51 protein-coding genes, 1 tRNA gene and 5 pseudogenes (2 of these 57 only partly in view) are annotated in these 56,264 nt (G+C 61.0%); 24 read left to right on the top strand and 33 right to left on the bottom strand.

Going from position 1 to position 56,264, the window contains the following annotated elements; translation table 11 throughout:
- Nucleotides 1–242: the final stretch of a M23 family metallopeptidase gene (locus WGT02_RS19875; protein WP_024317047.1), read on the top strand. The gene continues 1,699 nt to the left of window position 1, outside the view; 242 of the gene's 1,941 nt are visible here — the last part of the coding sequence; the start codon falls outside the window, past its left edge; it ends in the stop codon at nucleotides 240–242.
- Between the two features lie 55 nt (nucleotides 243–297).
- Here WGT02_RS19875 and clpB read toward each other — a convergent pair whose 3' ends face one another.
- The 8 genes and pseudogenes from clpB to WGT02_RS19915 form a co-directional block, all read right to left on the bottom strand.
- Nucleotides 298–2,901 (bottom strand): ATP-dependent chaperone ClpB, encoded by a 2,604-nt coding sequence (gene clpB, locus WGT02_RS19880; RefSeq protein WP_024317046.1) that lies wholly within the window; start codon nucleotides 2,899–2,901, stop codon nucleotides 298–300.
- Between the two features lie 207 nt (nucleotides 2,902–3,108).
- Nucleotides 3,109–3,372, bottom strand: a complete 264-nt coding sequence (locus WGT02_RS19885) for a hypothetical protein (protein ID WP_225039752.1) — start codon at nucleotides 3,370–3,372, stop codon at nucleotides 3,109–3,111.
- 35 nt (nucleotides 3,373–3,407) lie between these two features.
- A pseudogene (locus tag WGT02_RS19890) lies at nucleotides 3,408–3,616 on the bottom strand (arylsulfatase); the annotation flags it as partial.
- Nucleotides 3,617–3,907: 291 nt separating this feature from the next.
- Nucleotides 3,908–4,696, bottom strand: a complete 789-nt coding sequence (locus WGT02_RS19895) for a DUF4167 domain-containing protein (protein WP_024317044.1) — start codon at nucleotides 4,694–4,696, stop codon at nucleotides 3,908–3,910.
- Nucleotides 4,697–5,062: 366 nt separating this feature from the next.
- Complete coding sequence (gene prmC / locus WGT02_RS19900) at nucleotides 5,063–5,944, bottom strand: peptide chain release factor N(5)-glutamine methyltransferase (RefSeq protein WP_024317043.1); 882 nt, start codon at nucleotides 5,942–5,944, stop codon at nucleotides 5,063–5,065.
- Nucleotides 5,941–7,020 carry a peptide chain release factor 1 gene (prfA, locus tag WGT02_RS19905; protein WP_208249610.1) on the bottom strand — a complete coding sequence of 360 codons (1,080 nt, stop codon included), beginning with the start codon at nucleotides 7,018–7,020 and terminating at the stop codon, nucleotides 5,941–5,943. The genes prmC and prfA overlap by 4 nt, the downstream gene beginning before the upstream one ends.
- 28 nt (nucleotides 7,021–7,048) lie before the next feature.
- Nucleotides 7,049–9,316, bottom strand: a complete 2,268-nt coding sequence (gene ptsP, locus WGT02_RS19910; protein WP_024317041.1) for a phosphoenolpyruvate--protein phosphotransferase — start codon at nucleotides 9,314–9,316, stop codon at nucleotides 7,049–7,051.
- Between the two features lie 90 nt (nucleotides 9,317–9,406).
- Entirely contained in the window at nucleotides 9,407–10,681 is a 1,275-nt protein-coding gene (locus WGT02_RS19915; protein ID WP_024317040.1) for an aspartate kinase, read from the bottom strand.
- A 442-nt stretch (nucleotides 10,682–11,123) separates the two neighbouring features.
- Here WGT02_RS19915 and WGT02_RS19920 point away from each other — a divergent pair, with 442 nt between their 5' ends.
- Together WGT02_RS19920 and WGT02_RS19925 are read left to right on the top strand one after the other, a co-directional pair.
- Nucleotides 11,124–12,227 carry an NADH:flavin oxidoreductase/NADH oxidase gene (locus WGT02_RS19920; RefSeq protein WP_024317039.1) on the top strand — a complete coding sequence of 368 codons (1,104 nt, stop codon included), beginning with the start codon at nucleotides 11,124–11,126 and terminating at the stop codon, nucleotides 12,225–12,227.
- 214 nt (nucleotides 12,228–12,441) lie between these two features.
- Nucleotides 12,442–14,649, top strand: coding sequence for a CHASE2 domain-containing protein (locus WGT02_RS19925; RefSeq protein WP_024317038.1), 2,208 nt, complete (start codon nucleotides 12,442–12,444; stop codon nucleotides 14,647–14,649).
- Here WGT02_RS19925 and WGT02_RS19930 read toward each other — a convergent pair.
- On the bottom strand, nucleotides 14,646–15,626 hold the full coding sequence (locus WGT02_RS19930) for a FecR domain-containing protein (RefSeq protein WP_208249608.1): 981 nt from the start codon (nucleotides 15,624–15,626) through the stop codon (nucleotides 14,646–14,648). The genes WGT02_RS19925 and WGT02_RS19930 overlap by 4 nt on opposite strands.
- A gap of 190 nt (nucleotides 15,627–15,816) precedes the next feature.
- Here WGT02_RS19930 and ubiG point away from each other — a divergent pair, with 190 nt between their 5' ends.
- A complete protein-coding gene (gene ubiG, locus WGT02_RS19935) occupies nucleotides 15,817–16,563 on the top strand; it encodes a bifunctional 2-polyprenyl-6-hydroxyphenol methylase/3-demethylubiquinol 3-O-methyltransferase UbiG (protein WP_024317036.1) in 747 nt (248 codons plus the stop codon).
- Between the two features lie 16 nt (nucleotides 16,564–16,579).
- On the opposite strand, the gene WGT02_RS19940 is transcribed toward ubiG, so the two are convergent.
- The 6 genes from WGT02_RS19940 to WGT02_RS19965 all read right to left on the bottom strand — a co-directional run bounded on the left by WGT02_RS19940 (nucleotide 16,580) and on the right by WGT02_RS19965 (nucleotide 20,513).
- The gene (locus WGT02_RS19940) at nucleotides 16,580–17,458 is read right to left on the bottom strand and encodes an SDR family NAD(P)-dependent oxidoreductase (RefSeq protein WP_024317035.1); all 879 of its coding nucleotides are present in this window, start codon (nucleotides 17,456–17,458) and stop codon (nucleotides 16,580–16,582) included.
- Nucleotides 17,455–18,240: a hypothetical protein gene (locus tag WGT02_RS19945; protein WP_024317034.1), complete on the bottom strand. Its 786-nt coding sequence runs from the start codon at nucleotides 18,238–18,240 to the stop codon at nucleotides 17,455–17,457. Before WGT02_RS19945 ends, WGT02_RS19940 begins: the two co-directional genes overlap by 4 nt.
- Nucleotides 18,241–18,250: 10 nt before the next feature.
- A complete protein-coding gene (locus tag WGT02_RS19950) occupies nucleotides 18,251–18,838 on the bottom strand; it encodes a protein-S-isoprenylcysteine O-methyltransferase (protein WP_208249606.1) in 588 nt (195 codons plus the stop codon).
- 65 nt (nucleotides 18,839–18,903) lie between these two features.
- The gene (locus WGT02_RS19955) at nucleotides 18,904–19,482 is read right to left on the bottom strand and encodes a hypothetical protein (RefSeq protein WP_024317032.1); all 579 of its coding nucleotides are present in this window, start codon (nucleotides 19,480–19,482) and stop codon (nucleotides 18,904–18,906) included.
- A gap of 151 nt (nucleotides 19,483–19,633) precedes the next feature.
- Complete coding sequence (locus WGT02_RS19960) at nucleotides 19,634–19,762, bottom strand: ABC transporter (RefSeq protein WP_081934870.1); 129 nt, start codon at nucleotides 19,760–19,762, stop codon at nucleotides 19,634–19,636.
- A 169-nt stretch (nucleotides 19,763–19,931) separates the two neighbouring features.
- A complete protein-coding gene (locus WGT02_RS19965; RefSeq protein ID WP_024317031.1) occupies nucleotides 19,932–20,513 on the bottom strand; it encodes a L,D-transpeptidase in 582 nt (193 codons plus the stop codon).
- 344 nt (nucleotides 20,514–20,857) lie between these two features.
- Between WGT02_RS19965 and WGT02_RS19970 the strand changes: the two genes are divergently transcribed.
- Entirely contained in the window at nucleotides 20,858–21,613 is a 756-nt protein-coding gene (locus WGT02_RS19970; protein WP_024317030.1) for an SDR family NAD(P)-dependent oxidoreductase, read from the top strand.
- Between the two features lies 1 nt (nucleotide 21,614).
- On the opposite strand, the gene WGT02_RS19975 is transcribed toward WGT02_RS19970, so the two are convergent.
- The 4 genes and pseudogenes from WGT02_RS19975 to WGT02_RS19990 form a co-directional block, all read right to left on the bottom strand.
- Nucleotides 21,615–22,043, bottom strand: a complete 429-nt coding sequence (locus WGT02_RS19975; protein WP_024317029.1) for a DUF1178 family protein — start codon at nucleotides 22,041–22,043, stop codon at nucleotides 21,615–21,617.
- Nucleotides 22,040–22,897 (bottom strand): carbon-nitrogen hydrolase family protein, encoded by an 858-nt coding sequence (locus WGT02_RS19980; RefSeq protein ID WP_024317028.1) that lies wholly within the window; start codon nucleotides 22,895–22,897, stop codon nucleotides 22,040–22,042. Before WGT02_RS19980 ends, WGT02_RS19975 begins: the two co-directional genes overlap by 4 nt.
- Before the next feature lie 9 nt (nucleotides 22,898–22,906).
- On the bottom strand, nucleotides 22,907–23,164 hold the full coding sequence (gene grxC / locus WGT02_RS19985; protein ID WP_072380883.1) for a glutaredoxin 3: 258 nt from the start codon (nucleotides 23,162–23,164) through the stop codon (nucleotides 22,907–22,909).
- Nucleotides 23,165–23,197: 33 nt separating this feature from the next.
- Nucleotides 23,198–23,479: pseudogene (locus WGT02_RS19990) on the bottom strand (ComF family protein); the annotation flags it as partial.
- 90 nt (nucleotides 23,480–23,569) lie between these two features.
- Between WGT02_RS19990 and WGT02_RS19995 the strand changes: the two are divergent.
- Complete coding sequence (locus WGT02_RS19995; protein ID WP_024317026.1) at nucleotides 23,570–24,454, top strand: methyltransferase domain-containing protein; 885 nt, start codon at nucleotides 23,570–23,572, stop codon at nucleotides 24,452–24,454.
- Between the two features lie 13 nt (nucleotides 24,455–24,467).
- On the opposite strand, the gene WGT02_RS20000 is transcribed toward WGT02_RS19995, so the two are convergent.
- The 6 genes from WGT02_RS20000 to WGT02_RS20025 form a co-directional block, all read right to left on the bottom strand.
- Nucleotides 24,468–24,638 (bottom strand): Flp family type IVb pilin, encoded by a 171-nt coding sequence (locus WGT02_RS20000; protein WP_024317025.1) that lies wholly within the window; start codon nucleotides 24,636–24,638, stop codon nucleotides 24,468–24,470.
- A 64-nt stretch (nucleotides 24,639–24,702) separates the two neighbouring features.
- Nucleotides 24,703–25,020, bottom strand: coding sequence for a hypothetical protein (locus WGT02_RS20005; protein WP_024317024.1), 318 nt, complete (start codon nucleotides 25,018–25,020; stop codon nucleotides 24,703–24,705).
- Between the two features lie 123 nt (nucleotides 25,021–25,143).
- A complete protein-coding gene (mutT, locus tag WGT02_RS20010) occupies nucleotides 25,144–25,557 on the bottom strand; it encodes an 8-oxo-dGTP diphosphatase MutT (protein WP_024317023.1) in 414 nt (137 codons plus the stop codon).
- Nucleotides 25,554–26,375 (bottom strand): N-acetyltransferase, encoded by an 822-nt coding sequence (locus WGT02_RS20015; protein ID WP_029710262.1) that lies wholly within the window; start codon nucleotides 26,373–26,375, stop codon nucleotides 25,554–25,556. Before WGT02_RS20015 ends, mutT begins: the two co-directional genes overlap by 4 nt.
- On the bottom strand, nucleotides 26,344–27,585 hold the full coding sequence (gene argJ, locus WGT02_RS20020; RefSeq protein ID WP_024317021.1) for a bifunctional glutamate N-acetyltransferase/amino-acid acetyltransferase ArgJ: 1,242 nt from the start codon (nucleotides 27,583–27,585) through the stop codon (nucleotides 26,344–26,346). The genes WGT02_RS20015 and argJ overlap by 32 nt, the downstream gene beginning before the upstream one ends.
- Nucleotides 27,586–27,702: 117 nt before the next feature.
- A complete protein-coding gene (locus WGT02_RS20025; RefSeq protein WP_208249604.1) occupies nucleotides 27,703–28,590 on the bottom strand; it encodes a peptidylprolyl isomerase in 888 nt (295 codons plus the stop codon).
- A 247-nt stretch (nucleotides 28,591–28,837) separates the two neighbouring features.
- On the opposite strand from WGT02_RS20025, the gene secA reads away from it, so the two are divergent.
- The 3 genes from secA (at nucleotide 28,838) to WGT02_RS20040 (ending at nucleotide 34,419) form a co-directional block, all read left to right on the top strand.
- Nucleotides 28,838–31,552 carry a preprotein translocase subunit SecA gene (gene secA / locus WGT02_RS20030; RefSeq protein WP_024317019.1) on the top strand — a complete coding sequence of 905 codons (2,715 nt, stop codon included), beginning with the start codon at nucleotides 28,838–28,840 and terminating at the stop codon, nucleotides 31,550–31,552.
- Between the two features lie 160 nt (nucleotides 31,553–31,712).
- Nucleotides 31,713–33,128 carry a lipopolysaccharide biosynthesis protein gene (locus WGT02_RS20035; protein WP_208250552.1) on the top strand — a complete coding sequence of 472 codons (1,416 nt, stop codon included), beginning with the start codon at nucleotides 31,713–31,715 and terminating at the stop codon, nucleotides 33,126–33,128.
- Between the two features lies 1 nt (nucleotide 33,129).
- On the top strand, nucleotides 33,130–34,419 hold the full coding sequence (locus WGT02_RS20040) for a GNAT family N-acetyltransferase (RefSeq protein ID WP_024317017.1): 1,290 nt from the start codon (nucleotides 33,130–33,132) through the stop codon (nucleotides 34,417–34,419).
- A gap of 15 nt (nucleotides 34,420–34,434) precedes the next feature.
- Here WGT02_RS20040 and WGT02_RS20045 read toward each other — a convergent pair whose 3' ends face one another.
- On the bottom strand, nucleotides 34,435–36,063 hold the full coding sequence (locus WGT02_RS20045) for an AMP-binding protein (protein WP_208249602.1): 1,629 nt from the start codon (nucleotides 36,061–36,063) through the stop codon (nucleotides 34,435–34,437).
- A 183-nt stretch (nucleotides 36,064–36,246) separates the two neighbouring features.
- On the opposite strand from WGT02_RS20045, the gene WGT02_RS20050 reads away from it, so the two are divergent.
- A complete protein-coding gene (locus WGT02_RS20050; RefSeq protein WP_208249600.1) occupies nucleotides 36,247–37,227 on the top strand; it encodes an aldo/keto reductase in 981 nt (326 codons plus the stop codon).
- Nucleotides 37,228–37,298: 71 nt separating this feature from the next.
- A pseudogene (locus tag WGT02_RS20055) lies at nucleotides 37,299–38,092 on the top strand (methyltransferase domain-containing protein).
- Here WGT02_RS20055 and WGT02_RS20060 read toward each other — a convergent pair.
- Nucleotides 38,089–38,673, bottom strand: a complete 585-nt coding sequence (locus WGT02_RS20060) for a TetR/AcrR family transcriptional regulator (RefSeq protein ID WP_208249597.1) — start codon at nucleotides 38,671–38,673, stop codon at nucleotides 38,089–38,091. The pseudogene WGT02_RS20055 and the gene WGT02_RS20060 overlap by 4 nt on opposite strands.
- A gap of 124 nt (nucleotides 38,674–38,797) precedes the next feature.
- Between WGT02_RS20060 and WGT02_RS20065 the strand changes: the two genes are divergently transcribed.
- Nucleotides 38,798–40,096, top strand: a complete 1,299-nt coding sequence (locus WGT02_RS20065) for an MFS transporter (protein ID WP_024317013.1) — start codon at nucleotides 38,798–38,800, stop codon at nucleotides 40,094–40,096.
- A 120-nt stretch (nucleotides 40,097–40,216) separates the two neighbouring features.
- Nucleotides 40,217–40,301, top strand: a tRNA-Leu gene (locus WGT02_RS20070).
- 67 nt (nucleotides 40,302–40,368) lie between these two features.
- Here WGT02_RS20070 and WGT02_RS20075 read toward each other — a convergent pair.
- Nucleotides 40,369–41,499: a glycosyltransferase family 39 protein gene (locus WGT02_RS20075; protein WP_208249596.1), complete on the bottom strand. Its 1,131-nt coding sequence runs from the start codon at nucleotides 41,497–41,499 to the stop codon at nucleotides 40,369–40,371.
- Between the two features lie 278 nt (nucleotides 41,500–41,777).
- Here WGT02_RS20075 and WGT02_RS20080 point away from each other — a divergent pair, with 278 nt between their 5' ends.
- The 3 genes from WGT02_RS20080 to WGT02_RS20090 all read left to right on the top strand — a co-directional run bounded on the left by WGT02_RS20080 (nucleotide 41,778) and on the right by WGT02_RS20090 (nucleotide 44,780).
- Nucleotides 41,778–43,526, top strand: a complete 1,749-nt coding sequence (locus WGT02_RS20080; RefSeq protein ID WP_024317011.1) for a cation:proton antiporter — start codon at nucleotides 41,778–41,780, stop codon at nucleotides 43,524–43,526.
- 122 nt (nucleotides 43,527–43,648) lie between these two features.
- Nucleotides 43,649–44,245: a YqaA family protein gene (locus WGT02_RS20085; protein WP_024317010.1), complete on the top strand. Its 597-nt coding sequence runs from the start codon at nucleotides 43,649–43,651 to the stop codon at nucleotides 44,243–44,245.
- A gap of 22 nt (nucleotides 44,246–44,267) precedes the next feature.
- Nucleotides 44,268–44,780 (top strand): disulfide bond formation protein B, encoded by a 513-nt coding sequence (locus tag WGT02_RS20090; protein WP_024317009.1) that lies wholly within the window; start codon nucleotides 44,268–44,270, stop codon nucleotides 44,778–44,780.
- 21 nt (nucleotides 44,781–44,801) lie between these two features.
- Here the strand turns inward: WGT02_RS20090 and WGT02_RS20095 are convergent, their stop codons facing one another.
- Together WGT02_RS20095 and WGT02_RS20100 are read right to left on the bottom strand one after the other, a co-directional pair.
- Nucleotides 44,802–45,359 (bottom strand): HNH endonuclease, encoded by a 558-nt coding sequence (locus tag WGT02_RS20095; RefSeq protein WP_024317008.1) that lies wholly within the window; start codon nucleotides 45,357–45,359, stop codon nucleotides 44,802–44,804.
- Nucleotides 45,360–45,470: 111 nt separating this feature from the next.
- A pseudogene (locus tag WGT02_RS20100) lies at nucleotides 45,471–46,156 on the bottom strand (DNA-3-methyladenine glycosylase family protein).
- Here WGT02_RS20100 and gluQRS point away from each other — a divergent pair.
- Nucleotides 46,155–47,036 (top strand): tRNA glutamyl-Q(34) synthetase GluQRS, encoded by an 882-nt coding sequence (gene gluQRS / locus WGT02_RS20105; protein ID WP_208249595.1) that lies wholly within the window; start codon nucleotides 46,155–46,157, stop codon nucleotides 47,034–47,036. The pseudogene WGT02_RS20100 and the gene gluQRS overlap by 2 nt on opposite strands.
- On the opposite strand, the gene WGT02_RS20110 is transcribed toward gluQRS, so the two are convergent.
- Nucleotides 47,001–47,915, bottom strand: coding sequence for a YihY/virulence factor BrkB family protein (locus tag WGT02_RS20110; RefSeq protein ID WP_024317005.1), 915 nt, complete (start codon nucleotides 47,913–47,915; stop codon nucleotides 47,001–47,003). The two genes, gluQRS and WGT02_RS20110, sit on opposite strands and share 36 nt — an antisense overlap.
- 77 nt (nucleotides 47,916–47,992) lie before the next feature.
- Here WGT02_RS20110 and WGT02_RS20115 point away from each other — a divergent pair, with 77 nt between their 5' ends.
- From WGT02_RS20115 to WGT02_RS20145, 7 genes are all read left to right on the top strand, one after another.
- The gene (locus tag WGT02_RS20115) at nucleotides 47,993–48,826 is read left to right on the top strand and encodes an SDR family oxidoreductase (RefSeq protein WP_024317004.1); all 834 of its coding nucleotides are present in this window, start codon (nucleotides 47,993–47,995) and stop codon (nucleotides 48,824–48,826) included.
- Between the two features lie 20 nt (nucleotides 48,827–48,846).
- Nucleotides 48,847–49,050 carry a twin transmembrane helix small protein gene (locus WGT02_RS20120; RefSeq protein ID WP_007790735.1) on the top strand — a complete coding sequence of 68 codons (204 nt, stop codon included), beginning with the start codon at nucleotides 48,847–48,849 and terminating at the stop codon, nucleotides 49,048–49,050.
- Between the two features lie 25 nt (nucleotides 49,051–49,075).
- The gene (locus tag WGT02_RS20125) at nucleotides 49,076–49,654 is read left to right on the top strand and encodes a cob(I)yrinic acid a,c-diamide adenosyltransferase (protein ID WP_024317003.1); all 579 of its coding nucleotides are present in this window, start codon (nucleotides 49,076–49,078) and stop codon (nucleotides 49,652–49,654) included.
- A 41-nt stretch (nucleotides 49,655–49,695) separates the two neighbouring features.
- A complete protein-coding gene (locus WGT02_RS20130; protein ID WP_024317002.1) occupies nucleotides 49,696–50,484 on the top strand; it encodes a rhomboid family intramembrane serine protease in 789 nt (262 codons plus the stop codon).
- 171 nt (nucleotides 50,485–50,655) lie between these two features.
- Nucleotides 50,656–51,417 (top strand): electron transfer flavoprotein subunit beta/FixA family protein, encoded by a 762-nt coding sequence (locus WGT02_RS20135; RefSeq protein ID WP_208249594.1) that lies wholly within the window; start codon nucleotides 50,656–50,658, stop codon nucleotides 51,415–51,417.
- 24 nt (nucleotides 51,418–51,441) lie between these two features.
- Complete coding sequence (locus WGT02_RS20140) at nucleotides 51,442–52,383, top strand: electron transfer flavoprotein subunit alpha/FixB family protein (RefSeq protein ID WP_208249593.1); 942 nt, start codon at nucleotides 51,442–51,444, stop codon at nucleotides 52,381–52,383.
- Between the two features lie 148 nt (nucleotides 52,384–52,531).
- The gene (locus tag WGT02_RS20145; protein WP_024316210.1) at nucleotides 52,532–53,413 is read left to right on the top strand and encodes a 3-hydroxybutyryl-CoA dehydrogenase; all 882 of its coding nucleotides are present in this window, start codon (nucleotides 52,532–52,534) and stop codon (nucleotides 53,411–53,413) included.
- 219 nt (nucleotides 53,414–53,632) lie between these two features.
- Here the strand turns inward: WGT02_RS20145 and nrdF are convergent, their stop codons facing one another.
- Nucleotides 53,633–54,607 carry a class 1b ribonucleoside-diphosphate reductase subunit beta gene (gene nrdF, locus WGT02_RS20150; RefSeq protein WP_208249592.1) on the bottom strand — a complete coding sequence of 325 codons (975 nt, stop codon included), beginning with the start codon at nucleotides 54,605–54,607 and terminating at the stop codon, nucleotides 53,633–53,635.
- A 17-nt stretch (nucleotides 54,608–54,624) separates the two neighbouring features.
- Nucleotides 54,625–56,264: pseudogene (gene nrdE / locus WGT02_RS20155) on the bottom strand (class 1b ribonucleoside-diphosphate reductase subunit alpha) (it continues 446 nt past the right edge of the window).

Here is a 56,264-nt window from a genome sequence, read left to right on the forward strand (position 1 = left end):
CTCCCGGCGCCAAGGTGCGCCAGGGCCAGGTGATCGGCTGGGTCGGCACGACGGGCGAATCCACCGGCCCGCATCTGCACTACGAGATGATCGTCAACGGCACCAAGGTCGATCCACTCCGAGTGCGCTTGCCAGGCGGCAAGTCGTTGAAGGGCGGGGCACTGGCAAAGTTCGAGGACGAGCGGCAGCGCATCGATGCCCTCCTCGGCAACCAGCCGCCGCCGCAGGTCGCGAGCAAATAGCATCCGACAAAAATGGCGACCGAGGCCGCCATTTCTTTCTGACTATCGAACCACTTTAAGCTGCTTCGTCGACCGCGGTATTCCGCGTGCGGAACAACAGCCGGTCAGTACCGCTGGTGATCTTCACCGTCGATCCGTCCGGCACCTGGCCGGAGAGGATCTGTTCGGCCAGCGGATCCTGCACATACTTCTGGATCACGCGCTTCAGCGGCCGCGCACCATAGACCGGATCATAGCCCCTGTTGGCGAGCCAATTCCGGGCATCGTCGTCTAGCTCAAGCGTGATCTTGCGTTCGGCAAGCAACGCCACCAGACGCTTCAACTGGATATCGACGATCGCCCCCATTTCCTCCCGCTTCAGGCGATGGAACAGAATGATCTCATCGATACGGTTCAGGAACTCCGGCCGGAAGTGACCGCGCACGACCTCCATCACCTGCTCGCGAACCGCCTCGCTGTCGTCCCCTTCCTTGAGTTGGGTCAGGTACTCGGCGCCGAGGTTCGACGTCATGATGATCATCGTGTTGCGGAAGTCGACCGTCCGACCCTGGCCATCCGTCAGGCGGCCATCGTCCAGAACCTGTAGCAGGATGTTGAAGACATCAGGGTGCGCCTTCTCGATCTCGTCGAACAGAACGACCTGGTACGGCCGGCGGCGCACCGCCTCTGTCAGCGCTCCACCTTCGTCATAGCCGACATAGCCGGGAGGGGCACCGATCAGCCGGGCCACGGAGTGCTTCTCCATGTACTCAGACATGTCCATGCGCACCATTGCCGTCTCGTCGTCGAACAGGAAGCGGGCAAGCGCCTTGGTGAGCTCCGTCTTGCCGACACCGGTCGGGCCGAGGAAGATGAACGAGCCGATCGGCCGGCTCGGATCCTGCAGGCCGGCACGCGCACGGCGGACGGCGCGCGACACCGCCTGAACCGCATCACCCTGGCCGATCACCGATTTCGCCAGCTCGTCTTCCATCCGAAGCAGCTTGTCGCGTTCGCCTTCCAGCATCTTATCGACCGGAATGCCGGTCCAGCGAGAGACGACATGCGCGATGTTGTCGGGAGTAACGACCTCCTGCACCATGGCGCTGCGATCGCTATCCTGCTGTTCGGCCTCCGTCAGCTTCTTTTCGAGTTCCGGAATGACGCCGTAGGTCAGCTCGCCGGCGCGCTGGAACTCGCCCTTGCGCTGCGCGATTGCGAGTTCGTTGCGTGCTTCGTCCAACTGCTTCTTCAGGTCCGCGGCAAGGCCAAGCTTCTGCTTTTCCGCCTGCCAGCGGGCCGTCAGGGCATCGGCCTCTTCCTCAAGACCCGTCAGCTCGGTTTCGAGCCGCACCAGTCGGTCGGCGGACGCCGTGTCGGTTTCCTTTTTCAGCGCCTCGCGCTCGATCTTCAGCTGCATGATGCGGCGATCGAGTTCGTCCAGCTCCTCCGGCTTGGAATCGACCTGCATGCGCAGCCGCGCAGCGGCTTCGTCCATCAGGTCGATCGCCTTGTCGGGCAGGAATCGGTCTGTGATGTAGCGGTTGGAAAGCGTCGCAGCCGCAACCAGAGCCGAATCCGAGATACGGACCTTGTGATGCTGCTCGTATTTTTCCTTGAGGCCACGCAGGATCGAGATCGTGTCCTCGACCGTCGGCTCCTCGACCATGACGGGCTGGAAGCGGCGGGCAAGGGCCGGATCCTTTTCGACATGCTTGCGGTACTCGTCGAGCGTCGTCGCGCCGACGCAGTGCAGCTCACCGCGCGCAAGCGCGGGCTTCAGGAGATTGGAGGCGTCCATCGCCCCATCCGCCTTGCCGGCGCCGACCAGCGTGTGCATTTCATCGATGAACAGGATGATCTCGCCGTTCTCGGCCTGCACCTCGTTGAGCACCGCCTTCAGCCGCTCTTCGAACTCGCCGCGATATTTCGCACCTGCAATCAGCGCGCCCATGTCGAGCGCCATCAGCTTCTTGTCCTTGAGCGATTCCGGCACGTCGCCGTTGACGATGCGCAGCGCCAGGCCTTCGACGATGGCGGTCTTGCCAACGCCCGGCTCGCCGATCAGCACCGGGTTGTTCTTGGTGCGGCGCGACAGGACCTGGATCGTGCGGCGGATTTCGTCGTCGCGGCCAATGACCGGATCGAGCTTGCCTTCTCGGGCTTCGCTGGTCAGATCGCGGGCGTACTTCTTCAGCGAGTCGAAGCCTTGTTCGGCATTCGAGCTGTCGGCTGTGCGGCCCTTGCGGATTTCGTTGATGACCTGATTGAGCGCAAGCGCGGTCACCCCGGCATTCTTCAGCGTCGTGGACGTCGAAGCCGAAGACTCGATCGCCAACGCCTGCAGCAGCCGCTCGACGGTGACGAAGCTGTCGCCAGCCTTCTTGGCTGCCTCTTCAGCCGTCGAAAGAACCTTGGCAAGCGGCTGAGCAAGATAGATCTGCCCGTTGCCGCCTGATACTTTCGGCAGCTTGGCAAGCGCGGCATCGTTGGCAAGACGTGCGGCCTTGGCGTCGCCGCCGGCGCGTTCGATCAGCGAAGCGGCCATGCCCTGGTCGTCGTCGAGCAGCACCTTCAGAACATGTTCGGGCGTGAACTGCTGGTGACCCTGCGCGAGCGCATAAGTCTGGGCGGATTGAATGAAACCGCGCACCCGCTCGGAGTATTTTTCAATATTCATACTATACCTCCATGAATCGCCCTGCCCTCACGAGGCACAGGCCGATGACTGAGATCGAGCTCCCTCAATGGCAAGCTCATTGTCCGCCGCGGTTTGGGATTTGCGGCTGAACTTGGGCTGGATATGGTGGACAATTTCAAAAGTTTAAAGGGGCGATCAGGCGAAAAAGACGCCGGTCCGGCACGGGGAGACCCACCGAGAAAGGCGTCACATCGCAACGCTTGTACCGTCAGGCATTTGCGGCGAAATTTCGCGATAGTTGATCAAAGGAAAATGACCCGCGCCGTTTCTAACCGGCGCGGGTCTGTGGCACGCGGTCACCGGGGGCAAGCGTTCCATTTCATTCAATCGGTTCAGGGCCGCCTGTTGCCGTAGCATGCTGTCGTTGATGCCACTGGCATTCAGCGAACTGCCTTCCCGATGAGGGAACTGATCAGAGTCTTTGAAGAAGTCCTTGATCCTTCCCTGCATCGGAACGAGGAGCCATATGTTTTTGGCGAGAAAATCGCGATCCGGTCGATATTGGGCGTGCGATAACGCATCAGCCCCATCGTGTAGACACTGATCTGCGGGATGCCGATGTCGTCCCCGAAGATGACGAGGATGTTCGGCTTGTTGCCGGATGGCGCTGCCGTCTGCGCCTGGGCTGCCGCCGACCTCACCATGCTGGCGGCCGCAACGGCCCCGGCAGCGAGCGCTGTCGATCCTGAAGCAGATTGAGGCGCGTGAGGTTGCTGGCGTCACAGGAGGGTACGCGAATGTTGTCGTCGCAGGTCTCCCGTCAAACGTCGACTATTTGCAATGTTGTCTGGTGATGAGATGTATTGGCGCGATCCACTCAGACATAGCCATGGCTTTGACGTAGGTGCGCGTTACGGCAAATTGCGCCGCCCTTTAACGCTCGGGCGGAGCCCGGTCAGGCGGCGAAAGGGGATGCAGGAACAGAAAAGGCCGCTCCGAAGAGCGACCTTTTTATCCGTTGGCTCGGATCGCTGAGACGATCCGGCTATTCCGAAGCGGCATCCGCCAGAACAGGGGCGTCGCCGGAATCTGCGCCTTCGCCCTCGGCCGGAGCCTCGCCTTCCGCAGCGCGGCGCGGACGACGTGGACGGCTGCCAGCAGTGCGCCGACGCGGCTGACGCTCGCGCGGCTGGCCTGCGGCGCTTTCCTCGTCCATCGAAACCTCTGCCGGGATACCTTCGATCTCAGGCTGCGGACCGCTGCCGTCGATGGCTTCGGGCTGCGGCGCTGCCGATGCAGCTGCAGCCGGCTGCTGTTCCTGACGCCGCGGCTGGCGGGGCTGGTCTTCGTTGCGGCGCGACTGCTCGTCGTTTCGGCGCTGCGGCTGCTCCTCCGAGCGGCGCTGCTGATGCTCATACTGCTGGCGCGGCGGCTGGACGATGACGACATCGTCGTTGTCCCCGCCTTCGACGTCGTCGCTTTCGCGCTCGGCGCCTTCACTGAACTCGTTGCGGTCGTCACGCTGGAAGCGCTCCTGCATCTGCGCCTGTGCGGCGGCAATGATGCGGTTGTAATGTTCGGCGTGCTGCAGATAGTTTTCGGCGATGACACGATCGCCGGAGCTCTGTGCGTCGCGACCGAGCTGCGCATACTTTTCAGCGATATGCTGCGCGGTACCGCGGATCTTAACGTCGGGGCCGGAGCTGTCGTAGGTGCGCGTCAGCGGATTGCCGCCTTTGCGGTTGAAGTTGTTGTTGTTTCCACCACCGCCGCCGCTGCCGCCGTTGTTATTGCCACGCCCGCGACCGCGCTTGTTCTGCTGTCCTGGCCTCATAGATCGTTCACCTGAATTCATTGTTTGTTGTGGTTTGTTTTGTGGTTTGTTGTGGAGTGGTGGCACCAACCGCCGTGGCCGGTTCACCGGCTCAGAGCCCTCGTGCCGCAAGCATACTGCGCCTTCGCGCCAACCTGCCGCTTGTTCTCAAGTCAGTTTGACTGATTCACGCATTGGGTCGTGTTCAACCTTTGAAACTCTCGTTTAAAAGAGCCGACCCCCGAGGCCGAGCTAGTATCGAACGACTCACCGTTCCGTCCTATCTCTCCAACGCGTGCGGTCAACCTATATTGCTTCCCGTGGAAATCCAAGCCTTTTCTTCGCAATGACACCAATGTCCTGTTTAGTGCTTTACGTTGCCGCGCATCACTTGAGCGCGAACACAAGCGCCCGGTCATTCTGGCCGTAATCTTTCACGGATTCCAGAAGCTTGAAGCCCTCAGCCTCGAAAACGTCTGTCACGTCGTTTCGCTGATCATAGCCAATCTCAAGTCCCACAACGCCGTCGGGCTGTATGAACCTAGCCGCATCTTTGGCGATGGTTCTGTAGGCGTCAAGCCCATCCGCGCCGCCATCCAGTGCGGCAGGTGGATCAAATTTCGTCACTTCGGGAGCGAGAGTGTGAACGACCTTAGAAGCGATATAGGGCGGATTTGAGACAATCACGTGAAACGCGCCGTGGATGTTTTCAAACCAACTAGACTGAATGGTTTCGAAGCGATCCTGCAATCCGTTTCTTTCCGCGTTTGATTGTGCCGTCCTCAACGCATCGGCTGATATGTCACTGCCGACGCCTGACGCCTCCGGACATTCGCTCAACAGCGCAAGGCATATCGCCCCGGTTCCGGTCCCTAGATCCAGGATATGGATACGGCCCTCGGCATTTGCAAGATCGCGCAGATAAGGAAGCATCGTATCCACGAGAATTTCCGTGTCAGGCCTGGGCTCGAGGGTTTCCGCAGACAACGACAGCGGCAGGCCGTAGAATTCGCGTTCGCCAAGAATGCGGTGAACCGGCTCGTGCGCCAGCCGACGTTCGATTGCTTGCTCGATCGCTGCCACCTGCTCCGTGCCGATGGTCTCGGCGCCCCGCGTGACGATGGCAGTCGTCGAAAGACCAAGTAGCCCTGCCACCAGCACGCGGGCATCCGCGGCAGCGCTCTCTATGCCGGCTTCGGTGAACCGACGGCGGGCCCCGGCCAGCATTTGGGAAACCGTAGGCTCAGCCTGTTTCCCGCTCTTGCTCATTGCTGCTCGCCGAGTTGCGCCAGCTGGCTCGCCTGATAATCGGCCATCAGCGCGTCTACCACTTCGTCGATCTCGCCGACCATCATCCGGTCGAGCTTGTAGAGCGTCAGGTTGATGCGATGGTCTGTCACGCGCCCTTGCGGGAAGTTGTAGGTGCGGATGCGTTCGGAGCGGTCGCCGGAGCCGACCTGGTTCTTGCGGTCGGCGGAACGCTCGCTGTCGGCGCGTTGACGCTCGGCGTCATAGAGCCGCGAGCGCAGAACCTGCATCGCTTTGGCGCGGTTCTGGTGCTGCGACTTCTCGGAACTGGTGACGACAATGCCTGTCGGCAGGTGCGTGATGCGCACCGCGGAGTCGGTCGTATTGACGTGCTGGCCACCGGCGCCGGAGGAGCGCATCGTATCGATGCGGATGTCTTCCGGCCAGACCTCGATGTCGATCTCTTCCGCCTCCGGCAAAACCGCGACCGTCGCGGCCGAGGTGTGGATACGCCCGCCCGCTTCCGTTTCCGGCACGCGCTGGACGCGGTGGACGCCGGATTCGAATTTCAGCTTGGCGAACACCCCCTTGCCGGTAATCGTCGCGATGATTTCCTTGAAGCCGCCCGCTTCGCCTTCACTCGACGACAGCACTTCCACCTTCCAGCCGTGGGCGGCGGCATAGCGCTCATACATCCGGAACAGGTCGCCTGCAAAGAGTGCAGCTTCCGACCCACCGGTGCCGGCACGGATTTCCAAAATGGCGCTCTTCTCGTCGGCTGCGTCCTTAGGCAACAACAGGATCTGGATTTCCTGCTCCAGCGCCTCCAGCTGCTCCTTCACGTCAGGCAGCTCCAGCTCGGCCAGATCGCGCATTTCGCGGTCCACCGACTTGTCGTTCAGCATGGTTTCGAGGTCTGCAAGCTCGGCAATCGCCTTCTCGTAGGCGCGGATCTTCGTGACGACGGGCTGCAGCTCGGAATATTCGGAGGCAAGCTTGACATAGACATCGGCCGCCGGGCCGGCCGACATGCGCGCTTCGATCTCACCAAAACGGCGTTCCAGCTCGCGCATCTTTTCAACGGGAAGCTTCGCCACCCTTCACTCCGATTCTGCTTGTCTTGAACTAAAGAGGAATATTGTGAGCATCGGCGAAGTGGGCAAGTACGTCGCGCATCGACGTCGGCGACTTGGTATCGTCAAGCGCCTCATTCATCACCTTTGCCAGCGCCTCGGCATCAAGTCCGAGCAACATCGCCTTGACCGGACCGATCGACGCCGGCGACATCGATACCGAACGGAAGCCGATGCCGAGCAGCGCCATCGCCGAGATCGGCTTGCCGGCGAGCTCGCCGCATAGCGTCACCGGCGTGTTGTTGCGTTCGCCCGCCCGTACGATGTCGCGCAGGATCCTGAGGAACGGCTTGCCAAGCGGATCGAAGCGGTCGGAAACCCGCGCATTGCCGCGATCGACCGCCATCGAAAACTGGAAGAGGTCGTTCGACCCGACCGAGACGAAATCGACGGCCGACATCAGCTCGTCGAGCTGCCAGAGCAGGGCCGGCACTTCCAGCATCGCGCCGAACTGCAGCTTGCGAGGCAGGCCGTGGCCGAAGCGGGAGAGGTGTTGCACTTCCTTCTGCAGGAGGTCGCGCACGGCGGCGATCTCGGAAACCTCGGTCACCATCGGCACCATCAGCTTCAGCTCAATGCCTGCCGCGGCCTTCAGCATGGCACGCAACTGCGTGCGCAACAGACCCGGACGATCGAGCGACAGGCGGATCGCCCGCCAGCCGAGAGCTGGATTTTCTTCCTCATGGCCGCGGAAATAGGGAACGACCTTGTCGCCGCCGATATCAAGCGTGCGGAAGGTCACGACCCGCCCGGCCGCCTGCTTCAGCACGTTGCGATAGAACAGTTCCTGCTCTTCCGCCTTCGGCATAGTGGAGGCGATCATGAACTGCAGCTCGGTGCGGAACAGGCCGATGCCTTCGGCGCCCGAGTCCGAAAGCTGCGGCAAATCGACAAGCAGCCCGGCATTCATCATCAACGACACACGCTGCCCGTCCTTGGTACGCGGCTCGACGGAGCGCAGCGCCCGGAACTGCTCCTGCCGACGGGCGCGGAACCGTACCTTTTCTTCGTAGGAACGCTGATGTTCAGGCATGGGGCGAAGATGCACATGCCCGCCATCACCATCGATGATCACGGCATCACCGTTTTCGGCAAGCGCCACGACGCCCGCGGCCTGGCCGATCACGGGAATGCCCATGGCACGCGCGACGATCACCACATGGCTCGTCACCGCACCTTCTTCCAGCACGAGGCCGCGCACATTGGCACGCGGATAGTCGAGCAATTCGGCCGCCCCCATCGCACGCGCCAGGATGATGGCGTCGCTCGGGAAGCCATCCCCCGCAGTGCGGCCGGTATAGCCGGTCAGCTGCCGGAGCAGCCGGTTCGCCAGATCTTCGAAATCGTGCATCCGCTCCCGCAGATAGGGATCGGTCATGCGAATCATGCGCGCCTTGGTGTCGCTTTGCACCTTCTCTACCGCGGCTTCCGCCGTCAGTCCGTTACGGATCGCTTCCTCAAGCTTGCGCACCCAGCCCTGGTCATAGGCGAACATGCGGTAGGTTTCCAAAACCTCGCGGTGCTCGCCCTCCATCGAAACGTCGCGCTGCGACAGAAGGTCGTCAATCGAGATACGGAGCGACCCGAGCGCCTCGCTGAGACGACGGATTTCCTTCTCGGAATCCTCGTTCAGCAGGTTGGTGACGACGATACGCGGCTCGTGCAGCACGACGTAACCCAAGCCGATACCTTCATTATAGGTGTCGCCGTCGATGGTCACCGAACGCGTCAGGTCGAGTTCGAGGCCAGGCTTGGTGATCTTCTTGAGCTCGCCGGTAGCAATCATCTCGGCAAGCACCATCGCGGTCGTCTCGAGCGCTTCGAGCTCTTCTTCGCGATAGGTGCGGCTTGCCTTGTTCTGCACGACCAAAACGCCGAGCGAACGGCCGGTGCGCAGGATCGGCACGCCGAGGAAGGAATGATAGATCTCTTCGCCGGTTTCCGGCAGGTAGCGGAAGGCCGGATGCGATTGCGCGTCGGAGAGATTGAGCGGCTGCGCCGAGGCGGCGATCGTGCCGACCAGACCCTGCCCCATCTTGAGCTGGGAGAGGTGGACCGCTTCCTTGTTCAGACCTTCGGTTGCATAGAGCTCGAGGACGCCGTCGGCACGCAACACGTAGACGGAGCAGACCTCCGCCACCATGTTGCCTGCAATCTGGCGAACGATCCGATCGAGACGTTCCTGCGGCTCCAGCGGCTCCGCCATCAACTCGCGTAGCCGCTTGAGCAGCACGCGCGGACCGCCGGAAAGGTCTCTCATTGCGTCTCAAGCTCCAAAACAAACATCAAAGTCTCACAGCCAACAGCCGCGTGACTTCTCAACTTGAACGCGCGGCAAGCCTGTTCAGAATCAGTTCTTATCCAGACCGTAGCAGGAATGCAAAGTCCTGACAGCGAGTTCCGCATACGGACCGTCGATAAGGATCGAAATTTTGATCTCCGATGTCGTGATCGCCTTGATATTGATGCCCTTGTCGGCCAGCGCCTTGAACGCGGTGGCGGCAACGCCCGCATGGCTGCGCATACCGATGCCGATAACGGACACTTTCACCAGACCCGATTCGTTCTGAACGACATCGTAGCCGATCTTTTCCTTGTTCTCGCCGAGAACCTTGATTGCCTTGTCGACATCGCCGGAAGGAACCGTGAAGGTCATGTCGGTCTTCGAGCCGTCTTCGGAGATGTTCTGGACGATCATGTCGACGTTGATGTGGCTTTCGGCCAGTGGCCCGAAGATCGCCGCGGAAACGCCCGGCCGGTCGGCAAGACGGCGAAGCGAGATCTGAGCCTCATCCTTGGCATAGGCGATGCCGGTGACTACTTCCTGTTCCACGATTTCATCCTCGTCACAAATCAGCGTTCCGGGCGGATTCAAGAAATCACCCATGCCCGGAGCATCGGGATCTTCGAAAGAGGAGCGCACGAAGGTACGGACCTTGTGCACCATAGCGAGTTCGACAGAGCGAACCTGCAGAACCTTGGCGCCGAGCGAGGCCATTTCGAGCATTTCCTCGAAGGCGATCTTCTTCAGGCGGCGCGCCTGCGGCACGATGCGCGGATCGGTCGTGTAGACGCCGTCGACATCGGTGTAGATGTCGCAGCGATCGGCTTTGACCGCAGCGGCGATCGCGACCGCGGACGTATCCGAGCCACCGCGGCCGAGCGTCGCGATGCGATTGTCGGGTCCGAGCCCCTGAAAGCCGGAAATGACGGCAACCTGACCTTCGCCCATGCGCTTGATGATGTCGGAGCCATCGATCTCGAGAATACGGGCGGCGCCATGGGCGTTGTCGGTGCGGATCGGAATCTGCCAGCCCTGCCAGGAGCGGGCGTTGATATCCATCGCCTGCAGAGTGATCGCAAGCAACCCGGATGTCACCTGCTCGCCGGATGCGACGACCGCATCATATTCGCGCGCATCGTAAAACGGCGAATTGGCGCCAACGACCTTCGGCGCGCCCTGCACCCAGCCGACCAGCTCGTTCGTCTTGCCGGACATGGCCGATACGACGACCGCCACTTCATGGCCGGCATCGACTTCACGTTTTACATGGCGGGCAACGTTCTTGATGCGGTCCAGATCAGCGACGGACGTTCCGCCGAATTTCAATACGATGCGTGCCATATGCCTCTACCACGACCTAGCGCCGAGAGAGACCAAAGCCAGACCCGGCATCACGAGCCCTGTATGGAACCGCATGGCTGAAGAGCCAGGAATTGGGAGTTCTGGAGCCCTTCTAAAGCCTTGCGCCCCAAGGGCCCAAGTTGCCGCGTCTCTTAGCGAGTTTGTGGGGGGGTGGCAAGGTGCGGAAAGGAGAATGAGAGCGTGACGGAGCGGAAGCAGATAGACGTCCTTGAAGTGAATGGGCTCGACGCTAATTGCAGCCCATCGGCCTGGACTCAAGTAAGGGGGAGCCTATGGAGCGATATGTCTTGCACGAAATGAACAACGCTGACCGCCGACGCTGTTTGGTGCACCTCCGTTCTGGGACCGTTCATGAGCATGTAGGGGCAGCAGTAGAAGCCGTTGCCCGCCTACTGCGTCCGTAATTTAGAGGGGATCAAGCTTGTCGCAGCCCGTTCTGTTCACGCCGTTTCGCGTCCGCAATCTTGAGCTTGCAAATCGGATCGTGATTGCACCGATGTGCCAGTACTCTGCCGAAAATGGTTGCATGACCGATTGGCACATGATCCATCTCGGCCAACTGGCTTTGTCGGGCGCAGCCCTTCTGACCATGGAGGCCACGGCTGTCGTTCCCGAGGGGCGGATCACGTTTGCGGATGTCGGCCTGTACGACGATGCCACCGAAGCGGCAATGGCCCGCACTCTCGAAGCCATCCGCCGCTGGTCCGATATCCCGATTGCCGTGCAGCTTGCTCATGCAGGCCGCAAGGCATCCACGGAGGTTCCGTGGCGCGGCGGCACCCAGTTTCCCCCCGATCACTTGCATGGCTGGCAGACCGAAGCACCCTCCGAGATTGCTTTCAGCTCAAACTATGTGCCGCCAACGGCGCTGGATCGGGAGGGGTTAAAACGCGTGCGGGACGGATTCGCTACCGCTGCGGTTCGCGCTGCGAGGATCGGTATAGATGCCGTTCAACTTCATGGCGCGCACGGCTACCTGCTGCATCAGTTCCTATCGCCGCTTTCCAATCAGCGTTCGGACGAATATGGTGGCTCGATCGAAAACCGAATGCGGTTTCCACTTGAGGTCTTCGATGCTGTCCGAGCGGCCTTGCCGTCCGACAGAACCGTCACGATGCGGGTCTCCGCAACAGACTGGATCGAGGGCGGTCTGGACGTCGACCAGGTCATCACCTTTGTCCAGATGCTTGAAGCGAGGGGATGTGACGCAATCCACGTATCGAGCGGCGGGCTGCATCCGGCCCAACAGATCCCGGTCGGCCCCAGCTACCAGGTGCCGCTTGCCCGCGCGATCAAGTCCGCAGTGAACATGCCCGTTGTTGCCGTTGGCCTGATCACGGAGCCGACACAAGCCGAGGCAATTGTCGCTACCGGAGATGCCGACCTGATCGCCATCGCTCGCGCGGCGCTCTACGATCCCCGTTGGCCCTGGCATGCTGCAGCCGCGCTCGGCGGCCAGGTAAAGGCCGCCAGTCAGTATCTCCGCTGCCAGCCGTCGCAGTTCAAATCGCTATTCGTAACCTAACGGCGCGTTGCAGCATTTGGCAACCTGAACAAGATGCCCCCAAAATATTGAGGCACGGCTCTATGCGGGCGAGCTCCATGCCGGAGCTCCAACGGCCCGAAAGGTGCAGTTGCATCGCGCCACAGAAACAGGCAGCCTAACTGCGCCGAGAAGACGCCGGGCATGATCCACCGACCTGCGTCCATCGTTTCCGACGCAAGGGCTCCGATTGCATATGACGCGTGCGCAGCAAATCGGCGTTATCATTGGCCTCGCCATTGTCGCGGCCTTCACGGTGCTGCGGGCAAGCGATCCGCCGCTCCTGCGGCAGATCCGCGACATCACCTTCGACGAATACCAGCGCATTGCCCCGCGCGCCTTCGAGCCGACGCCGGTCCGCATCGTCGACATCGACGAGGCCTCACTCAAGGAATTCGGCCAGTGGCCGTGGCCGCGCGACCGGCTTGCGCTTCTCGTACAGCGGTTATCGGATCTGGGAGCAGCAGCGATCGCTTTCGATGTGCTGTTTGCGGAACCCGACCGTCTCTCGCCGCGCACCGTCATGCGTGATGTCGCCGGCGTCGACGCGACGTTGCTGAGCCGGTTGCCTGACAATGACGAGCTTTTCGCCGAAGCGATCGCCGGACGACCCGTGGTGCTCGGCTTCGGCCTGACGACCGAAGGCAACTACCGACCGCCGGTCAAGGCGGGCTTTGCCTTTACCGGTGAAAACCCAGTCAACGCCCCTCCCCGCATCGACGCGGCGACACCGGTACGCCCGCAATTGCAGATCAATGCCACAGGTCTCGGCCATATCAGCCTCAATCCCGGCAATCCCTCCGCTGTCGTTCGCAAGGTCCCGCTCTTTCTGACGGATGGCGAGCAGCTCTATCCGAATCTGGCGATCGAGGCTCTGCGCGTTGCCCAAGGTGCCTCAACCTATGTGCTGGCAGCCGCCCCCGAAGCACCCGACACGCTGACATCGGTCAAGATCGGCGAGTTCGTCGTCCCGGTGACGGCAAGCGGCGAGCTGTGGCTGTATACTAGTCCTGATGTTGCAGAGCGCTATATCTCCGCCGGCAAGATCCTAGCCCCGCAAGGCGTCGATCCGCAGGTCGCTGCTGCCATCGAAGGCAGCATCGTCTTTGTCGGGACATCCTCGGCCGGTCTGCAGGATATTCGGACGACGGCTCTCGGCCAGAACGTCCCTGGTGTTTCCATGCATGCCCAGACCGTCGAACAGATCCTGACCGGTCATTATCTCTCCCGGCCCGACTGGGCCGATGGAATGGAAATCCTTGCGATTGCCGTGCTGGGCACGATCCTGGTTGTGCTGACCACCTTCGTCAGCCCGGCCGTAGCGCTCGCCTGTGGCCTCTGCATTACGGCGCTTGCTCTTGCGGCCTCATGGTTGGCCTTTTCGGCCTGGGGCCTGCTTTTGGATCCGCTGGCACCGATCATTGCCGGCTCGATCATCCATTTCGCCGCCACGTCGTTTCGCATCCTCGTCATCGACCGCGAGCGGCGCGAAGTGCGCCGGGCCTTCGGGCAGTATCTTTCACCCTCGCTGCTCTACCGGATCGAGCACACGCGCAATGCGCTGCGCCTCGGGGGCGACGATCGAGAGTTGACGGTGATGTTCGTCGACGTGCGCGGTTTCACCGAACTCAGCGAACGGCTGCAGCCAGCCGAGGTCGTCCGCTTCTTAAACACGCTGCTCGATGCGCTGAGCCGCCACGTGACTGCCAATGAAGGCACGCTCGACAAGTTTATCGGCGACTCGATCATGGCGTTCTGGAACGCCCCGGTGGATGTGATAAATCACCCTGCCAAGGCGGCCCGCGCCGCCCTTGCCATGCGTGAGACGCTCGCTTCACTCAACACATCAGATGCCTTCGGCTTTGGTCAGGACTATCAGGTCGGCATCGGCGTCGGCATTCACACAGGCCTTGCCTGTGTCGGCAATATGGGGGCGGAGACGCGCTTCAACTATTCTGCCGTTGGCGATGCCGTCAACGTCGCGGCGAGGATCGAATCCGCCTGCAAGGAGGTTGGCTTCGATATTCTCGTCTCGGAGAGCACGGCCGCCGAACTGCCGCATTTCGCGCTCCTCGACGCCGGCCTGCTCGGACTGAAGGGCAAGAGTAGTAGGGCGCGGCTCTACGCAGTCGTCGGCGGTGAACAGGTTCGCGGTTCCAGCGCCTTTGCCGAAATGCAGCGGATCCACACGGAGCTTGTCGCCGCGCTCCGCACTCATTCGGCCGAAAGCCGCAAGATGCTCAACATCGCCAAGCTCAAGGCTGCGGAACTAACGGCGATCCTGCCCCAATTCTACAGCCGCCTCGGGCGCCGAGCCGATCATTTCCGCGACAATCCCGGCAATGACGATGACGCTATGCGAACGGGTTTGCCGCGCGAAACCAAGCTTCACCTTGAGCCTTAGTTATCGCTCCGGTGACCATGACGCCCGTTGCGATCGCGGTCGTCATCGTCTCCGTCATGCCCGCGGTGATCGCGGTCATGGTGGTCTCTACCATGGTGATCCCAGTCGTGATGGTGATGATCAGGCTTGTCCGGTTTATCGGGCCTGTCGGGCGGATCCGGCGTGTCCGGCGCTTGTTGCGGCGCCTGCTGGGAAGCCTGGGGCGCTTGCTGGGGCGCCTGAGGCGCTTGCTGGGGCGCCTGAGGTGCCGGCCGCTCCTGCCGTTGTTGTGGCTGCGGTCGTTCCTGGCGGTCCTGGCGCAGTGATGCCAGCCCGCAACTGGTGCGAATGCCGCCGAGCGCGCCTGAGAGCTGCTGATCCCCGGAAAGGAACGGCAATGCTCGTGGATTGCTAAGTGTCTGCAACGTACGGCGGTCGACCTGGCTGGGATCGGTCATTCTGCCGCCACGGGTTGCGATCACGCAGTCGCACTGCTGCCGCAACTGCCTGCAGCCACCGGGCCCGCAGAAGCTCGCCGCACCGTTGAGCAACACGATGGCCGTCGTGCCATTGGGGCCGACGTAGAAATCGAAGGCCGTGCCGCGTACGCCGATTGTCCCGGCCGGGGTTACGATCGAATAGGCCGACGACGCCGAATTGCCGCTGATCCACCGGAACGTGCCTTTCGCCGCCTTGATCGAGAGCCGCTTTACGGAAGCGGAATCGTAATAGACGAACTTGTCAATCACAACCGTCGATCCGGCGCCGACAGCAAGCTTCGTTCCGTCTTTGAATATGAACTGTCCGAGACCCGACGATGACGTGCGGATACGCTCGTCTTTGTGGACGGGCGATCGCACCACCAGCGGGCCGGTCCGACCGGATACCTCCGTTCGGATCAAAGTCGCTTGTCCGACCGGCTCTGCAGAAAAGGCCTGCATCGGACTAAACAAAGCAAAGATGACGCCTGCAGCGACGGCACCACAGAAGCGAGACATGATCGACCCTCAACAATCCATCGAGTATATTAGCATATTGTTAACTTTAGCGTCTGCTATCCTCTTGGTGTAGGCAGGACCACTTTTCACGTCGTCTGGGAGTTGCTTGCGCGGTCACGTCGGCGGCCAGCTCTTGACTTCCTCACAGCTTCGTCCGACTTCACTCAGAACGGACGCGAGGAACGGAAATATGAGCGAAGCGGCAAAAAGCACGATCGACCAGCAAGAGGTGGACCGCTTCTCGGCGATGGCGGCGGAATGGTGGAGCCCCACCGGCAAGTTCAAACCGCTGCACAAATTCAATCCCGTGCGGCTCGCCTATATCCGCGACAAGGCAGCCGAAAACTTCGGCCTGGACGTGCGCAGCGCAAGGCCGCTGGAAGGTCTTCGCGTGCTTGATATCGGCTGTGGCGGCGGTCTGCTGTCAGAGCCGGTTGCACGCATGGGTGCCAGTGTCGTTGGTGCGGATCCATCGGAGAAGAATATCGGAATCGCCTCGACGCATGCGAAAGCCTCCGGCGTTCCCGTCGATTACCGTGCGATGACGGCCGAGCAGCTCGCCGAGGCCGGCGAGAGCTTCGACATCGTTCTAAACATGGAGGTCGTCGAGCACGTCGCCGACGTCGATTTTTTCCTGGGCACCTGCGCCAGGATGGTGCGTCCTGGCGGGTTGATGTTCGTCGCAACGATCAATCGGACCATGAAAGCCGCCGCACTCGCCATCTTTGCCGCGGAGAATATCCTGCGGTGGCTGCCGCGCGGCACTCATCAGTATGAGAAGCTCGTCCGCCCCGAAGAGATCGAAAAGCCCGTTACGGAAAACGGCCTCTCGATTGTCGATCGCACAGGCGTGGTCTTCAATCCGCTGTCAAACCAGTGGAATCTGTCGAAGGACATGGACGTGAACTACATGATGCTGGCAAAACGCACTGGCTAATCGCATTCGCGGGGGATCAGGCGACCCCTCGACGCGTCTGCCGCGAGCCGCAGCACTCCTTGAAAGGCTTGCCCGAGCCGCAAGGACACAGGTCGCGACTGCGCCGTTGCAAGCGACCGATCAAAGGCACCTTCACCGCCGATGGCAGCGCCGATGCCACGAAGGCCACCAGCTTCGCCGAAAAGCCCGGCACGACCAGGCGACGGCCGGATTTGAAACCGCGCCAAGAACGCTCGGCCACATAGTCCGAGCTGAGCTTTGGCAGGATCTTGAACAGTGCAGCCCGGCCCGCACCTGACCGCTCGAGAAATTCTGTCGACACCGGCCCGGGCGCAACGCAGGTAACCGTCACGCCGGTCGATCTGACTTCCTGATGAAGGGCCTCCGAGAAGGAGCGGACGAACGCCTTGCTGGCATAGTACAGCGCCATGTTCGGACCGGGCGTGAAACCGGCGATGGAGCCGAGATTGAGAACCCCGCCCCGTCCGCGTGCCACCATTCCCGGCAGGAAATGCAACGTCATATCCGTCAGGGCGCGGATGTTGAGGTCGACCATGCCGAGCTGGTCGGCGATCGGAAGCGTTGTCGCCGGACCGCGCAAACCATAGCCGGCGCTGTTGACCAGAACGTCGCAGGCCAAGCCGTTGGCCGTAAGGAAGTCCTGCAGTCGCGTCGAGGCGTCGCTTGCAAGAAGGTCGAGCGACAGGGTGAATGCTTGACCACCGGCCGTTTTCACATCGTTTGCAGCAGCAGCCAATCCGTCCAATGATCGCGCAACGAGGACGACGGTCGCACCTTCTCGGGCCGCCACCTTGGCAATTGCCCGGCCAATGCCGCGCGACGCCCCGACCACGACGACGGCGGGGCGCCATATTTCACGCTGTTCGTCGGTCATGACGCCGTCCCCGACACCGCCTCGCCCGGGATCGCATCACTTGACGCCATGCCTTTGACTTCATCGGCGATCGCCCCGTTCAGGATGCTCTCGAAGCGAACCAGGGCGCGGGCGACATTGGCGCCATCCATCACCCGATGGTCATAGTGGATGCGGACGGTGACAGTTCCGTCTTCGGAAATCGAGCCATAATTGAAAATAGTGGTCAGCGGCGTCAGGGGGTTCAACGATTCTGCTCCCAGGCCCGAATACACCGACAGCTGGAATGTGCCGAAGCGCCGCCCGCGCTGCCGTCCGAGGTTCAGCCCGAGCCACATCAGGAGCCAGCGGATCGGACTGGGCGCGCGCGCAAATTTCAGTGCCCTGCGGAACTGCTTGATCTCGTGAATCGGCTTTGATCTGGCTGCAAGAAACAACTCCTCGATCTCCGCAATCGGCCGATGCTCCGGATCCTTGATCGTGCTCAGCAGGACGATCCGCTCGCCCTCATGCTCGCGCTCATGGGCAACGGAGGCGATACTGACCGGATACTCGTAGAGCTGCGGCCGGGGTAATTTGATATAGGCGCGCCGCAGTTCCGGCACGTCCTGGCTGAGGAGCGCATAACCCTTCAGGAACAACACGGTCCAGGACGTCTTGCTCTCTTGCGCCATCCTCGCTTGTTGCAGCGGCGCAAGATTCATCTGCCGCTGCACCGTGACGCGCGGCACGCCGATCGAGAACCTCATGAGGTCTCCGACAAGACGTCGTGATGGCGAAAGCTTGATGGCGCGTCCCCGCATCATGCGTCCTCTAGTAGATGTAGGGGATAATTCGCTTCGTCCGGTCCATGTAGGCGCGGTACTCAGAGCCGAAAATCTCCAGCATCATGCGCTCCTCCTTGTCCACCCGCAAAAAGAAGAGAATTGCGAAGCCGATCACGCCAGCCAGCCCCACCACCCAGTTTGCCAGCAGAAACGCCTGACCGAGTGCCATGAGCAGAAAGGACGTATACATGGGGTGGCGGACGAGTGCGTAGGGGCCGTGGGAAATCAGCTCGTGCTTCTCGCGAATCTGCAGGGTGATCGACCAGTTGCGGCCGAGCGCCTTGTGCGTCCTGCGGAAGACCCACATGGCCGCGCAAAACAATATTGCGCCGAGGATCACCGCCCACGAATGCGCCGTATAGTCGGCAGCCGCCGGCATCCCCGTCGCGATATAGAAGCCGGGAATAAAGGCAAGTCCCAAGAGGGCGACGGAAAGACCTGCCGCTTCTACTCCCGAGCGACGGTCGCTGACCACCCTTGTTCGCCTCGCGCGACGTTCCGAAGGATAGCGAATTGCGTACCAGGCAATGATGCCAAGCACCCACACAATTTTGCCAATGAGAGCAACGCTCAATTCAGATCACCGGAACCCTTCGTCGATCATGCAGAAGCGATGGACCCGACGGGCTCGCTCCGCACTCACGTATTCATCTCTCGAAGCTTTGTAATGAACTCTTGCGGACGAAGCCAGATGCTGGGCGTCTTGTATCCCATGGAACGTGCGATCTCGCCGACGAAATTGTTGCAATTGTCGACCGTGGCCTGCCACAACTTCGATTTTGCCTGTAGCTGGCGAATGAAGGCGACAGTTTTATTGTACTCGGCCTGGGTGAGCAGGATGCGCCAGCTTGCCGAACGATAGGCTTCCTCAAGGTCTCCGTCTGTCGCCCCGGTTGTCGCAGGAACGGGAATGAAGTGCCCGAGAACGTAGGGCGCGGCGTCAGGAGAAGCGGGCGCAAGCCCGGCGACCTGCGGATTGATCATCCCGCCGGCATTGTTCAGGCGCCCGAAAACCGCATAGGTATGGCCATAGGTCAGCGCATAGCGTGAACGGAATTCGATGAAATACTGGCCTTCGCGCTGGCCAGCTTTACTGACTTGTGCGCCATTGGCGTCCGAGATGAACCTCGGTTGCGGTGGCTTGTCGTCCGATTGGCAGGAAGTGAGCGCGAGAGCGAAGAAAACGAGAAGAGATAGATGGCCTTTTGCAAGCGTCATAACTACGCGTCATCTCCAAGATCGAATGAGCACAGACACTCACGCAAAGATGCCAGCCTAGAGTTGCGCATCTGCGCGTAGGTGGCCTGGCTCCGACAACGATTTGGGGGAGGGGCCACACAAGTCCCTCCCCCTTATTCAAAGTCAGATGTTACTTGGTAATTGGGGCGGCCTCTACTGGCGGCGGGGCTTTGCCCTTGCCTTTACCGACTGCTCCGCAAGCGCTAAGGCTCGAAACGGAAAACAACGCAACAAGGCACATGATTAGGATTCTGCTCATCAAGTAGTCCTCTCCGTTAGCATGGAATAGGTTATCGAAGGCAACGATTCTACTAATAGCGGTAAAATAGCCACAAGCCAAGTGCAGAAAGGCCACACTGCGCCGCCGCGTCACGCAAGCGCCGCGCAATGCTAACAGACGGTGGCAATATCGATACAAAATGTAAGTATCATATGACCAAAACGCTGGTCCCAATGGGGGCGCGGCCATAGAGATGAATGATGTCTTCATTGGTCATGCGGATGCAACCATTCGACACCGCCTGCCCGATCAGCCACGGTTCGTTTGTTCCATGGATACGGAAATAGGTATCTTGCCCGCCGCGGTAGAGATAAAGCGCAGCCGCACCGAGAGGATTGTTTTCGCCTCCGGGAACACCGCCCGCGTACTGCGCCAGACGCGGCTTGCGCTCGATCATGCTCGCTGTTGGCGTCCACGACGGCCACTCGGCTTTCCGGCCAATAACAGCGCCTCCCTTCAGCGTGAGACCTTCCTCGCCGACAGCAACACCATAGCGTGTCGCCTGGCCATCAGCCTCGATGAAATAGAGATAGCGCTCGTAAGTGTTGACGACGAGGCTGCCTGGCGGCTCACTGCCCGAGTATGCAACCTCCCGCCGCCGGTAGCGGGAACTGACACGCGTCGACGAAAAAGGATTCCCTATCGGCCAACTCGCTGTGGTGCATCCAGAGGCCGTCAAGGCGACGAAGCCCAAGACAAGGCCACGGCGCGAAATATGGTCGTTATCCATTGTTACCTGCTAAGATTGCTGAGCCCTATTTCCTTCCTTTAGCATTCCGTTGTTTTCAGGCCAAGCCTCAACGCCACAGAGAATCCAAACCCTCCACAAACAGCATATGCGGGGCGTTGATCGGCAGGCCAACCCGTCCTTTCCGTACAGAAACCATCCTATCGTTGTATAAGTCCTTCATAACGGCATCGCTTTGGACGGCGCCTCTTGCGGGAACAAGCCCCGCAAAGCTAGGTTGGAACGGTTTCGCGCGCTGGCGCCAGCGCGCATCACAGGAATTTCGAGGAGGCTGCAGCTGCTCACGTTTGCAGTTGCCTGGTCGCAGGGAGCGATAGCAAGAAACGATGAATCTTGGTTTCGAAGGAAAAGTAGCGATTGTCACCGGCGCCGGTTCCGGCATCGGCGCGGCCATCTCCCGCCGATTGGCTGAGGAGGGTGCGCAGGTTGTCGTCGCAGATATCAATGCCGACGCAGCCGAGCGGGTTGCCGATGAAATTCGCGCGCAGGGAGGCCTATCGCACCATTTTGCCGTCGACGTTACCGATGCGGCGGCGGTGGAGAAGCTGATTGGAACGGTCGTTGAGACGTGCGGTGGTCTGCATCTCGCCGTCAACAATGCCGGCGTCGACGGCGTGCGCAAGGCAACCGGAGACTACCCGCTCGACAACTGGCACAAGCTGCTGGACGTCAACCTCAATAGCGTTTTCTACTGCATGAAATACGAGATCGGGGCGATGCTGGCTGGCGGCGGCGGTGCGATCGTCAACATGTCCTCCGTTCTCGGCGTCGTCGCCTTGCCGATTGCATGCGCCTATACGGCGGCCAAGCACGGCGTCGTGGGACTGACAAAAGCGGCCGCAATCGAATATGCGCGCTTCGGCATCCGCATCAATGCGGTTGGGCCTGGCTGGATCGAAACGCCGCTTTCGTCAGAGCATCGCGATATTGCAAGCAGCCGACGCATGGAGGCGCTGCAGCCGATGGGTAGGCGCGGCACGCCGGAGGAAGTGGCAGCACTCGCCTGCTTCCTATTGTCCGAGCAGGCGAGCTTCATCACCGGCAGCTACCATCTCGTCGATGGAGCCTATAGCGCGCATTAGCTTAATTCACATCGTCGGGCAGAACAGGTAGGGCGGCAATCTCGATGCCTTCGTCCAGAAGCGCCTGTGCCTCATCGGCCGTGGTCTGCCCGATGATCCCGCGGGCGTCGCTCTCGCCGTAGTGGATCTTGCGCGCTTCCTCGGGAAACCGCGTTCCGACATCCTGGGAATTGGCCTTGATCGCCGCGACGGCCCCTTTCAGCTTCTGGAACGCCTCCCGACGCATCGTATCCATCGCGAGCGTCTGCATCTCATCCTTCCTGCGCGCGGTTGAAACGGAAGGCGCCATCAGAAGCTTGGAGACGGACGCGGAATTGCAGACGGGACAAACTAAAAAGCCTGATGCGACCTGGCGATCGAAGTCGGCACTTTCAGAAAACCAGCCTTCGAATTCGTGGGCATTTTCACAATGCAGCGAATAACGGATCAAGCGGCCACGCCTCCTGCGACTGCCCCTGCAACCCTCTCGATTGAGAAATCACGACCGTTTTTCAGGTTCGGAATCTTGTCATGGGCGGCCTTGACGGCTGCGGGATCAATCTCGGCGAGGATGACGGCTTCGTCAGTCGGGCCGGCCGAAGCCAGCACACGGCCCCACGGATCGATGATCATCGAATGTCCGAACGTCTCACGCCCGTCCTCGTGACGGCCGGCCTGGGCAGCGGCGATCACAAAAACGCCGTTCTCGATTGCGCGCGCCCGCAGCAGGATTTCCCAATGTGCTTCGCCGGTCTGCTTCGTGAAGGCAGCCGGCACTGTCATCACTTCGGCCCCTGCCACAGCCTGGGCGCGGAAAAGTGCAGGGAAGCGAACATCATAACAGATGGCAAAGCCCACTTCAGCAAAGGGAAGCGACAATACGCGCGCCTCTGATCCTGGACGGTAAGCCGCGCTTTCACGCCAGCTCTCGCCATTGTCGAGATCGACATCGAACATGTGGATCTTGTCGTAGCGATTGAGGATCTTGCCGTCGGGACCGAAGAGATAGCCACGATTGGCGAGCTTACCGTCATTCAGCGCGATTGCGGTCGACCCCACGTGCATGAAGATGCCCAGATCCCGCGCCAGCTCCGAACCAGTACGAACGATGACATCGTTGGCCTCATCGCGCAGCAGCGCCTTGGCAGCCGCCCGATCGCGCTGCAGCATGCCGGTCATTTCGGGAGTCTGGACATAGGTCGCGCCCTTTCCCGCAGCCTCGCGAACCAGGCGTGCCATTGCGGCCGCGTTCCTCTCGGGATCGACGCCGGAACACATCTGGATGACGGCAGCTCTAAACGTCATCGCTCTTCCTTACACGGCAAGCAGAGGATCGAGCTCGCCGGCCCGATCGAGCGCATAGAGATCATCGCATCCGCCGACATGCTGCTCGCCGATGAAGATCTGGGGGAACGTCGTTCGGCCGTTCGACTTGCCGATCATCTCCTGGCGAAGCTCAGGAACAAAGGTCGCATCGTGCTCGACGAATTCGACGCCCTTTTCGGACAGCAGCGACTTGGCGCGCACGCAATAACCGCAGGCTTGGCGCGTGTAGATGGTGACGGGTGCCATGAGAACTCCAGACAAATTCAAGTTATCTTTTCGTCATATAGTTTCTGAAAGAGCCCTTGCAAAGGTCAAAACCGTGATGTCCTGCGCCCCGCTTTGCGAAGCACCCTGGCTGCCGCAGCAACCGTGGCACCGGTTGTGTAGACATCGTCGACGAGGACAAGCCGCTTGCCAAAGACGTCGTTATCCCGCTCCTTGCCGATGGCGAAAACACCGCGAACATTCTCCTCGCGCGCCTTTGCGCCGAGCTCCACCTGCGGGCGGGTGCGCTTGATGCAGCAGCGTTGCAGGCAGAAGCGCCTTTCCGGATTGCTGCGCCCCCTCGGCCTCGTCGGGAAAGATTAGCGCGTTTCGCCTCTGAGGAAAATCGCCTTGCGGCGGCGCTCCGGCGGGACTATGCAACGCACCATGGATATCATCTTCGACCAGGCTCGGATCGCGACAAACCGACATCGCGCGCTTCTCAACCACGACCCGAAGGCGACCTTCCTCCTCGATATCGCCGCAGAAGAACTCGGCGAGCGCCTCGGCGTGGTCGAACGGACCTTCGAGCACGCAGTCGAACTGCACGGTACTACGGGCGCGGCGGCCCACGCGGCGATCACGACCGGCAAGATCGGACGACTGACGCGGGTCGAGAGCGAACGAGCTTATACGAAGGCGGAGGAGGCCTTTATCGAGGCCGCGCTGGAAGAGGTTCCCCTGGAGCCGCAGTCCGCCAACCTCGTGTTGGCGCCGCTCAACCTCCACCTGACCAACGATACGCCCGGCGTTTTCATCCAGATCCGCCGCGCCCTCAAGCCAGATGGGCTCTTTCTTGCCGCGATTCCTGGGGCAGGCACGTTGCAGGAGTTGCGGGAAGTGCTGCTAGCGACAGAAATCGAGATGACCGGGGGCGCGAGTCCACGAGTCATCCCTTTCGCCGACGTGCGCGATGTCGGTGGCCTAATGCAGCGCGCTGGCTTCGCCCTGCCCGTAATCGACGCCGAAACCTATACGGTGCGCTACGACTCCATCTTTCCGCTAATGAAGGACTTGCGGGCAATGGGCATGACCAACCCGCTCGTCGCACGCAGCCGCAAGCCTCTGACACGCGCCTTCTTCCTACGGGCGGCTGAAATCTACGCCGAACGCTATGCCGATCCGGACGGCCGGATCAGAGCAACCTTCTCGATCATCTATGTCTCGGGATGGGCACCGCACGAAAGCCAGCAAAAACCTCTTCGCCCGGGATCGGCGAAGGTCAGGCTCGCGGATGCGCTGAAGGTCGAGGAACACAAGCTGAAGCAGTAGGTGTCCGCTTCTTTTAGTTTGGTACGGCCATATTGTTGCTGATGCCGAGAAGCACGTTGGCGAGGTTGCCACTCAGCGCTCCGAATCCAGCGATCATACCGACCGCGACCAGTGCCGCAATCAGGCCGTATTCAATTGCGGTTGCGCCACGGCCGTCCACCAGAAATGCCCTTACTACTCGCATGCCCACCTCGGCGCTAGAGCGACAGTCGTCAAGCGTTGCGGCTGCCGCTGCAGCAACGCCAGTGTCAGCAGCCGACCCCGCCTCCGTAGCCCTGAACCACGCAAACGGAACCTGGCGTCTCCTGAAGGACGCTGCGGCGGATCGTATAGCGCTTGCCGCTCTCGGTCTTCGGAATCGAGCCCGTCGTAATCGTATCGAATTCGGACGGTGCGCTCGCGAAGACGCTCGACTTGGACTTGTCGGCAAGCATCGGCGTCAAGATCAAAGTCAAGGCAACAACAGCCGTGCCAAACAGCAGCGCGATGTTTAGCACTCCCGTTCTGCTCGAGGCGGTCGAGGCCCGTTCTTTCTCTCTCACAGCTTTCCAGAAATCGTCGTCCATGCGTCAAGCCTTCCACACACACGCCAGTTGCTTGATTGAGGCCGATATTTGGCAGAAGGTGTTAAACGATCGATTAATATCCACACCCAAATTGGACGCTTGCCGGATAATAATCAGACATTTCTAAAGTAGATCCTGCAATATCGGAATGAGCGGCTCGTCGGCAGGCGGCATCGGGTAGTCGCGCAGAGCCTGCGGCTTCACCCATTTCAACGCCTGCCCTTCTTTCCCGTGCGCAATTCCCTCATAGCGCCGGCAGACATAGAGCGGCATCAGAAGATGGAACTTCTCGTAGGTGTGGCTCGCGAAGCTCAGCGGCGCCAGACAGGCGACCTTCGTCGTGATCCCGAGCTCCTCATGAAGCTCTCGCACCAGCGATTCCTCCGGTGTCTCGCCCGGCTCAACCTTACCGCCGGGAAACTCCCAAAGTCCGGCAAGCGACTTTCCCTCGGGACGCTGCGCCAGCAAAATGCGCCCGTCGGAATCGATCAGGGCGCAAGCGGCAACAAGCAGAATGCTTCGGGCTGTCTCGCTCATCGCGACGGCTCCAGTCGCCAATAGGAATAGCGGTAGGCCTCATGGAAGCCGAACCGTTCGTAGAGCGCCAAAGCCGGAGCATTCGTCGCCTTCACCTGCAACCAGGCGGAACGGGCGCTGCGCATCCTGGCCCAGCGCAGGGCGGAGGTCAGGATTTCGATGCCAAGTCCTTCGCGACGACGTTCCTTGGCGACGGAAAGCGACATGATGCCGGCGAGGTCATTGTCCTGAACGCAAAGGACGGTCGCCAGCGGCCCGGTCTGCGCGTCCTCAATCATGAAGAGACCCGATGGCGGCTTGATCGCATTGATGATCTCGGCGAGTGCCGGCTTCAGTTTGGACGACACGCCGTCGGTTGCCAGGTTGGCATCCACGAAACGGCCGATATCGTGCGTCGGCAGGTGGTCAAGCGTATCCGGCAGCTCCGCATGGGCAAGATCGCAGGTCATGACGATCGTCTCGTCGAATGATGCCCACTGCTGCTTCCGGATGAGATCGATCAACACCGGCGAGGCGAGCGGCGTCTGACGCAGGACCGCCGGGCGGCCATAGGCTTCGAACTTGCGGCTTGCCTTGGCAAGGCGAATCTCGACATCGCGGTGGTCCGAGGGATCGAGCGGCACGATCGAGTTCAGCCGGTTGGACGGGTGACCCGCGGTCAGTCGTACCTGCCAACTGCCGTCATACTGCACGGACGAGGCCGGCCAGGCTCGGAAGCCGACGGCCTCCAGCCTGCGCACGAGCGGCAGATTCGCATTGTTGGGAAATGTTTCAGTCAATGAAAGGTCAGCTCCGGTAGTCACCGTTGATGGCGACATACTCCTTTGTAAGGTCGCACGTCCAGACCGTAGCGGTGCCGTTTCCGAGACCAATGTCCACCTTCACAGGAATATCCTGCTTTCTCATCACGTTGGTCGCAGCGTCCTCGGAATAGCCGGCGTCGCGTTCGCCGTTGACAGCAACACGCACATCGCCGAACCAGATCGCCAGCCGGTCGCGATCGGCCATTTCACCCGATTTTCCGACGGCCATGACGATGCGGCCCCAGTTGGCATCCTCGCCGGCGGCGGCAGTCTTAACGAGCGGCGAATTGGCGATCGAGAGCGCGATCTTCTTGGCCGCGGCGTCGCTTTCGGCACCTGTCACGGTGATCTCGAGCATCTTGGTTGCGCCTTCGCCGTCGCGCACAACCTGCAGCGCAAGATCCTTGAGAAGATCGTTAAGGGCAGCACGGAAGGAGGCAAGGCGCGCGTCGTCGGCGCTCTCAATACGGGTCTGGCCGTCTTCGGCGGCCGCGCCCGTAGCAAACAGCATCAGCGTGTCGGAAGTCGAGGTGTCGCTGTCGACCGTCATCGAATTGAAGGTCGGATCGACGCCCGCGGACAGGAGCGACTGCAGCGCAGCCGGCGCGATATCCGCGTCGGTGACGACGAACGAGAGCATCGTCGCCATATCAGGCGCAATCATGCCGGCGCCCTTGGCGATGCCGTTGACCGCCACCTTCACGCCGCCGATCTCCGCGCTGCGGGTCGCAACCTTCGGATAGGTGTCGGTCGTCATGATCGCCTTGGCTGCCTCGAACCAGAAGTCGCCGGTCGCATCCTTGTGCATCTGCTCAAGAACGCCAGAGAATTTCGTTGCGTCCAGCGGTTCGCCGATGACGCCGGTGGAAGCGAGGTAAACTTCGTTCTCGCCGCAGCCCACAGCGCTAGCAGCGGACTTTGCCGTCAGGGCCGTCGCCTGGCGGCCCTTCAGGCCGGTGAATGCATTGGCATTGCCGGAATTGACGACAACGGCGCGTGCGGCGCCATGCGGCAGGTTTGCGCGGCAGAAGTCGACGGGTGCCGACGGGCACTTCGAGCGGGTAAAGACGCCGGCGACTGCGGCCGGCTTGTCGAACACCATCATCAGCACGTCGGTGCGGTTCTTGTACTTGATGCCCGCTGAAGCGGTGGCCATGCGCACACCGCGCAGCGCCGGCATGGAGGCATAGGATTGCGGAGCGAGCGGAGAGATGGAACCGGACATGGCGATCGACCTGGTGGCTGGAAGGATTTCCGGGCGAAGTATAAGCCGGCTTGCCCTGCGGAAATACGACAACGATTATAGTGAAGGGCCCGGAAGAACCGGGCCCTGCATTCTAGATTACTGCTGCGGCTGCGCGGGGGGCTCATCGCCCGGCTGCGGCTGCTTGTTGGCATCCTCGTAGCCCTTGCGCAGCGCCTCGTCGGTGATCTCGACCTTGGACTTTTCCTTGGCGGCAGCAAGAAGCGCGAGATACTTGTCACGCATGACGAGCTGGCGAACCTGGTCCTTGACCTGGTCGAAGGCCGGCGGAGGAGCGTCGCGCTTATCCTCGACCAGGATCACGTGGTAACCGAAATCCGTCTTTATAGGGGTCTTGGTGTAGGTGCCCTTCTCAAGTGCGAAGGCAGCCTCTTCGAATTCCTTGACCATGCGGCCCTTGGTGAAATAGCCGAGATCGCCGCCATCGGCCTTGTTCGGATCGGTGGACTTTTCCTTCGCCAAGTCCGCGAAGTTCTTGCCGGCGTCGAGCTGCTTGATGACGTCCTTGGCCTCGTCCTCGGTCTTCACCAGGATATGGCGGGCGTGCACTTCTTCCTGCTTCGGCAGGGCTGCGACTTCCTTGTCGTAGCGCGCCTTGACTTCCTCATCGGTGACCGTATCGACGACATGCTTCTTGAAATAAGCATTGTGCAGTTCGCGATCAGCGAGATACTGCACGCGCTTCTTGAATTCGGCGGTCTGGTCGAGCTTTTCGGCAATCGCGTCCTGCGCTAGCAGCTTGACGTCAATGGCGGCGGACAGGGCGGCGACCTTCTTCTGCCCCTCCGGCAGCTGCGCGAGCTGCGGGTCGAGATTGGCGACGGCCAGATCGAGATCAGACTGATGAATCTCGACATCGCCGACCTTGGCAACGACGGCATCCGGCTTGTCTTCCGCATAGACCGGCGCCTGAAACGCAACGAAGGTTGCGAACGCCATCACAGCGATTTTGTTGTAGTTCAACATCAAATAACCCTTCACAGTTAAACCCACCGGCTTCAACGTCGTGAATCCAGCCTGAAACAGCCATCAACACCGGAATGTGGCCTTTCTATATCAGCCAAATCCGTTGACATCATTCGACCCCCCTCTTATCTGTCACGCAACCTCGCGTCCAGAAAAGTTTCCTGGCGTTTCGAGACGTGTGCCTGAAATTCGGCCGGGCCACGGATAAGAAAAGCCGGGGAAGAAATATTGAGAAAGGACCAGTCATATGGTCAGCTTTGGCGGTATAGCCCGCAAAATATTTGGCTCTGCCAATGATCGCCGCGTGCGGTCCTTCCAGCCGAACGTCGCCGCCATCAATGCCATCGAAGAAAAGACGAAGGCCCTGAGCGACGAGCAGCTGGCTGCGCAGACGGTCGAATTCCGCAAGATGCTTGCAGACGGCAAGACGCTGGACGACATCCTCGTTCCGGCCTTTGCGGTCGTGCGCGAGGCTTCGCGCCGCGTCCTCGGCATGCGACCTTTTGACGTACAGCTGATCGGCGGCATGATCCTCAATGACGGCGCCATCGCCGAGATGAAGACCGGTGAAGGTAAGACGCTCGTCGCCACGCTGCCTGTCTATCTCAACGCACTCGCTGGCAAAGGCGTGCATGTCGTCACCGTGAACGACTACCTCGCCCGCCGCGACGCGGCGACGATGGGCAAGATCTATGGCTTCCTCGGCCTGACCACGGGCGTCATCGTCCACGGTCTCTCGGACGAAGAGCGCGCGGCCGCCTATAATTGCGACATCACCTACGCGACCAACAACGAGCTCGGCTTCGATTATCTGCGCGATAACATGAAGTACGAGAAGAACCAGATGGTCCAGCGCGGCCACAATTTCGCGATCGTCGACGAAGTGGACTCGATCCTCGTCGACGAAGCGCGCACGCCGCTGATCATCTCGGGGCCGCTCGACGACCGCTCCGATCTCTACAACACGATCGACGCCTATATTCCGCTTCTGTCGGAAGGCGACTACGAGATCGACGAGAAGCAGCGCTCGGCCAACTTCTCCGAGGAAGGCACGGAAAAGCTGGAGAACCTGCTGCGTCAGGCCGGCCTGTTGAAGGGCCAGTCGCTCTACGATATCGAAAACGTTGCGATCGTCCATCACGTCAACAACGCGCTCAAGGCCCACAAGCTGTTCCAGCGCGACAAGGACTACATCGTCCGCAACGACGAGATCGTCATCATCGACGAATTTACCGGTCGCATGATGCCGGGCCGCCGTTATTCTGAAGGCCAGCACCAGGCGCTGGAAGCCAAGGAAAACGTGCAGATCCAGCCGGAAAACCAGACGTTGGCGCAGATCACCTTCCAGAACTATTTCCGCATGTACGCCAAGCTCGCCGGCATGACCGGCACGGCGCAGACGGAAGCTGAAGAATTCGGCAACATCTACGGCCTCGACGTCATCGAGGTGCCGACCAACCTTCCGATCCAGCGTGCCGACGAGGACGACGAGGTCTATCGGACGTTCGAGGAGAAGTACAAGGCGATCATCGCCGAGATCGCAGACGCGCAGAAGCGCGGCCAGCCCGTTCTCGTCGGTACCACCTCGATCGAAAAGTCCGAACTTCTCGCCGACATGATGCGCAAGCAGGGCTTCAAGGACTTCCAGGTCCTGAACGCCCGCTACCACGAGCAGGAAGCCTACATCGTCGCCCAGGCCGGCGTGCCGGGCGCCGTGACGATCGCCACCAACATGGCAGGCCGCGGTACCGACATCCAGCTCGGCGGCAACCTCGACATGCGTGTCGAGCGTGAACTGGCAGAGGTCGAGCCCGGTCCCGATCGCGACGCGAAGACCGAGGCAATCCGCGAAGAGATCAAGCAGCTCAAGGACAAGGCGATCGCGGCCGGCGGTCTCTACGTCATCGCCACTGAACGCCACGAAAGCCGCCGCATCGACAACCAGCTGCGCGGCCGTTCCGGCCGTCAGGGCGACCCCGGCCGCTCGAAGTTCTACCTGTCGCTTCAGGATGACCTGATGCGCATCTTCGGCTCCGACCGCATGGACGGCATGCTGCAGAAGCTCGGTCTCAAGGAAGGCGAAGCCATCGTCCATCCCTGGATCAACAAGGCTCTGGAGCGCGCACAGAAGAAGGTCGAAGCCCGCAACTTCGACATCCGCAAAAACTTGCTCAAGTACGACGACGTTCTGAACGACCAGCGCAAGGTGATCTTCGAACAGCGCCTCGAGCTGATGGAATCGCCCAATATTTCCGAGACGGTCTCCGACATGCGCCGCGAGGTGATCGAAGACTTGGTCGAGAAGCATATCCCCGAGCGCGCCTATGCTGAACAGTGGGATGCGGCTGGCCTGAAGGAACGGACGGCTGCTCTGCTCAATCTCGATCTGCCGGTCGAGGACTGGGTCAAGGAAGAAGGCATTGGCGAGGACAACATTCGCGAGCGCCTGACGGAGGCTTCAAATGCGGCCTTCACCGAGAAGGCGGAGCGCTTCGGTCCCGATATCATGAACTACGTCGAGCGCTCGATCGTGATGCAGACGCTCGACCACCTGTGGCGCGAGCATATCGTCAACCTCGACCACCTGCGCTCCGTTATTGGTTTCCGTGGCTACGCGCAGCGCGATCCGCTGCAGGAATACAAGTCGGAAGCATTCGAGCTCTTCACCTCGCTGCTTAACAACCTGCGCGAGGCTGTGACCGCACAGATGATGCGCGTCGAGCTCGTGCAGCAGGCACCGGCCGAGCCGGAGCCGCCGTTCATGCAGGCGCACCATCTCGATCCGGATACCGGCGAAGACGATTTCGCGCCCGCCTACTTGGCCTCGGAAGTGGTTGTCGCCCCGGAAAACCGCAACCCGGCGGATCCGTCGAGCTGGGGCCATGTCGGCCGCAATGAGGCCTGCCCCTGTGGCTCCGGCAAGAAGTTCAAACACTGCCACGGTGCCTTCGCACAGGCTTGAGCCCGCAGTCAATGTATTGAAAATGCCGCCTTCGGGCGGCATTTTCTTTTGTGGATGCCGCACGCCGCGTTAATTCCCGGCCGCTTGCTACAACCGTTTCTTAACGCCGTTCTGGCAAGACTTCCGCTGCGATTTGCCGGAAGAGTTTTGCGTGTTTGTGATGGCGGTCATTGAGACGGCGGAAAAGATGCTGCCTGCGGGTCTACGCCCGGCGGGGGGCCGTATGCTGCGCACGCTGGCTGCCTCCCTGACCGCACGCGGCGAGAAGGCAGCCGCCCAGCGCATGGCGCTGACCGCCTTCTTTATCCGCATTGTCAGCGCCGCCCTCGCCCTTCTGTCGCAGATTGTTCTGGCGCGCCTGATGGGCGAATACGAGTACGGGATCTTCGTATTCGTCTGGGTGCTGATCGTCCTCTTCGGCGATCTTTCCTGCCTCGGCTTCCACACCGCCATCGTCCGCTTCCTGCCGCAATACAGGGCAGCAGGCGCTCTTGAGAAGATCCGCGGGCTGACGGGCACCGCCCGCATCTTTGGATTGCTCTCCGGCACTGCCGCTCTCGCCATCGGCATGATCGCCCTGCATGTTTTCAGCGACAGGATCGAGAACTATTACGTCATTCCGATCTTCCTCGGTCTCATTGCCATGCCGATGATCGCCCTCGGCGATATTCTGGAAGGCACGTCGCGCGCCAACCACTGGCCGGTCATGGCGCTGAGCCCCGCCTATATCGTCCGGCCGGTTCTCATCATCCTCTTCATGCTGACTGCGATCGGCCTCGGCGCGCCGCACACGGCGGTGACCGCCATGCAGGCCGCGCTTGCCGCCACCTATGTCACCGCCGTTGGGCAGTATGTCGCAACGCTCCTGCGGTTGCGCCGCCATTACCAGGAAGGTCCGCGCGAGGTCGATTTTCTCGGTTGGCTCGGTGTTGCCTTCCCGATCTTCCTTATCGAGGGCGTCAGCTTCCTCCTGACCAATTCCGACGTCGTCGTGGTCGGCATCTTCCTCGAACCGCACGACGTCGCCATCTACTTTGCCGCCGCCAAGACGATGGCGCTCGTTCACTTCATCAATTTTTCGGTGAAGGCGGCATCCGGTCCGCGCTTCTCAAGCCTCATCGCCGAGGGGACACGCCAGCAGCTCGCTGTTGCTGCGATCGACGCCGCCAGGTGGACCTTCTGGCCTGCGCTCGCCATCGGGCTTGCCGTTCTCGCCGCCGGTCACTTGCTGCTTTCCCTGTTTGGCGGCGCTTTCACGGCCGGCTATCTCGTCATGGTGATCCTGCTGGCGGGCATTCTCGCCAAGGCGCTGGTCGGACCGGCGGAAACACTGCTGATGATGGCCGGCAAGCAGAACATCTGCGTTTTGCTCTATGCCGGAGCGCTTTTCGCGAATATCAGCCTCAACGTGCTCCTCATTCCCGGACTGGGCATCAAGGGCGCCGCCATCGCCACGGCCTCGGCCATGGGCGTTGAAGCCATCCTCCTGCATGTTGCCGTCCGACGCGCACTTGGCATCGCGCTCTTCGCATTTGCCACGCCTCCCGCGGCCAAGACAGATATGGAAGTCCGATAGAATGGTGCGTAATCCAACAGCTACCGAAACGACCGATCTCACGACGAACCGCATGGTTCACGAACTTGCCGCTCTCGATTTCGAGACGCCGCAGGCAGAGGCGCGCGTCGCGGTTGGCCGTCCCGGGCGCGAGCTCTGCGTCTATTCCGGGAAGCTGGGCTACGAGCTGCAGGAAGAGCTCGACTTCCTGTCCAATCGCGCCATGGAGCCCAATGTCTTCTTCACGGCACGATTCCTGGCGCCCGCCATGCCGCGGCTAGACGACAGGCAAGTTAACTTTGTCCTGTTGCGTGACCAGAGCGGAACCCGCAGCCGGATGCGCTTCCTGTTACCGTTTTCCGTGGAAAAGCCGGGCTTCGCGGTTGGCCCCTCGATCGTGCGTGTCTGGTCGAACAGCTTCGCACCACTTGGCACGCCACTGATCGATGCCGAGGATGCAGGCGAGACGCTGGACAATCTCTTTGACGGCCTGACCCATCGCGATCTGCGCTTGCCACCGATCCTGGTGCTGCCGGATGTCAGGCTGAACGGCATCTTTGCGCGCATGGCAAGGGCAGTCGCCATCAGCCGCAACCTGCCTATCACCATAGCGAATCCCTATCAGCGGGCCATGCTGCAGAGCGACGAGGACGCTGCCACTTATCTGCGCAAAGCGATTTCTTCATCGCATATGCGCGAGATGCGCAGGCAATGGCGTCTGCTCGAGGAGCAGGGCACAGTGGTCTACAGCGTCGCCCGCCAGCCCCGTGACATCCACATGCGCTTCGAGGAATTCCTCGCGCTTGAAGCAGGCGGCTGGAAGGGCAAAAAGCGCAGCGCCCTGGTGACCGACCGCTATCACACCGCCTTTGCCCGCGAGGCCGTTTCCAATCTCGCCGCAGTCGATGCCGTGCGTATCCACACGATCGATCTCAACGGCAAGGCGATCGCGTCGATGGTGGTCTTGATGATGGGCAGCGAGGCCTATACTTGGAAGACGGCCTACGACGAAGCCTATGCGCGCTATTCGCCAGGCAAGCTGCTGATGGGCGAGTTAACGGAATGGCACCTTGACGACGCCAACATCGTGCGCTCCGATTCCTGCGCTATTCCGGATCACCCGATGATCAACCGTTTCTGGCAGGAACGGGAGGACATGGGTACCATGGTGATCGGGCTTCACCAGAACGGCGACCGCGACGTTCGCCAGGTGGCCGCCCAGCTTCACATGTACAGCAGCACCCGCAACGTTGCGAAGATGCTGCGGCAGAAGATCATGTCGCTTGCCCGGCGCGGGAAGTCCCCTCAGTAGTCACGCCAAACGGTCTCAGCCGGCGCTGGCGCGCTCGCGAAGTATGCGGCGGATCACCTTGCCTGTCGTCGTCAACGGCAGTTCCGAGACGAATTCCACCTCGCGCGGATATTCGTGCATGGAGAGCCGCATCTTTACCCATTCGCTGATATCGGAGGCCAATCGATCGCTTGGCTCGTACCCCGGCGCCAGTACGACATAGGCCTTGACGATCTCGGTACGCACAGGATCGAGCTTGCCGACGGCGGCGGCAAGCTGCACGGCGGGATGGCCGATCAGACAATCCTCGATTTCCGCCGGCCCGATGCGATAGCCTGAGGAGGTGATGACGTCGTCATCCCGCCCGAAGAAGGTGACGTAGCCCTCCGTATCCTGGCGCCCGATATCGCCCGTCAGCAGCCAGTCGCCGGCAAACTTCCGCTCTGTCGCCGCCGCGTCGTTCCAATAGCCGAGAAACATCACCGGATCCGGCCGACGGATGGCGATCTGCCCGGTTTCGCCAACCGGCAACTCTTCACCCGTTTCGCTGACAATCGCGACGCGATGTCCGGGCACCGGCCGACCGATCGCGCCGGGACGGCTGACACCGATTGCGGCGTTCGACGAGAGCACGAAATTGCACTCCGTCTGGCCATAGAACTCGTTGACGGTAATGCCGAGCGTCCGCTTGACCCATTCCTGTGTTTCCGCGCCGAGCGACTCACCGGCCGAGCCTATCGTGCGCAGCACGAGGTCGTACTTCGAGCGTGGATCAGGCACCGACTTCAGGAGCCGTAATGCCGTCGGCGGGATGAAGCCGTTGCGCACCCTCATCTCAGCCATAATGCGATAGGCCGTGTCGGCATCGAACTTCTGCGCCGGCGACGAAACGACGGGGACGCCGAGCAGCAGGCTGGGCAGGAGCGCATTCAGCAAGCCGCCGGCCCGCGCCCAGTCGGATGGCGTCCAGACCTTGTCTCCCGGCTGCGGGAAGCTCTCATGGGCGAATTGCATCCCCGGTATGTGCCCGGCCAGCACCTGGTGGCCGTGCAGGGCTCCCTTCGGCGGACCTGTCGTTCCCGACGTGAAGATCATCAATGCCGGATCATGTGGCGCGGTCTTCGCGACCTCGAAGATTGGCGGATGGCCTCCCACCAGCGCCGCGAAGGATCGTGCGCCGGGCCCATCGCCGTCAACGCTGATGACCTCTGCCAAATCAGGCAGCCGTTCCCGGATCTGGCTGATGCGCTCGAGCCCGAATGCATTGGTGACAACGGTGGAAGCACCCGCCGTCCGCAGCCGGTACTCCAAGGCTTCGACGCCGAAGAGCAACGCCAGCGGCAGCGCGATCGCGCCCATCTTGTAGATCGCCACATGCGCGACGACCGTCTCGAAGGACTGCGGCAGGAGCAGCGCGACCCGATCGCCCTTCTTCAACCCCAGCGACACCAGCGCATTGGCGAGCGATGACGATCGATCCGCCAGCTCCCGGTAGGTCATGGAAAGGTGATTGCCATCAGGGCTGAAATGCTCGAGGCAGACACGCTCCGGCGCCCGCTCGGCCCAGTCGTCGCTGACCACACGGCCGATATTGAAATCCTGCGGTTCGTCCCACGCAAAATCGCGGTAAAGGTCTTCGTAGCGATCGCGCTGTGGCAGTCTCATCGGCGGAAATCCAGTCAAATGCTGCAGCAGCTAACACCGGGAACCCGGCCTACGCAAGCGCAAGACCTGCCGGACTCCTTTGGATCGGTCACAAAACTTTTGTGTGAGTGCCCGACACTTTCGCGCTTGGCGCGCTAGATCAAAGGACGCGCTGGGTAGCGGTTCGATGTTTGGAGCAATTTCATGGACTACATCAAATTTGGCGGTACCGGGCTGGAAGTGTCGAAAATCTGCCTGGGCTGCATGACCTTCGGTGAGCCTGGCCGCGGCAACCACAGCTGGACGCTCGGCGAGGAAGACAGCCGCGCGCTGATCAGGCAGGCGCTCGACCTCGGCATCAACTTTTTCGACACCGCCAACACCTACTCCGATGGTTCCTCGGAGGAAATTGTCGGGCGGGCGATAAGGGACTTTTCCAAGCGGGACGACATCGTGCTCGCGACCAAAGTCTTCAACCGCATGCGTCCCGGTCCGAACGGCGCCGGCCTCTCGCGCAAGGCGATCTTCGACGAGATCGACAACAGCTTGCGTCGCCTCGGCACCGACTATGTTGACCTCTATCAGATCCACCGTTTCGACTATACGACGCCGATCGAGGAAACGCTGGAAGCGCTGCATGACGTCGTGAAGGCAGGCAAGGCGCGCTATATCGGCGCTTCCTCCATGTATGCCTGGCAGTTCGCCAAGATGCTCTACACCTCGCGCGCCAATGGCTGGACGCCCTTCGTCAGCATGCAGGATCATCTGAACCTGCTCTATCGCGAAGAGGAGCGCGAAATGCTGCCCTTCTGCCAGGATCAGAAGATCGCGGTGATCCCCTGGAGCCCTCTCGCCCGTGGCCGGCTGACGCGCGCCTGGGATGAGAAGACCGTGCGCAGCGAAACGGATGAATTCGGCAAGACGCTCTACAAGCAGGCGGAAGACGCCGACCGCGCCATCATCGGCATCGTGGGCACGCTGGCTGAGAAGCATGGCGTCTCCCGCGCCCAGATCGCCACGGCCTGGATCCTGCAGAAAGGCGCGGTGACGGCGCCGATCATCGGCGCGTCGAAGGCCAATCAGCTGGCAGACGCGGTTGCCGCCTTGTCTGTCAAGCTGACGCCGGAGGATGTTGTGGCCATGGAGGAACCCTACGTTCCCCACCGGGTCGAAGGTTTCAAATAACGAGGTCATTTTTGAGAACACCGGTCGCCTGCGTCGAGCCGGCGACCGGCATTCCGTTCAAGGATATCGCCATGACGACCATTCCATTCGAGGCGCGTCGCTTTCAATCCACGGCCGCCTACTACGCCCGCTATCGCGTTCCCTATCCCGATCGGCTCATCGAGCGGATCGCGGAACAGACGGGCCTTTCCGCCGGCGAGCGCGTGCTCGACCTCGGTTGCGGCCCGGGACAGCTCGGCATTGCCATTGCCCGACTGACCAAGGCCGCGGTGATCGGCCTCGATCCCGAGCCGGAAATGCTGGAGGCCGCTGAGGCCGATGCCGCCGCTGCCGGTGTCGACATCGCCTTCGTCAGAGGCTCGTCCTACGATCTCGATTCGCGCTTCTCGCCGCTCAAGATGTCGGTCATGGGGCGTTCGTTTCACTGGATGGACCGCTCGGCGACGCTGAAAGCTCTCGACGAGATCACCGTCGCCGACGGCTGCGTCGCGTTTTCGGCGATCGCCATATCTCCTCGACACCGGACTGGCGGCAGGCGGTCAACACGCTGGCCGAAACCTTTGCGCCGGAGCGCAATGCCGATCGCGAACGTCGGAAGCGGCCGGATTGGATAGAGCACGAAAGCATCCTGCTTCGCTCCCCCTTCAATGATCTGGAACGAATCTCCGTTGTCCGGGAACGCAGGCTCGGCCTCGACGATATCGTCGGCCGGGCCTTCTCGACCTCGGTGACATCGCCACAGGCGCTCGGCGAAAGGGTTCCGGCCTTTGAGGCCGAACTTCGCGGCACCCTCCTCAAGCTTTCGCCTGAGGGTGTGTTCTCGGAGGTGGTGGAGATCGGCGGCCTGATCGCACGTCGCAGCTAACCGTCAGCCCTCTTCGCGGAAGAAAGCGCATCGCGCGTCGTATAGAGGAAGTTGTCGGAGAGTTCGCGGCTTTCGACGGCGCGCGCCAGGACGACGGCGCCCATCATCGCCGAAAGTGTCGCAAAACCCCGCACGCGCCGCTCTTCAGAAGTCTCGCCGGGAACGATCTCGGACAGAATGTCGACGAGCATTGAAAGCCCATCGTTGAAGGCTTCGCGCACTGCCCCGCGGCTTCGGCTGACTTCCTGGGCAAGCGAAGCAAAGACGCAACTGCCGCCCGGATCATCGACGCTACAACGCGATAAATAGTGATTGAGCAGCGCATCAAGCGGCCGCTCCGGCGCTGAGGCGATGATCGCATTCCAGCGGATTTTCACCTTCTCGATCAAGGCGCAGCTCACTTCCAGCGCCAGCTCTTCCTTAGATTCGAAATGACCGTAGAATCCGCCATGCGTCATCCCGGCCGCCTTCATGATGTCGGCGACGCCGATGCCGTCGAAACCTTTTTCGCGAAACAGCACGCCAGCAACCGTCAGGATCTTCTCGCGATTCTCGGCAAATTTCTCTCGGCTGACCCGCATTCGGTTCTCCGCAATTAGCAGCTTGACAATTTATATGACGTCCATCATCAATACGCAACAATTATGATGAGCATCATCTAAAAGCTTCCGATAGTCTCCGACAACTCAAGACGGAACGGCCCCCATGGTATCGACTGCACTTGCCTCATCGCTGGCGCGACGCAACATCCACTATGGATGGGTGGTCGTCGCAGCAACCTTCCTCACCATGCTGGTGACCGCCGGCGCGATGGGCGCGCCCGGCGTCCTCATCAAGCCGCTTCAGGACGAGTTCGGCTGGGAGACCTCGCAGATATCCTCTGCACTCGCCGTCCGGCTCATTCTGTTCGGCCTGATGGGACCGTTTTCCGCCGCCTTCATGAACTATTTCGGCGTCCGCAAGGTCATCGTCTTCGCCATGGCCCTGATCGGCAGCGGGTTCGTCGGCTCGCTCTTCATGACCCAGCTCTGGCAGCTGCTCCTGCTCTGGGGCGTCGTCGTCGGCTTCGGCACCGGGCTGACCGCAATGGTGCTCGCCGCGACCGTATCCGCCCGCTGGTTCACCAAGCATCGCGGCCTCGTGGTCGGCATGCTGTCGGCGAGCTCGGCGACCGGGCAGTTGGTCTTCTTGCCGCTGATGGCCGAATTGACGGAACGCTACGGCTGGCGCGCCACGGTCTTTCTGGTCTGCGGCATGATCATGTTCGCCGCCCTCATCGTGCTGGCCTTCATGCGCGACCGCCCTTCCGACCTCGACCTGCCGGCCTTCGGCGAAGAACACATTACCCCGCCGCCGCCGGCGCAGTCCGGCCTGCTGGCAATGCTCGCGACCCCGATCACGGTTCTCAAGGAAATCTCCCGCACCTCGACCTTCTGGATCCTGTTCGCCACCTTCTTCATCTGCGGCCTCAGCACCAACGGTCTGATCCAGACGCATTTCGTCACGCTTTGCGGTGATTTCGGCATCATGCCGGTGGCTGCCGCGAGCGTGCTTGCCGTCATGGGCATCTTCGATTTCTTCGGCACGATCGGCTCCGGCTGGCTCTCCGACCGCTTCGACAATCGCTGGCTGCTCTTCTGGTACTATGGTCTGCGTGGCCTCTCGCTGCTGTTCCTGCCCTTCAGCGACTTCAGCTTCTACGGCCTGTCGATCTTCGCCGTATTCTATGGCCTCGACTGGATCGCCACCGTGCCGCCAACCGTCAAGATCGCCGCCGACCGCTTCGGACGCGAAAAGGCCGGCATCGTCTTCGGCTGGGTCTTCGCCGGCCATCAGCTGGGAGCGGCAACCGCCGCCTATGGCGCCGGCTGGTCGCGCACGGAACTGCAGAGCTATCTGCCTGCCTTCTTCATCGCCGGCGCCTTCTGCCTGCTCGCCTCGATCCTCGCGATCACGCTGAAGAAGTCGGGCCTCCATCAGCCCGCCGCCGCTGGCGCGCACTGACGCCGTTTCCGGCCGCAGCTCGCAGGCCGGAAACTCCAACAAATCAAGCCGAGAACTTCGCCCGCCGTCTTGCGCGCGCGGGCGAACGCATGCTAGACAGCCGCCTCGTCGGTATCCGTTGCCCCATTGGCGGAATTGGTAGACGCGCTCGACTCAAAATCGAGTTTCGAAAGAAGTGCTGGTTCGACCCCGGCATGGGGCACCACCGACAACAATCCCTGATCTGATCGCGTTTCACTCCTTCGGCCGGAGCACCGCGTCACATGGCGCCCTCAGTGGAAACTCGCAGCGAAAACGACGCCCAGGAAAACGAAGATCAGCGCCCCGACGAGCACGGTAAGCTTCCCGATTGCGCCGGCGACGTGAACACCTGCCGCATCGACCTTGAACGCCAGATAGAGCGGGAAAGCCACGAAGAAGATCGAGATCCACTTCGGACGCATCAACGTGGCATCGACGGCGAGCATGATGACGAAGACCAGAATCATGCTGATGACAAGCATTCGGCCGATCACGCGTGTCCATTCGCTGGTCGCGGCGAAGATCGTGCGGATATGACCACGATAGACGACGGCAAAGACAGCGAGCGTTAATGCGGAGCATTTGACAATCGATGCCAGCAACTGCCAGGCAGCCCTCAGTTGGCTGGGAGCCTCGTTGCTCGTTGCAGCCCGCATCTTCGTCAGCGTGTCGCCAGTTGCCGTATCGAGATGGGAAACGACCCAATAGACATGCGGACCAGCAACGACGAGACCAACCGCAATGGTCACCGCCAGCCGCCAGGTGAGAACCAATCGCCGCAGTCCAGGTTCGAGCAGGAGCGCAATAACCGTCGCGACGGGAATGATCGCAAAATTGTACTTTGCAAGGAATCCCATGCCGGCAGCCGCACCGAGAAGCGCGTAGTTGCCGACCGATGGCCGTTCCGCCATCCGCGCCAGCACGTACAGGAAGAATGCAACGGCGGCGAAGGCGCCAACGCTATGGGTCAAATCCCGCTGGGAGAGCAGAAAGATCGCGGGCAGGCTGAGCAGGCCGAGGACGGAGATCCAAGCAGTGTCGCGCCCCCTCGCCACTTTGCGGGCCGCCAAACCGAGAAAGATGCAACTCACCAGCAGCGTGGCATTTTTCAGGAAGGCGAGTGTGTCGACCGACACGCCGAAGACCTTGCCAAAACAGTAGAACAGCCAGTTGTAGAGCGGCGGCTGATCGCCGTATCCCAGCTGCAACGCATGCGAGAACGCAACTTGTTGTGCCTCGTCGGACGCCAGATCACCACCACGCAAGAGCCTAAGAATGAAGCTGGCGGTGAAGTATGTTGCCACCAGAAGTATCGGCAGGAGTGTGCTTAGCCGCGTAGCACGCCGGGCAGAAACATATGAACCATCAGCAGTATCAGTCAATTCGGCCCCATATGCATTCGGCTTGGACGGATATTCAGTGACGGAAATATGCAATTCCTCTGATCGACTGTATAGCGGTTCACCTGCAATTTCGGGGACTTACCAGCGCTGTTCCGAAGAAGAGTGTTGCTCCAACGCAACGCTTGTGCATCCGATCCCTGGCAGCATTGCCGCCGCAATCTCGCCCTACCCATCAATTGGCCGGGCGCTGCAAATCAACTGTTTAATTTCTCGGGCGTTTCGGCCAAACTGCGCCCGCCAAGAGGGAAAGTGCACGCGTGCATCAGGAAGTATCGCTTATTGCCACAGTTGCCGTGAGTTTCGTCTGCGCGGCGATACTCGGCTATATCGCCGATCGAGTGCGTCTGCCGCCGCTTGTCGGATACTTGTTGGCCGGTATTGCCATGGGGCCGATGACGCCCGGCTTCGTCGCCGACGCCGGGCTTGCCAGTCAATTGGCAGAGATGGGCGTCATCCTGCTGATGTTCGGCGTTGGCTTGCATTTTTCCACCGCCGATCTGCTTGCCGTGCGCGGGATCGCCGTGCCGGGCGCGATCGCCCGGATCGTTGTCGTCACGTTGCTCGGTGTCGGGCTCGTCAGATGGTGGGGCTGGGGCCTGGGTGCGGGGATCGTCTTCGGCCTCAGCCTGTCGGTAGCAAGCACGGTTGTGCTGTTGAAGGCCTTGGAGGAGCGGAACCTGCTCAACTCGGCCAGCGGCCGTGTGGCGGTTGGCTGGCTGATCGTCGAAGACCTTGCCACGGTTCTAGCATTGGTACTTTTGCCGGCCGTTGCCGAATTGCTCGGCGGCCATGCCGCCAGCGGTATTGCACAAGGCGCCGGGCTTCCGCTTCCCGTGACGATAGCGCTGACACTTCTGAAATTTGGCGCTTTTGCGGTCATGGCGATCTTTCTCGGACCAAAGATCGTCCCTTGGCTCCTGACGCTGGTCGCTAGAACCGGTTCACGCGAACTCTTCACGTTGACGGTCCTCGCCATAGCGCTTGGCATCGCATTCGGCTCCGCGCAAATCTTCGGCGTCTCGTTCGCGCTCGGCGCCTTTTTCGCCGGCGTGGTAATGAGCGAATCCAACCTCAGCCATCGGGCCGCTGCCGATTCGCTGCCGCTTCAAAATGCCTTTTCAGTGCTATTCTTCGTCTCTGTCGGCATGCTGTTTGATCCTTCGATTCTGGTGCGCCAGCCGATGGCCGTGATCAGCGCACTGGCGTTGATTATCGTCGGCAAGACCATCATCTCCTTCCTCATCGTAGTCATGCTTCGCTATCCGATCGGAATGGCGCTGACCGTATCAGGCGGACTGGCGCAGATCGGCGAATTCTCGTTCATTCTTGCCAGTCTCGGCGTTTCCCTCGGATTGCTGCCGAATGATGGGCAGGATATCATCCTCGCGTCCGCGATCATTTCGATCACGCTCAATCCGCTCGTCTGCATGGGCGCCGAAGCGCTACACACCCAGGTGCACGGCAGATGGCCGGCCCTCAGCAATCACTTCGGCCGCCGCCGGCATGAGGCACTCGGCCGCGAACTTGAAAAGATCCGGGCGATCAACGAAGCCCGCGAGCGCAAGCATCAGCTCGAGATGCAAGAGCTTATCGAAACCTTTCCACTGTTTGCCAACGTGGACGAAGATTCGCAGGAGGAATTGCTGCTCCTCTTCCAGCCGAAATCTGCCTTGCCGGGCGAGCGTGTGATGCGCAAGGGCGACCGAGGCGATGGCATGTACTTCCTGTCGTCAGGCGCGGTGGAAGTGCAGCTGCCGGGTGAGCCGATCCGACTGGACCCTGGCGCATTCTTCGGCGAGATGGCGCTGCTCAGTGGCGGACGCCGCACAGCAGACGTCGTCGCCGTGGATTTCTGCCAATTCTTTGTGCTGGAAAGGCGCGATTTCAACATGTTCACGGCAAAGCATCCGGTTTTGCGTCAGGCCGTCAGCGAAATGGCACGCGAACGAACCGAAATGAACGTCATGCGGCAGAAGCGCGATCAGCCCTCCAGCGTCGACTCCTGAGCTCAGCGCCTCAGTTTGATCACGAAGTTTTTTTGGCACGTCACCCTACGAAGGACACAGCAAGCATTTACAGCCGCACCGACGCCCCATAAAGCTCATGCGCTCGAAGCGAAAGGATTGGAATGCTCCGCAGACTCTACGACTGGACCATGTCTCTCGCAGCCCGGAAATCGGCCGAAGTCTGGCTCGCCGTTATCGCCTTCGTCGAAAGCTCTGTCTTTCTGGTTCCTGCCGACGTTCTCTATCTGCCGATGGCGCTCGCAAAACCGGAACGCGCCTATCGCTATGCGCTGATCGCGACCGTCGCCTCCGTTCTTGGCGGCATCGCCGGTTGGGCGCTCGGCTACTATGCCTATGACGCGATCGCCCGTCCGGTTCTGGAATTCTACGGAAAGCTCGATGCCTTCGAGCAGCTCCGGATTTATATCCACGACGAGTGGGAAATCCTGCTGTTGCTGCTGGTGACCTCGGGCTTGGCGCATCTGCCGCCGATCAAGGTCGTGACGATCCTCGCCGGCGTCATTCACATGAATCTCGGCTTCTTCGTCCTTTCGGCGATCGTGGCACGGGGCGCACGCTTCTTCTTCCTCGCGTGGCTGCTGCGCCGTTACGGCGAGCCGATCCGCCACTTCATCGAAAAGCGTCTTGGGCAGGTTGCGGGTGTTATTGCCGCCGTCGCCATCGCTCTCGGGATTGCTTATAAACTACTTGCCCACTGAGCCATTTGCGCGGAGTCCGTCCATGCCTGCTTCGTTTTCCCTTGTTCGCCCGGTCGTCGGCTACTCGATGGTGCTCGCACTTGGCATGGCGGTGGTGGTCGGCGCCGCGCTCGGCTTTCAATATCTTGGTGGGTACATCCCCTGTGCGCTCTGCCTGCTGCAGCGCCAGCCCTATTACTACGGGATTCCGATCGCGATCCTTGGCGCGATCGCTTCGGCAGTCGGTCTTCCCAGCTGGATCGGCCGCGCATTCTTGCTCGCCGCCGGCATCCTGATGATCGTCGGCGCTGGTATGGGTGTCTACCACGCCGGTGTCGAGTGGCAGTTCTGGCAAGGGCCGGCAACCTGCTCCACGACGGCAGGCAGCATGACGCAGAACGCCGGCGACCTATTGGGCGAGCTGAATAGCATCAAGGGTCCGTCCTGCACCGACGCCGCGCTGCGCATCCTCGGCCTGTCCTTCGCGGGCTGGAACGTGATCGCAAGCCTCATCCTAGCGGCCTTCGCCTTCATCGGCGTCCGCAAAACGGCCTGAGGCCGACGGATGGGAGACTGATCAGGGCTGCAGTTCGCTATCCCAGTAAAGATAGTCGAGCCAGCTGTCGTGCAGATAGTTCGGCGGGAAAAGCCGGCCGTTATTGTGCAGGTCCTGCACCGTGGGCTGGTACGGCTTCTGATGCGGGAACATGCCAGCCTGTTTCGGCAGCTTGCTGCCTTTTCTCAGATTGCAGGGAGAGCAGGCCGCAACGACGTTCTGCCATGTAGTCTCGCCGCCATGAGCGCGCGGAATGACATGGTCGAAGGTCAGGTCGTCGTGCTCTCCGCAATACTGGCATTCGAACTTGTCGCGCAGAAACACGTTGAAACGGGTAAAGGCCGGATTGCGGGAAGGTTGAACATAGGTCTTGAGGCAGACGACGCTCGGAAGCCGCATCGAAAAGCTCGGCGAAGACACCGAATGTTCGTATTCTGCAATGATATTCACACGGTCGAGAAACACCGCCTTGATCGCGTCCTGCCAGGACCAAAGCGACAAGGGGTAATAACTCAGGGGCCTGTAGTCAGCGTTCAGGACGAGCGCCGGCAGGGCCTGTGGGGAAACTGCAATCGTCAAGGGACTCTCCTGATCGATTCGGCATCTGCCCTCTTATATTAGGCCGGTTGTGACGGCATTGTGAAGTCTAATAAATTCCGGCATCAATGCCGCGATGCAAAGCGCCGTCGCTCAGTCGATCGGCAACATGCCGCGACCGAGCTTGATGGCATAGTAGGCCCAGAAAAGCCTTGCCGCGACCGACCGCCATGGCGACCACGCACGGGCCAACGACGCAAGCTCGCGGGCAGCCGGGCGGGAGTCGAGACCGAATGCCGCAGCCACCGCGTTCTGCAGGGCGACGTCGCCGGAAGGAAAGACGTCCGCGTGGCCGCCGCAAAACATCAAGTGACCTCGGCGGTCCAGGGACCTATTCCCTTGAGAGCCGTAAGCTTAGCCAGCCCTTCGTTGGGCGGCAAAGCAGAGAGCGCAAGGAGATCGAGGCGCCCAGAAGCAACCGCGTCGGCAATGCGCGACAGCGTTTGCGCCTTGGCGCGCGAGAGGCCGAACTCCCGCCACGCGTCGGGATGGAGGAGCACGTAGTTGTCCGCCGTCAGCACGCCTTCGACCGGTCGCATCCGTCTCCAGATCGCTTCGGCGCTGGCTCGCGACACCATTTGCGAGACGATGACGTGCGCGAGACCCTCGAAACCCGGTTCGCGCAACCGCAAAGGGAGGGGGCCGGCCTCGGCCGCAATGGCTGCAAGCCGCGGATCAAGGCGAAGCAGGTTCCCCAGCCCCTCCCTCACATCATCATCGCTGCGAATGATCAACACGCTTCCTCGCGATCCTATCGAATCCGTGGCAGAAGAAAGCATGACCGCGAATCCTCGTCAAAAGCCTGTCTTTCGTTTTGCGCCGAGCCCCAATGGCCCGCTTCATCTTGGCCACGCATTGTCGGCCCTTCTGAACCGAGACATGGCGATATCGGAAGAAGGACGCTTCCTGCTGCGTATAGAAGACATCGACCTGACACGCTGTACACCCGAATTCGAGGCAGGGATTTATGCCGACCTCGAATGGCTCGCCATAGACTGGGAACGACCGGTGCGGCGGCAATCGGAGCATTTCGAGGAATACCAGGCGGCACTTGACAGCTTGATTGCCGAAGGGCTCGCCTACCCATCGTTCATGACCCGGGGCGAGATCAAAACGCGGGTCGGCATCGTCGAAGCAGATGGCGGGCCTTGGCCGAGGGACCCTGACGGCTCGCCGCTCTATCCACCGGATGATCGCAAGCGCTCCGATTTCGACCGGCAGCAACTGCTCACATCAGGCCTGAAACACGCCTGGCGGCTCGACATGACGAAGGCCATGCAGGCCGTGGGCGAGCACCTTTCCTGGGAGGAAACGGGAGATGGCAACCGTGGCCGGATACCTACAGATCCTGGCGCCTGGGGAGACGTCGTTCTGTCGCGATCGGATGCGCCGTCGAGCTACCATCTCTCGGTCGTCCTGGATGATGCTCTGCAAGGCGTCACCCACGTGGTTCGCGGGCTCGATCTCTTTCCTTCGACCTCGGTGCATCGATTGCTGCAGGCACTGCTTGGCCTGCCCGCGCCGGTCTATCACCACCATCGTCTGATCACCGATGAAGACGGGCGCAAGCTTTCGAAAAGCCGAAGCGACACCGGGCTTGCCGAGCTTCGCGAACGCGGCCTGTCACCGGCTGAGATCCGCCGCCTTGTCGGGCTTTGACGTCTTGTCCTGACCGCCGCCCAAAAAGTTGTTCTTGAAGATTGCACGCACGCGAAACTTCAGGAGGGCAGCATTGAGCTCCGCGCCAATGATGAAGATCACGCTGACCATATAGAGAAAGATCAGAACGATCATCACCGACGCCAGACCCGCATAAGTCGCGGTGTAGTTGGCGAAGGTCGCGAGATAGTAGGCGAAGATCAAGGCCCCCGCCAACCAGAGCAGCAACGTCACCAGCACGCCCGGCACGACGTCGAACACGCGGCGTCGCCCCGCCGGCAGCCATAGATGCACGACGAAGAGGCCGACGGTCAGCATGAACAGTGTGCCGTAGACGCGCCAGCTGAAGACGACCTCAAGGGTATCGGCAAAGAGCGGAAACCACTGACGCGCATAATCGAGGGCAAGCGGCACGGCGACAAGCAGGATGCTGACAGCCGCAAAGATAATCACGGCGATCAGGACATAGCCAAGGCTTGCAAGGCGGGTGAGATACCACGGCCGCGTTTCCTGGACACGGTAGGCACGGTTGAGCGAAATTCGCAGTGCTTCGACCCCGTTCGAGGCGAAGTAGGCCGCCGCCAGCACGGACACGGTCAGCAAGCCGCCACGCGGCACCGTCAGAACTTGGATGACCTGATCCACGAGCGGCTTGGCGATTGCCTCCGGCCAGGTATCGAAGATCAGATGGATCGCCCTGTCCGAGAACTGGTCGGCGCCCAGGAAGGTCGCGAGCGTCGTCCCGAAGATGAGAAACGGAAAGACTGCAAGAAGGGTGGACAATGCGACATGGCTCGCCATCGCGAAGCCGTCGTCTTCAATAAGGTGGCAGATAGCGTCGTAGACCACATCATAGAAGATGCGCATTATCTTCGGCATTCCGTTTCCCGGCTTTCGTCGTTGTGTCGCCCGTTCGAATATGGGAAACCACTCCCATTTTGTACAGGAATCATTCCATGTCGGATCAGCGCACTATCATCGTGACCGGATGCTCTTCCGGGATCGGCGCACACTGCGCCCGCGCGCTGAAGGCCGACGGCTGGCGGGTCTTTGCCACAGTGCGTAAATTCGATGATCTGGCACCGCTGGAAGCCGACGGCATCGAGGCCTTCCGCATGGACTATACGCGCGGCGACACGATTTCGGATCTCGTGCGCGACGTGACGGCGCTGACCGGCGGGCGTATCGACGCGTTGTTTAACAACGGCGCCTACGGGCAGCCCGGCGCCGTCGAGGACCTTCCGACCGACGCCCTGCGCGCTCAGTTCGAAACGAATGTCTTCGGCTGGCACGAATTGACGCGCCAGGTCGTGCCACTGATGCGCAAGCGTGGCCAGGGCCGGATCGTCCAGTGCTCATCGATCCTCGGCGTCGTGCCGTACCGGTTCCGCGGCGCCTATACCGCTTCCAAATTCGCTCTCGAGGGCCTCAGTATCAGCCTTCGCATGGAGCTGCAGGGCAGCGGAATTCATGTGAGCTTGATCGAACCCGGGCCGATTGCCTCCCGCTTCACGGCAAACGCGCTCGCAAAAATCAACGAACATATCGACGTGAAGAACTCGGTGCATGCGGCAGATTACCGCCGTCAGCTTGCACGCCTTGACGGCTCGGGCCGTCCCAATCGACATAAGCTCGGTCCGGATGCCGTCTATGCCGTGTTGAAGCACGCATTGAACTCGAACAATCCGAAACCACATTACCCCGTAACCACGCCGGCAAAGCAGGGTATGGTGCTGAAAAGGCTGCTGCCCGCCGACCTTTTCTACCGCCTGATGCGCTTGGTGGACTAATCAAGAAAGCCAGAGCCAGCATGTCCACGGTCACCTACATCCTCGCGATCATCGTCATGGGCATCGTCGCCCTGGTGCTGATTCGTGGCCTCTTCAACATGATGAAGGGCGGCAATCCGAACCTTTCCAACAAGCTGATGCAGCTGCGCGTACTGCTGCAGGCGATCGCCGTGCTCCTGATCATGCTGACGCTCTGGCTGACCGGTGGCGGCCGCCCTAGCTAAGGCGGAAGGAGAGAGGGGGATAGACATGGTAAGGCTCAACAAAATCTATACGAAGACAGGTGACGACGGCACGACCGCGCTTGTTTCAGGGCCGCGTCGACTGAAATACGATCTGCGCGTCGAGGCCTACGGCACCATCGACGAGGCCAACTCCGCCATCGGCGTCGCGCGGCTTCATATGCAGGGCATGCCCGTCCTGGAGAGAATGCTGACGTCGATCCAGAATGACCTCTTCGACCTTGGTGCGGACCTTGCAACGCCGGATTATGGCAAGCCACCGGCACAAGAACCGCTGCGCATAGTCGATAGCCAAGTCGCCCGCATCGAGAGCGACATCGACGAGTTGAACGCGGACCTGCAGCCTTTGAAGTCCTTTGTGCTGCCGGGCGGGCACTCGGCTGCTGCTCATCTTCATCTCGCCCGCACGATCGCACGCCGCGCGGAGCGGCTGATGGTCGAGCTTGCCCGGACAGATGGCGAGGTCGTCAGCGACGCCGCATTGAAATACGTCAACCGCGTTTCGGACTTCCTTTTCGTCGCCGCCCGCCACGCCAATGACCGTGGCCACGCGGATGTGCTTTGGGTTCCAGGAAAAAACAGGTAGGCTGCCCCGACTATGTGACGCGAACGCCGGGGGCAGGCTTCATGTTCATACCGCTGCACGATGCCAATACGCTGAAGCATATCAAGGTCCAGTGGGTGACGATGGCGCTGATCGCGCTGAATGTCGCGGTTTGGCTGTTCACCGGTGTCGTCGCCAGCCCTTCTGCGTCGCAGGCGACGATCGTTGGCTTGGGCTATATTCCGGCGGTCGCCTTTCACCATGCGACGCTGGAGCCGGCGCTGGCCTTCACGCCGGAACCGCTGACCTACATCACCTATTCGTTCGTGCATTCCGGCTTATGGCACCTCGCGTCGAACATGCTCTTCCTTTGGGTGTTCGGCGACAATGTCGAGGACGCGATGGGGCATGTTCGCTTCCTTGCCTTCTATCTGCTCTGCGCAACCGCCGGTGCGCTCTTCCACGGCCTGGTGGGGACGACATCGGAAGCGCCGCTTGTGGGCGCCTCCGGCGCGATATCAGGCGTGGTCACGGCTTACGTCGTGCTGCATCCGCGTGTGAAGGTCTGGGTCCTGGTGCTGATGCGCGTGCCCCTGCCATTGCCGGCCTTCGTTCCGCTCCTTCTCTGGATCGGCCAACAATTCGTGATGCTGCTAATCGAACCCGATGGCAGTATTTCCTGGGGAGCGCATGTCGGCGGCATCGTCGCCGGCGGCCTGCTGGTCCTTGTGATGCGCCGCCGCGGCGTCCCTCTCTTTGATCGAGAAGTCGTCACACCGAAGGCCGTCAGGGACCGGCCCATCCCCAACCCGACCATGGTCGTGGCGCCCGGCCAGCAGTTGCGCCCGCGCCTTCCCTGGGGCAAGCAATAGTTCCAATATTGACGTGAACGTAAACGTAATATATTCACGGGATCAATTTGCCTGTCTGCGTCATGGAAGCGTTGTGTTTGGAGGAAAAACGCGTATCCATGTCGCCATTCGACAATCGGAGCAGCGCCGAAACGCGCATCTTCTTGGCGAAAGAGTTGAAGGAAGGACCCCATGAAAATTCTCGTCCCCGTGAAGCGGGTGGTTGACTACAACGTGAAGATCCGCGTGAAGCCGGATGGCACAGGCGTCGAGCTTTCGAACGTGAAGATGTCGATGAACCCGTTCGACGAGATCTCGGTCGAGGAGGCGCTGCGGCTGAGGGAAGCCGGCAAGGCCGACGAAGTGATCGTCGTGTCGATCGGTCCTGCCAAGGCCGAGGAAACGCTGCGCACCGCGCTTGCCATGGGTGCTGACCGCGCCATCCTCGTCGAGACCGACGAGACGCTAGAGCCGCTTGCGGTTGCCAAGATCCTCAAGGGCGTCGTCGATGCCGAGCAGCCGGGCCTCATCATCACAGGCAAGCAGGCAATCGATGACGACTCGAACCAGACCGGCCAGATGCTGGCGGCCCTGCTCGGCACGGCGCAGGCGACGTTTGCCTCGAAGATCGAGATCGAAGTCCCTGGTCCTGGGGGCAAGGCTCAGGTGACCCGCGAAGTCGATGGCGGCCTGCAGACGATCGAGATCAAGCTGCCGGCCGTCGTCACCACGGATCTGCGTCTGAACGAGCCGCGCTACGCCTCGCTGCCGAACATCATGAAGGCGAAGAAGAAGCCGCTCGACAAGAAGGCTCCTGCAGATTTCGGCGTCTCCACCGAACCGCGCCTCAAGGTGTTGAAGACCGAGGAGCCGTCCGGCCGCAAGGCCGGCGTCAAGGTCAAGTCGGTCGCCGAGCTGGTCGAAAAGCTTAAAGTCGAAGCAGGCGTCCTCTAGGGTTCGAGAAAGGAAGATATATCCATGGCCATTCTTCTTCTGGCTGATCACGACGGCAACCACCTTTCCGACCAGACCGCCAAGACGCTGACGGCGGCATCGAAGATTGCCAAGGAACAGGCAAGCGACGTGCACGTGCTGGTCGCCGGCGCCGGCGCCAAGGCAGCAGCCGAGCAGGCAGCCAAGCTCTCCGGCGTTGCCAAGGTGCTGGTTGCCGAGGATGCAAGCCTTGCCAACAATCTGGCCGAGCCGCTGGCGGCGCTGATCGTCCAGCTTTCCGGCAGCTACGACACGATCATCGCCGCCGCCACCTCGACCGGCAAGAACGTCATGCCGCGCGTGGCCGCCCTCCTCGACGTCGCCCAGGTCTCCGAGATCATCGAGGTGGTCTCGGCCGATACCTTCAAGCGGCCGATCTATGCCGGTAATGCCATCCAGACGGTACAGGCGACCGACGCCAGGCGCGTCATCACCGTGCGCACCGCCTCGTTTGCTGCAGCGGCCGAAGGCGGTTCCGCCCCGGTCGAAACCATTGCGGCCGCCGCCAACCCGGGTCTGTCGACCTTTGTCAAGGACGCGCTGTCGGCCTCCGACCGTCCGGAACTGACCTCGGCGAAGATCATCATCTCCGGTGGCCGGGCGCTCGGCTCTGCCGAAAAGTTCAGGGAGGTCATCCTGCCGGTCGCCGACAAGCTCGGTGCCGCCGTCGGCGCCTCGCGCGCTGCCGTCGATGCCGGTTATGCCCCGAACGACTGGCAGGTCGGCCAGACCGGCAAGGTCGTGGCACCTGATCTCTACATCGCCTGCGGCATCTCGGGCGCCATCCAGCACCTCGCCGGCATGAAGGATTCGAAGGTCATCGTCGCCATCAACAAGGACGAAGAGGCCCCGATCTTCCAGGTTGCCGACTACGGTCTCGTCGCCGATCTGTTCGAGGCCCTGCCGGAATTGCAGAAGGCGCTTTGAACCGAGCGGATGCCTTCATTCCGCACTTGCGAATGACTGGAAAATTATCTTTTTAAGGGCTACTACTTCTGCCGGGCGATCATTTGCCCGGCAGTTTTGTTAGAAAAATGCGGCAGCGCAGGGGCGTATGCCGAGCGGGGGTTTGGAGATGAATGCGGTGTTGAAGACGATTGGTATCATCGGCGCGGGCCAGATGGGTTGCGGCATCGCACAGGTTTCGGCAGATGCGGGCTATAAGGTCCAGCTCTACGATGTCTCCGACGAACGCGTCCAGCATGGTCTCGCCACCATCAACGGCAACCTCGCCCGCCATGTGACGAGCGGCAAGATGACGGATGACGAGCGCTCCGCCACCCTCGCCCTGATTTCCGGCTCCTCCGACATCAACGATCTCGCCGCTTCGGATCTCGTGATCGAAGCTGCGACCGAAGACGAAAGCGTCAAGCGAAAGATTTACGCCCAGGTCTGTCCAGTCCTGAAGCCGGAAGCGATCCTCGCCACCAACACGTCCTCGCTGTCGATCACCCGGCTCGCTTCCGCCACCGACCGCCCCGAGCACTTCATGGGCATCCATTTCATGAACCCGGTGCCGGTAATGAAGCTGGTCGAGCTGGTGCGCGGCATCGCCACGGAAGAGGGCACCTTCGCCACCGCCAAGGAATTCGTGGCCTCGCTGGAAAAAACCGTGACGGTCGCCGAGGATTTCCCGGCCTTCATCGTCAACCGCATCCTGCTACCGATGATCAACGAAGCGATCTACACCCTCTACGAGGGCGTCGGCACCGTCGATGCGATCGACACCGCCATGAAGCTCGGCGCCAACCATCCGATGGGGCCGCTGCAGCTGGCCGATTTCATCGGTCTCGACACCTGCCTGTCGATCATGCAGGTGTTGCACGACGGCTTGGCCGACTCCAAGTACCGCCCCTGCCCGCTGCTGGTGAAATATGTCGAGGCCGGCTGGCTCGGCCGCAAGTCCGGCCGCGGCTTCTACGACTATCGCGGCGAAACGCCGGTCCCGACCCGCTAAAGCGCGAGGCGATCCCTCCGAATCGCTTTCAGATTCGCTTGTCGCGCTTTCGTTTTTGCCTTTAGACCTGCCAGGAGGGTTTGTAGCCTTCTCCTTTTCCGAGCCGGAACCGGGGATCTGGTCGTCCGGCCGCAGCCAGCGCACCAGTCCGCGCTTTTCCTCCTCGCCCGCTGCCCGAGCGGAAAATCGAGACAGGAATTTTTCCAGTGATAGCCCCGCCTAAAAGTCCCAGTCCTCATCTTCGGTCGAGACAGCCTTGCCGATGACATAGGAGGATCCTGATCCGGAGAAGAAGTCGTGGTTCTCGTCGGCGTTTGGCGACAGCGCCGACAGGATCGCCGGATTGACCTTGCAGGCTTCCGGCGGGAAGAGCGCCTCGTAGCCGAGGTTCATCAGCGCCTTGTTGGCGTTGTAGTGCAGAAACTTCTTGACGTCCTCGGTGAGCCCGACGCCATCGTAGAGCGCCTCGGTATATTTCGCCTCGTTGTCGTAGAGTTCGAGCAGCAGTTCGAACGCAAAGTCCTTGATCTGCTGCTGACGCGCCTCGGACAGCCGCTCCAGACCGCGCTGGAACTTGTAGCCGATATAGTGGCCGTGGACCGCCTCGTCGCGGATGATGAGGCGGATCATATCAGCCGTGTTGGTGAGCTTGGCGCGGCTCGACCAGTACATCGGCAGATAGAAGCCGGAATAGAACAGGAAACTTTCGAGAAAGACGCTGGCAACCTTCCTCTTCAGTGGGTCGTTGGAGGCGTATTCCTTCATGATCAGCTCTGACTTCTTCTGCAGGAACGCGTTCTCTTCCGACCAGCGATAGGCGTCGTCGACATCAGGCGTCAGGCAAAGCGTCGAGAAGATCGACGAGTACGAGCGTGCGTGGACTGCCTCCATGAAGGAGATGTTGGAGAGTACCGCTTCCTCATGCGGCGTCGCGGCATCGGCCATCAACTTCACCGAGCCGACGCCGTTCTGGATCGTGTCGAGAAGCGTCAGGCCGGTGAAAACCCGGATGGTGAGCTGCTGCTCGTCGGGCTTCAACGTTGCCCAGGACGGAATGTCGTTCGACAACGGCACCTTTTCCGGCAGCCAGAAGTTTCCGGTGAGGCGGTTCCAGACTTCGAGGTCCTTGTCGTCCTCGACACGGTTCCAGTTGATGGCGCGCACGCGACTTGCGGGCTTGATTTGGATGTTCATTGGACGTCCTCGTAAAGTCAAAGTGTGCAGGAAACGCAGCCCTGCACCTCGGTGCCAGACAACGCCATCTGGCGCAGGCGGATGTAGTAGATGGTCTTGATGCCCTTCTTCCAGGCGTAGATTTGCGCCCGGTTGATGTCGCGGGTGGTTGCCGTGTCACGGAAGAACAGCGTCAGGGACAGGCCTTGATCGACATGCTGGGTCGCCGCCGCATAGGTGTCGATGATCTTCTCCGGCCCGATCTCGTAGGCATCCTGGTAATATTCGAGATTGTCATTGGCTGGTCATGAAGGCCGCCGGATAGTAGACGCGGCCGATCTTGCCCTCCTTGCGGATTTCGATCTTCGAAACGATCGGATGGATCGAGGAGGTCGAGTGATTGATGTAGGAGATCGAACCGGTCGGCGGCACGGCCTGCAGGTTCTGGTTATAGAGGCCAAAGGTCATTACCGCCTGCTTCAGCACAAGCCAGTCTTCCTGTGTCGGAATATCGATGCCGGCTGTCTCGAAGAGCTCCTTGATCCGCTCGGTTGCCGGGACCCAGGCCTGCTCCGTGTATTTGTCGAAGTATTCGCCGGTTGCATACGTCGAGTTCTCGAATCCCTTGAAGCTCGTGCCACGCTCCCCCGCCAGCCGGTTCGAGGCGCGGATGGCATGGTAGGTCACCGTGTAGAAATACATATTGGTGAAATCGACGCCTTCGTCCGAACCGTAGTAGATGCGCTCGCGGGCGAGATAGCCGTGCAGGTTCATCTGGCCGAGGCCGATCGCATGGCTGTCGTCATTGCCCTTCTCGACTGACGGCACCGAGGCGATATGGCTCAGGTCGGAAACGGCGGTCAGCGCGCGGATCGAAGTCTCGATTGTCTTGCCGAAGTCGGTGGAATCCATCGCCGCGGCGATATTGAGCGAGCCGAGGTTGCAGGAGATGTCCTTGCCCATATGCTTGTAGGAGAGATCATTGTTGAACTCGCTCGCCTCGCTCACCTGCAGGATCTCCGAGCAAAGGTTGCTCATCGTGATGCGGCCGGCGACCGGATTGGCGCGGTTCACCGTGTCTTCGAACATGATGTAGGGATAGCCGCTTTCGAACTGGATTTCGGCGATCACCTGGGAGAAGTCGCGCGCCTTGATCTTTTTCTTACGGATACGGCTGTCGGCCACCATCTCGCGGTACCTTTCCGTCACCGAAATCTCGGTGAAAGCCACGCCATAGACCCGCTCCACATCGTAGGGCGAGAAGAGGTACATGTCCTCGTTGTTCTTTGCGAGCTCGAAGGTAATGTCGGGAATGACGACACCGAGCGACAGCGTCTTGATCCGGACCTTCTCATCGGCATTTTCGCGTTTGGTGTCGAGGAAGCGCATAATGTCGGGATGGTGCGCATGGAGGTAGACTGCCCCTGCCCCTTGGCGCGCGCCGAGTTGGTTGGCGTAAGAGAATGAATCTTCCAAAAGCTTCATGACAGGAATGACGCCGGAAGACTGATTCTCGATCTGCTTGATCGGAGCACCTGCTTCCCGCAGGTTCGTCAGAGCAAGTGCAACACCCCCGCCGCGCTTCGACAACTGAAGCGCCGAATTGATGCCTCGCGCGATCGACTCCACGTTGTCCTCGACGCGCAAGAGAAAGCAGGAGACGAGTTCGCCGCGTTGC

It is taken from the genome of Rhizobium sp. T1470 (genome assembly GCF_042140505.1).
GTDB lineage: Bacteria > Pseudomonadota > Alphaproteobacteria > Rhizobiales > Rhizobiaceae > Rhizobium > Rhizobium favelukesii.

Excerpts from the sequence above, each read along its gene's own strand:
- clpB (WP_024317046.1), bottom strand. The coding sequence starts at position 2,901 with ATGAATATTGAAAAATACTCCGAGCGGGTGCGCGGTTTCATTCAATCC.
- WGT02_RS19885 (WP_225039752.1), bottom strand. The coding sequence starts at position 3,372 with ATGCAGGGAAGGATCAAGGACTTCTTCAAAGACTCTGATCAGTTCCCT.
- WGT02_RS19895 (WP_024317044.1), bottom strand. The coding sequence starts at position 4,696 with ATGAGGCCAGGACAGCAGAACAAGCGCGGTCGCGGGCGTGGCAATAAC.
- prmC (WP_024317043.1), bottom strand. The coding sequence starts at position 5,944 with ATGAGCAAGAGCGGGAAACAGGCTGAGCCTACGGTTTCCCAAATGCTG.
- ptsP (WP_024317041.1), bottom strand. The coding sequence starts at position 9,316 with ATGAGAGACCTTTCCGGCGGTCCGCGCGTGCTGCTCAAGCGGCTACGC.
- WGT02_RS19915 (WP_024317040.1), bottom strand. The coding sequence starts at position 10,681 with ATGGCACGCATCGTATTGAAATTCGGCGGAACGTCCGTCGCTGATCTG.
- WGT02_RS19925 (WP_024317038.1), top strand. The coding sequence starts at position 12,442 with ATGACGCGTGCGCAGCAAATCGGCGTTATCATTGGCCTCGCCATTGTC.
- WGT02_RS19930 (WP_208249608.1), bottom strand. The coding sequence starts at position 15,626 with ATGTCTCGCTTCTGTGGTGCCGTCGCTGCAGGCGTCATCTTTGCTTTG.
- ubiG (WP_024317036.1), top strand. The coding sequence starts at position 15,817 with ATGAGCGAAGCGGCAAAAAGCACGATCGACCAGCAAGAGGTGGACCGC.
- WGT02_RS19940 (WP_024317035.1), bottom strand. The coding sequence starts at position 17,458 with ATGACCGACGAACAGCGTGAAATATGGCGCCCCGCCGTCGTCGTGGTC.
- WGT02_RS19945 (WP_024317034.1), bottom strand. The coding sequence starts at position 18,240 with ATGCGGGGACGCGCCATCAAGCTTTCGCCATCACGACGTCTTGTCGGA.
- WGT02_RS19955 (WP_024317032.1), bottom strand. The coding sequence starts at position 19,482 with ATGACGCTTGCAAAAGGCCATCTATCTCTTCTCGTTTTCTTCGCTCTC.
- WGT02_RS19960 (WP_081934870.1), bottom strand. The coding sequence starts at position 19,762 with ATGAGCAGAATCCTAATCATGTGCCTTGTTGCGTTGTTTTCCGTTTCG.
- WGT02_RS19965 (WP_024317031.1), bottom strand. The coding sequence starts at position 20,513 with ATGGATAACGACCATATTTCGCGCCGTGGCCTTGTCTTGGGCTTCGTC.
- WGT02_RS19970 (WP_024317030.1), top strand. The coding sequence starts at position 20,858 with ATGAATCTTGGTTTCGAAGGAAAAGTAGCGATTGTCACCGGCGCCGGT.
- WGT02_RS19980 (WP_024317028.1), bottom strand. The coding sequence starts at position 22,897 with ATGACGTTTAGAGCTGCCGTCATCCAGATGTGTTCCGGCGTCGATCCC.
- grxC (WP_072380883.1), bottom strand. The coding sequence starts at position 23,164 with ATGGCACCCGTCACCATCTACACGCGCCAAGCCTGCGGTTATTGCGTG.
- WGT02_RS19995 (WP_024317026.1), top strand. The coding sequence starts at position 23,570 with ATGGATATCATCTTCGACCAGGCTCGGATCGCGACAAACCGACATCGC.
- WGT02_RS20000 (WP_024317025.1), bottom strand. The coding sequence starts at position 24,638 with ATGCGAGTAGTAAGGGCATTTCTGGTGGACGGCCGTGGCGCAACCGCA.
- WGT02_RS20005 (WP_024317024.1), bottom strand. The coding sequence starts at position 25,020 with ATGGACGACGATTTCTGGAAAGCTGTGAGAGAGAAAGAACGGGCCTCG.
- mutT (WP_024317023.1), bottom strand. The coding sequence starts at position 25,557 with ATGAGCGAGACAGCCCGAAGCATTCTGCTTGTTGCCGCTTGCGCCCTG.
- WGT02_RS20015 (WP_029710262.1), bottom strand. The coding sequence starts at position 26,375 with ATGTCGCCATCAACGGTGACTACCGGAGCTGACCTTTCATTGACTGAA.
- argJ (WP_024317021.1), bottom strand. The coding sequence starts at position 27,585 with ATGTCCGGTTCCATCTCTCCGCTCGCTCCGCAATCCTATGCCTCCATG.
- WGT02_RS20025 (WP_208249604.1), bottom strand. The coding sequence starts at position 28,590 with ATGTTGAACTACAACAAAATCGCTGTGATGGCGTTCGCAACCTTCGTT.
- secA (WP_024317019.1), top strand. The coding sequence starts at position 28,838 with ATGGTCAGCTTTGGCGGTATAGCCCGCAAAATATTTGGCTCTGCCAAT.
- WGT02_RS20035 (WP_208250552.1), top strand. The coding sequence starts at position 31,713 with ATGGCGGTCATTGAGACGGCGGAAAAGATGCTGCCTGCGGGTCTACGC.
- WGT02_RS20040 (WP_024317017.1), top strand. The coding sequence starts at position 33,130 with ATGGTGCGTAATCCAACAGCTACCGAAACGACCGATCTCACGACGAAC.
- WGT02_RS20045 (WP_208249602.1), bottom strand. The coding sequence starts at position 36,063 with ATGAGACTGCCACAGCGCGATCGCTACGAAGACCTTTACCGCGATTTT.
- WGT02_RS20050 (WP_208249600.1), top strand. The coding sequence starts at position 36,247 with ATGGACTACATCAAATTTGGCGGTACCGGGCTGGAAGTGTCGAAAATC.
- WGT02_RS20060 (WP_208249597.1), bottom strand. The coding sequence starts at position 38,673 with ATGCGGGTCAGCCGAGAGAAATTTGCCGAGAATCGCGAGAAGATCCTG.
- WGT02_RS20065 (WP_024317013.1), top strand. The coding sequence starts at position 38,798 with ATGGTATCGACTGCACTTGCCTCATCGCTGGCGCGACGCAACATCCAC.
- WGT02_RS20085 (WP_024317010.1), top strand. The coding sequence starts at position 43,649 with ATGCTCCGCAGACTCTACGACTGGACCATGTCTCTCGCAGCCCGGAAA.
- WGT02_RS20090 (WP_024317009.1), top strand. The coding sequence starts at position 44,268 with ATGCCTGCTTCGTTTTCCCTTGTTCGCCCGGTCGTCGGCTACTCGATG.
- gluQRS (WP_208249595.1), top strand. The coding sequence starts at position 46,155 with ATGACCGCGAATCCTCGTCAAAAGCCTGTCTTTCGTTTTGCGCCGAGC.
- WGT02_RS20110 (WP_024317005.1), bottom strand. The coding sequence starts at position 47,915 with ATGCCGAAGATAATGCGCATCTTCTATGATGTGGTCTACGACGCTATC.
- WGT02_RS20115 (WP_024317004.1), top strand. The coding sequence starts at position 47,993 with ATGTCGGATCAGCGCACTATCATCGTGACCGGATGCTCTTCCGGGATC.
- WGT02_RS20120 (WP_007790735.1), top strand. The coding sequence starts at position 48,847 with ATGTCCACGGTCACCTACATCCTCGCGATCATCGTCATGGGCATCGTC.
- WGT02_RS20125 (WP_024317003.1), top strand. The coding sequence starts at position 49,076 with ATGGTAAGGCTCAACAAAATCTATACGAAGACAGGTGACGACGGCACG.
- WGT02_RS20130 (WP_024317002.1), top strand. The coding sequence starts at position 49,696 with ATGTTCATACCGCTGCACGATGCCAATACGCTGAAGCATATCAAGGTC.
- WGT02_RS20135 (WP_208249594.1), top strand. The coding sequence starts at position 50,656 with ATGAAAATTCTCGTCCCCGTGAAGCGGGTGGTTGACTACAACGTGAAG.
- WGT02_RS20140 (WP_208249593.1), top strand. The coding sequence starts at position 51,442 with ATGGCCATTCTTCTTCTGGCTGATCACGACGGCAACCACCTTTCCGAC.
- WGT02_RS20145 (WP_024316210.1), top strand. The coding sequence starts at position 52,532 with ATGAATGCGGTGTTGAAGACGATTGGTATCATCGGCGCGGGCCAGATG.
- nrdF (WP_208249592.1), bottom strand. The coding sequence starts at position 54,607 with ATGAACATCCAAATCAAGCCCGCAAGTCGCGTGCGCGCCATCAACTGG.